The organism is Phyllobacterium calauticae (assembly GCF_019991125.1).
Taxonomy (GTDB): domain Bacteria; phylum Pseudomonadota; class Alphaproteobacteria; order Rhizobiales; family Rhizobiaceae; genus Phyllobacterium; species Phyllobacterium calauticae.
Genome location: NZ_JAGENB010000001.1, coordinates 1,013,271 through 1,070,518, shown reverse-complemented (window position 1 = coordinate 1,070,518; position 57,248 = coordinate 1,013,271). Strand labels below are relative to the sequence as shown.

Genomic DNA, 57,248 nt, shown 5'->3' with positions numbered 1-57,248 from the left:
ACCAAGGACAAGCTCCCCTACAAGATGAGTGCGGAACGGGCGCTGCAGGATGTCGGCAACAGCTCGCTGATCACGCTTGAGAATATCAGCGCGGAAATTCCGGTTGGCCAGGATCTGCGGGCGCAGGTCAACGCCAAGGGCGGCCTTTACGACAATGCCAACCGCCAGTTGAAGCTTGACAACAACATAACGCTGACAACCTCGGACGGCATGAAAGCACAGCTGAAATCCGCCGATATCAATATACAAGAAAACTCGATGTCGACCGATCAGCCTGTCAAGATCGAAAATAGCAGTGCCAGTATCGTCGCAGACAGTATGAAAATTACTCAGAGTGGCAAAGTAATGGTCTTTGAAAAGGGGGTCAGGCTTGTCATTCAGCCCGCAAAGCTGCATGAAGGTCGCAACGAAGCCAAATCACCGCAGTGATTGCCGGCCAGGTGGGGATATCCCGGATTTAGGAGATTGAGACAATGTCGCGCGGGACAAGACTGATCAGCATTTCGACTGTTGCATTGGGCATTTGGGCATCCTCCATGATTGGTCCTGTTGCAGCGCAGGATGCGAGCAAGGCCGGCGGCCTGAACAACGGCATGAAGCTTTCGAGTGATCAGCCCATTCAGATCGATTCCGATCGCCTCGACGTGCATAATGATGTGGGTACTGCCACCTTCACCGGCAATGTATCGGTCACCCAGGGGACGACGCTGATGAAGGCGGGTTCCATGATCGTTTACTACGTCAAGAAGCCGGAAAAGACCGACGCGGAAAAAGCCGCCGACAAGGCAGCCACCAAAACAGAGACCAAGGCAGCCGCGCCTGCGGGTGCAGGCGCCCAGGACATCGACCACATCGAGGTCAATGACAAGGTCTACGTGAAGTCCGAAGATCAGGTTGCCACGGGCGACCATGGCACGTTCGACATGAAGACGCAGGTTCTGGTTCTGACCGGCAGCAAGGTCGTTCTCTCGCAGGGCGATAATGTTGGCGTCGGTTGCAAGCTGACCGTGCAGATGAAGAGCGGTCAGGCCCAGCTGGAAAGCTGCAAGAATGGACAGACCGGCCGCGTTTCTATCGTCGTTGCGCCGAAGAGCGCTCCGAAGAACTAGGCCGGCGGTATAAGTGTCCCTGTTTTCCCGTCGATCCGCAAAGACCCCCACATCGCCAGATGCGCGCATTTCCCAGGAGATGCGCGCCGCCGATCCGTCGGCGACGGACCGGATGAAGGGGACGCTTGTCGCCCGCGGCATCACCAAGAGCTATAATGGCCGTCAGGTGGTCAATGGTGTTTCCTTCGGTGTGCGGGCCGGCGAAGCGGTCGGTATTCTCGGCCCGAATGGCGCCGGGAAGACCACCTGTTTCTATATGGTCACCGGCCTGGTGCCGGTCGACAAGGGCAATATCGAAATCGATGGCTTTGATGTGACGACGATGCCGATGTATCGCCGCTCGCGCCTCGGCATCGGCTATCTGCCGCAGGAAGCCTCGATTTTCCGCGGCCTGTCCGTGGAAAACAACATCAAGGCCGTGCTCGAAGTGGTCGAGAAGGACCGCACCGCACGGGCGCAGGAACTGGATTCCCTCCTGGAAGAGTTTCATATCGCCCATCTGCGCAAGGCGCCGGCGCTTTCCCTCTCCGGCGGTGAACGCCGCCGGCTGGAGATTGCCCGCGCCTTGGCCTCACGGCCCAATTTCATGCTGCTTGACGAGCCGTTTGCCGGCGTTGATCCCATTGCGGTCTCCGATATCCAGCAGCTCGTCCGCCATTTGACCAGCCGCGGCATCGGCGTTCTCATCACGGACCACAATGTGCGTGAAACGCTGAAGCTGATTGACCGCGCTTACATCATTCATGCGGGGCAGGTTCTGACCCACGGCCGTCCGGACGAGATTATTGCGAATCCGGATGTCCGGCGTCTTTATCTCGGTGATCAGTTCAAGCTCTGATTTTATCAATTTCTGGCAGATTTTTGCCAGAAATTACCCGCCCCTGCGTGAATCGAGATGAATCTTTCCGAAAAGAGTCGTTTTTTGCCTTGCTGGAATTGACAAGCAAGGATTGGGCCATTTCTGTACGTTGAGAAGAATTTCGTACAGGAGTACCCGCGTTCACCATGGCCCTGTCGCCAAAACTCGATCTGAGACAAACCCAGTCTCTGGTGATGACGCCGCTGCTCATGCAGTCGATTCGGCTGCTGCAATTGTCCCATGTCGAACTCGAGCAATTCATCGAGCAGGAGATCGAAAAGAATCCGCTGCTGGAGCGCGATGAAACGGCAAATGAACATTTTTCCTTCGAAAGCCGGGATACGTCCGATGATCGCGGGCCGGGAGAAGCCGGCGACTATTCGCGCGGTGTCAATCATGGTGACGCCGACGAAAGCCGCGATGGCGGCAGCGCAAGTGAGCAGAACGACCATTGGCTTGTCAGCGGCGAGTCGACCAGTTCAGGCTCCATGTCCGAGACGTTCGACAGTTCTCTTGAGAATATTTTTCCGGATGATCCTGGAACCCACGACTTCATCGCTGGCGATCTGGCCTCGCAATGGAAATCGTCATCGGGTGACGGATATGTGTCGACGGGCGGCGAGGGGTTCAATCTCGAACAGGTGACCGCATCGCCGTTGACGCTGCGCGATCACGTCGGCGAGCAGATCATTTTTGCCTTCGAGGATGCGGTGGACCGCCTGATTGCAGCGGAACTCGCCGATTACCTCGACGAAATGGGCTATCTGCGCGTCGATGTCGAGGAGATTGCCGGACGGCTGGGCACCGATGCGGCCCATATCGACAGACTGATCGCGGTTTTGCAGACATTCGAACCGGCGGGGCTGTTTGCCCGTGACCTGGCTGAATGCCTGGCTCTGCAACTGCGTGCAAAAAACCGGCTCGATCCGGCGATGACGATGCTTCTGCAAAATCTGGAACTCCTGGCGAAACGGGATTTTCAAAGCCTGAGAAAGCTGTGCCGGGTCGCCGATGCCGATCTGCTCGATATGCTGCAGGAGATACGCCTGCTCGATCCAAAGCCGGGAACGGCCTTCTCCTCGGGTGTGGCCGACAGCATCATCCCGGATGTGCATGTCGACATGGCGCCGGACGGGACGTGGAATATCGAGCTCAATCCGGATGCTCTGCCGCGGGTCCTCGTCAACAACACCTATTATGCGACCATTGCAAAGGTAACGGCTTCCCCGGCTGAAAAGGGGTTTCTCAGCGAATGCCTGCAAAATGCCAACTGGCTGACGCGCAGCCTGGATCAGCGCGCCCAGACCATTTTGAAGGTGGCGACGGAAATCGTGCGCCAGCAGGCGGAGTTCCTGCAATTCGGCGTTGCCCACCTGAAGCCGCTCAATTTGAGAAATGTGGCTGACGCCATCGGCATGCACGAGTCGACCGTCAGCCGCGTCACCGCCAACAAATACATGCTGACGAAGCGCGGCGTCTTCGAGTTGCGCTATTTTTTCAATGCGGGGATTTCGGCCACCGAAGGCGGCGAGCAGCATTCCTCCCAGTCCGTGCGGCATCAGATCAAGCTGCTGATCGACAGTGAAAAGCCGGACGATATTTTATCGGACGACACGATCGTGGATCTTTTGAAGGGCCAGGGCGTTGAGATTGCACGGCGTACGGTTGCCAAGTACCGCGAGGCGATGAACATCGCATCCTCGGTGCAAAGGCGCCGGGAGAAAAAAGCGGAGGCTTCTGTGCGCAAGGGTGACGGAAACTCTGGATTCATCCGCCGCACAGGTGTAGAATCGAGGCGAGCGGGTAAATGAACCGAGCCATAGAAGCTTGGTCAAGGGAGAGTGAAGCGCCGGTGATTTGCATCGATTGAAGCGAAAGCGCGCCTTTTGGAGATGAAGAATCAGAAAGTGAAATGTGATGGATCACTCGCATGGAATGTGCGGGATGTCTTTGCTCGTCTCTCAACAACAGTGTAGATTGGCTCGGGCAATGAAAAGTCACAATGAAGGTGAGGTATCATGAGTCTGCGTGTATCTGGGAAACATATGGACATTGGTGACGCTTTCCGCATTCGCATTGACGAACGGATCGGTGAGATGGTGACCAAATATTTCGATGGCGGATATACAGGCCACGTCACAGTGGAGAAACAGGGGTCGCGCTTCATCGCCGATTGCCTGATCCGTCTCGATACCGGCACGGTGCTGCAGGCAGCGGGCGAGGCACAGGATCCTCAGCTTGCTTTTGATGCAGCCGGAGAACGCGTGGACAAACGCCTTCGCCGTTACAAGCGGCGTCTGAAATCGCATCAGGCGCCCGGCTCGAACGGTGTTTTCGACGATATTTCCTACCGGGTCGTCGCCCCTGTACCGGATGAAGATGAGGATATTCCGGAAGATTACGCGCCGACAATCGTGGCTGAGACATCGATGGCGCTCAGAAGCATGAGTGTCGCATCCGCCGTGGTCGAGCTCGATCTGAAAGATAGTCCAGTGGTTGTCTTCCGTAACTCTGGCAGTACGCAGGTGAATATCGTATACCGCCGCGCTGACGGCAACATCGGCTGGATCGATCCATCGGCCGTGGCCGGTCAGAACGGCGCCGGGTCTTAGGCGAAATTTGAACTACCGTCCGCGCCCAAAGCGCGGACGGTAACAGGAAGGAAGAGAATAATGGATCTGGGTGACCTCATTCAGCCCGACGCTGTCCTGCCCGCATTGAAAGTCAATTCCAAAAAGCAGCTTTTGCAGATCATGTCGGAGAAGGCTGCCGCCTTGACCGGTTTGACGGAGCGGGAAGTGTTTGACACCGTCCTGCAGCGCGAGCGCCTTGGCTCGACCGGTGTTGGCAATGGCATTGCCATCCCGCATGGCAAGATCAACAGCGTCAAACGCATCACCGGGGTCTTCGCACAGCTCGAAACCCCCGTGGATTTCGAAGCGCTGGACGATCAGCCCGTCGATATTGTTTTTCTTCTGCTGGCGCCGGAGAATGCCGGCGCCGATCATTTGAAGGCCTTGTCGCGGATTGCCCGCATGCTGCGCGATCCCGAGCGGATTGCCAAATTGCGCACCGCCCATGATGCGACCCTTATCTATGAATTGCTGACGGCGCAGCCTGCCTCCAACGCCGCCTGATTCTTTTGCATCTTTTGACGAAAAGCCGCCTCCGGGCGGCTTTTTCATGTTCCCGGGGAGTCAAGCTGCCGAAATCCGCCGCCAGGGAATTTGCCACCCGAGCCGCACGCCCAGCGTACCGCAGGCAATCAGCAGCATGCCGGCGGCTTGTGCCATTCCCAGCGGGTGTCCGTAAATCGCCCAGTCCACGATGATGGCGACGATCGGATAGATGAAGGTCAGGACGCCGATGACCGGCGTCGACAGGCGCGGATAGGCTGAATAGATCAGGATATAGGCAATGCCCGTATGGAGGATGCCGATACTGGCCAGCCAGCCCCAGGATGCCAGCGGCACGGGCTCCGCCCAATTGGCAAAAGGCGCGAGCATGACGATGCCGACGATGGTCTGGCACAGCACCGTGATTTCCGGCCGTTGCTCGCCGAGGCCCTTGGCGAGAATGGTTGCGGCGGCATAAAGCATCGCGGCACCAAGCGACATGACGATCCCAAGGATCCATAGCGTGCTGACCGGTGCCGTCGCGCCGACAAGGCCGCTGGCCAGGACGACGCCGAGAAAGGCGCCGAGCATCCAGACGATCTGATCGACGGTGATGCGTTCCTTCAAAAGGGTTGCGCCGATGAGAACAACGAAGAACGGCTGGATGTGATAGATGATCGTGGTGGTTGCAATCGACGTCATGCGGAATCCGGCAAAAAACGATACCCAGCTGAGTACCATGCAGATGCCGCCGAGCGCTGCCCGGCCCAGCCGCGGCCAGGAGAGGGTCCGGTCGGGAAGATAGCCGCGCAGGAAACACCAGGCTGCGAGGAAGACCATGCCGAAAACACAGCGCCAGAAGACGATGGTGACCGGATCGAGCCGTGTTTCCGTTGCAAAGGCACCGACCGTCCCGATGATGGCCATGGCGATGGCCAGCCGTGCTGCAGGAAAACGATCGGATATCGGGTCAAGCATGTGGGTCATTCCCGTGGAAAAGGATGCCCAGTTAGCGCCGTTGGCTGCCACCAAACAAACGAATAGATTTGGAACAAACTATTCGCTATATTGATGGCATTATGGCTGCACCCCTCGACCTCGATCTCCTGCGGACCTTTGTGACTGTCATCGAAACCGGCAGCCTGTCGGCGGCTGCCCCGCGTGTCGGCCGCAGCCAGTCGGCCGTCAGCATGCAGATGCAGCGGCTGGAACAGGCAGTGGGCAAACAGCTGCTTATTCGCAACCCCCGGTCCGTCGAGCCGAATCTGGCCGGCGAGAGTTTTCTCAATTATGCGCGGCGGTTGCTGCGATTGTCGGATGAGGCCTGGGCCAATGTCACCCGCCCCGAGGAAACCGGCAGCGTGCGGCTTGGCGTGCCCGATGACTATGCGGCATTCCTGCTGCCGCCCGTTCTGTCGCGGTTTGCCGAGGAGCATCCGCTGGTCACCGTCGAACTGGTCTGCGAGCAATCCACCTCGCTGGTCAAGGCGATCGATGAGGACCGGGTCAATCTGGCGATTGTCACCCGCGGGGCCACCCAGCCGCTGGAGGTGATCCGCCGCGAGCGCTTGATCTGGGTGGCATCACCGACCCATGTCGCCTGGGAAAATGACCCGCTGCCCATCGCCCTGTTTGAACCCGGCTGCGCCGCGCGCATGAACGTGCTGGACGCGCTGGGGGATGCGGATCGCAGCTATCGCTGCACCTATTCCAGCGCCAGCCTGCTCGGACTGATCGCCGTGGTGCAGGCCGGGCTGGCGGTGGCTGCGCTTGCCGCGTGCAGCGTGCCGTCGACCCTGCGCGTTATCGGCGAGAATGAAGGCCTGCCGCCGCTGCGTGATCTGGAAATCGGCATCATGCGCAGCCCGGTGTCATCCAGTCCGGCCATTGACCGGCTGAATGATTTTCTGCGCCGCGAATTGGCGCAGATTGCGTAAGATCAGTCAGATCCACACGTCGTTCTGTGCTGTCCGCTCACCGCCCTCGTGGCCGGTATTGAGCACGCCCCGGGGTTCGATCAGGATCAGCCGGACTTCCCTTTCGGCATAGGGCTTGTGCTCGACCCCTTTGGGGACGACATACATTTCACCCTGCCTGATCGTCACGAACCCGTCGCGGAAATCGATGCGCAGTACCCCGTCCAGGACAATGAACGCCTCGTCGGTTTCCGGATGATCGTGCCAGATGAAATCACCCTCGATGCGGACGATCTTGAATTGGTAATCGTTGAGTTCCGCCACCACTTTGGGTGACCACTGTTCGGAAAACAGCTTGAACTTTTCGGAGAAATTGATGGCCGGATAGGATTTTGGCTGGACCGTTTGCATGCAGGACTCCTCTGGGCAAATGCCAGCGGAAGTTATGCTTCACGCGAAAGCAAACGTCTTGGACGTTTGTGCGTGCGTTATTCCGGCCGCTTGGATTTCCGCCCGTAGAGTTCCAGCCGGTGATGGATGATGTCATAGCCGAGCGCGCGGGCGATCTCTTCCTGCAGTTTCTCGATCTTGTCCGACTGGAATTCGATCACGTCACCCGTATCGACATCGATCAGGTGGTCGTGATGCTCGCCATGGGCCTGTTCGAAGCGTGACGGGCCGCCATTGAAGGCGTGGCGATGAATGGCGCCCATTTCTTCCAGCAGGTTCATGGTGCGGTACACGGTCGAAAGCGAAATGCTGTCATCGATCTCGATGGCGCGATGGAAAATCTTCATCGCATCCGGGTGGTCTTCGGTGGAGGTCAGAATATCGAGAATGATTCGGCGCGGGCGGGTGATCCGAACGCCTGCCTTGCGCAGCTCCTTCTCGTAATCCGGCTTCTGATTGATAGCATGTTTCATGCGCGGGATTATGCGCCAGAACGCGCTCAGTTGCAAAGATTCTCAACTGGCCTCGGGAAATACGGGCGTTGGTACACAGAATTTCGGCGTCGGACCTTCCGCATATTGCGGGAAACGGGAATGGATTTCTTTTTGCAAATCATTCGCATTTGCATTGACGCGCCTCCCGCAAGCCGTTATGGAGTAACAATGGTGACGAAAAAGCTCACCATTTTCCCGGTTTGCTGGAGGCGAGATGAGATTTTCCCGACTGTTGATTGCTGTTTTCGCTCTATTAACGATTCTTGGCCCGGCATCCGCTGCCGATGGCAAGAAGTTCAAGGTGGTCACCACCTTTACGATCATCGCCGACATGGCCCGCAATGTTGCGGGGGACGCGGCCGACGTGGATTCGATTACGAAACCCAACGCTGAAATTCATGATTACCAGCCGACACCCGGCGATATCCTGAAGGCTCAGGATGCCAACCTCGTCCTGTGGAACGGCTTGGGTCTGGAACGCTGGTTCGAAAAATTCTTCGGCAACGTCAAGAATGTTCCGAGCGTCGTTGTCAGCGAGGGTGTAGAGCCGATGGGCATTTCGGAGGGGCCCTATGAGGGCAAGCCGAACCCGCATGCCTGGATGTCGCCCAATGCCGCGCTGGTTTATGTGGAAAATATCCGCAAGGCGCTCGGCAGGTATGACCCGGCCAATGCCGCCGTCTATGACCGCAACGCCGCGGCCTATTCGGAGAAGATCCGGGCAACGGTTGCGCCCATCCGCGATAGTCTCGCTGCTGTTCCCGCCGAGCGCCGCTGGCTGGTGACGAGTGAAGGCGCCTTCAGCTATCTCGCACGCGATTTCGACATGAAGGAGCTTTATCTCTGGCCGATCAATGCCGATCAGCAGGGTACACCCCAGCAGGTGCGCAAGGTGATCGACAAGGTTCGTGCCGAGAAAATCCCGGTGGTTTTCAGTGAAAGCACGATTTCCGCTTCGCCCGCCAAGCAGGTCGCCCGCGAGACCGGGGCCAAATATGGCGGTGTTCTCTATGTCGATTCGCTCAGCGATCCCGATGGTCCGGTGCCCACCTATCTCGACCTTCTGCGCGTCACGGCACAAACCGTTGCCAAAGGCTTTACCCAGTGAGTGCGTCCTCCCAAGCGCTCGCCGGCCCCTCCGCTGCAAAGCGGGGGGCTGGTCTTTCCGTGCATGACGTGACCGTGACCTATCGCAATGGCCACACGGCTTTGCGCAATGCCAGCTTCGATATCCCGCGCGGGTCGATCACCGCGCTGGTCGGCGTCAATGGCAGTGGCAAGTCCACCCTGTTCAAGGCCATCATGGGCTTCGTGCCCCTCGCCAGGGGATCGGTCTCGATCCTGGGTGAACAGGCGGGACGGGCGCTCAAACGCAATGTGGTGGCCTATGTGCCGCAGAGCGAGGATGTCGACTGGAATTTTCCGGTTCTGGTCGAAGACGTCGTGATGATGGGACGGTATGGCCATATGAATTTTCTGCGCATGCCGAAAAAGCGTGACCAGCACATGGTGACTGCCGCGCTGGAGCGGGTCGGCATGACGGATTTCCGCAAGCGCCAGATCGGCGAGCTCTCGGGCGGTCAGAAGAAGCGTGTCTTTCTCGCCCGCGCGCTGGCGCAGGAAGGCGATATCATTCTTCTGGACGAGCCCTTTACAGGCGTCGACGTGCGGACAGAAGAGGCCATCATCGGCCTTTTGCGATCCTTGCGCGATGACGGCAAGGTCATGCTGGTCTCCACCCACAATCTCGGCAGCGTGCCCGAATTCTGTGACCGGGCCGTGCTGGTCAACCGTACCGTCCTGGCCTCCGGACCGACCGCAGAGGTGTTCACGCAGGCCAATCTGGAAATGACCTTCGGCGGTGTGCTGCGCCACTTCATCCTCGGCGGGGTTGATCTGCATGCCGATGCGGATCCGCGCAGCGTGACGGTGCTCAGCGACGATGAACGCCCCTTCGTGATCTATGGTGAACCCAAGGGGAAAGGTAAGCCGCAATCATGATGCAGCTGCTTCTCGAACCCTTTTCCTACAACTATATGATCAATGCCATGTGGGTCAGTGCGCTGGTCGGCGGTGTCTGCGCATTCCTTTCCGCCTATCTCATGCTGAAGGGATGGTCGCTGATCGGCGATGCGCTCTCCCATTCCATCGTGCCCGGTGTTGCCGGGGCCTACATGCTCGGCCTGCCATTTTCCATCGGCGCGTTCTTTTCCGGCGGTCTCGCCGCAGTCGCCATGCTGTTTCTCAACCAGCGGACAAAGCTTAAGGAGGACGCCATCATCGGCCTGATCTTCACCTCCTTCTTCGGGCTCGGCCTGTTCATGATGTCGCTGTCACCCGCCTCGGTGAATATCCAGACCATCGTGCTCGGCAATATCCTGGCGATCACGCCGGAGGATACGCTGCAACTGGTCATCATCTGCGGGGTGTCGCTGGCTGTCCTCTTGGTCAAATGGAAGGACCTGATGGTGACATTCTTTGACGAAAATCATGCCCGTTCCATCGGCCTCAATCCGCCATTGTTGAAAATCCTGTTCTTCACGCTGCTCAGTGCATCGACGGTGGCCGCCATGCAGACCGTGGGGGCGTTTCTGGTGGTGGCGATGGTCGTCACCCCCGGCGCAACCGCCTATCTCCTGCATGACCGTTTCCCGCGCCTCATCCAGACCAGTGTGCTGATCGGGGCCTTGACCAGTTTTATCGGCGCCTATCTCAGCTATTTCCTCGATGGTGCGACCGGCGGGATCATCGTCGTGCTGCAGACGCTGGTCTTTCTCACCGCTTTTGTTTTCGCACCCAAGCATGGAACGCTCGCCGCGCGCCGCCGTGCCCGGCTGGCATTGGAGGAGGGGCTATGAGCGACCTGATCCAGCTTTTGTTGCAGCCGTTCAGCTTCGGCTTCATGCAGCAGGCCTTTGTCATCACGCTTCTCGTGGCAATCCCCATGGGCCTGCTCTCGCCCTTTCTGGTTCTGAAGGGCTGGTCGCTGATGGGGGATGCGATCTCGCATGCGGTGCTGCCCGGCGTGGTGCTCGCCTATATCGCGGGTATCCCGCTGGCAATCGGGGCCTTTGCGGCAGGCATGATCTGCGCCCTTGCCACAGGCTTCCTCAAGCAGAACAGCCGGGTGAAGGAAGACACGGTTATGGGCGTGGTCTTCTCCGGCATGTTCGGCCTTGGCATCGTCCTCTACACCAAGATCCAGTCCGACGTGCATCTCGACCATATCCTCTTCGGCGACATGCTCGGTGTGGCATGGCGCGATATCGCCGAAACCGGGGTGATAGCAGCCGTGACCCTGCTGGCCCTCGGCATCTGGCGGCGGGATTTGCTGCTGCATGCCTTTGATCCGCAGCACGCGCAGGCCATCGGTCTGCCGGTCAAATTCCTGCACTATGGCCTGCTCTGCATCCTGTCGTTGACCATCGTCGGCGCGCTCAAGGCTGTTGGCATCATCCTTGCCGTCGCCATGCTGATTGCGCCGGGCTCCATCGCCTTCCTCTTGACCAAAAGGTTCGAACGCATGCTGCTCGTATCGGCACTTGTTGCCGTTTCAACATCGTTGGCCGGTATCTATCTGAGTTTCTTCCTCGACAGCGCCCCGGCGCCGACCATCGTACTTTTGCTGACGGCAAGCTTCATTCTGGCCTTTGTCTTCTCCAGAAAAGGAACCGCCGCCAGCGCGGAAGCACAGGCGGCGGAATAGGTTCGTCAACTCAGTCAGCGGCCACCAAGCCGCTGGCTATTTTCCCGGCACGACTTCCACGAGTACCGTGTGTTCGCCCGATGTCTCCAGCGGAATGCCCGCATCGGCTTTGGCCAGCTTCTTGCCGTCCACAGTGATCTTCCTGCCGCCCTTGGCCGCCGGTTTCACCTCGACATTATAGCGCGCCTTGCCGTTGCGCAGCACGAAGCTGAAGCCGTCGGTCCATGCCGTCGGCAGGGCGGGATCGACGAACAGCCGGTCATTCCTACGGCTGATGCCGAGAATGCCTTCCGTTGCCACGCGGTAGAGCCAGCCGGCAGAACCCGTGTACCAGGTCCAGCCGCCGCGCCCGCGCATCGGATCAACCGAATAGACGTCCGCAGCGACGACATAGGGCTCGACCCGGTAGGACTCGGCCTTGTCGGCATCCAGCGAATGGTTCACCGGATTGAGCTTGCTGAACCAGCGATAGGCTTCGTCGGCATTTCCAAGCTTGGCCATGGCCAAGACTGCCCAGGTTGCGGCATGGGTATACTGCCCGCCATTTTCACGCACACCCGGCGGATAGCCCTTGATGTAACCGGGCTCATGCCGCGTTTTGTTGAACGGCGGTGTGAACAGTTTGATGATATCGACCTCGTCATCGACCAGATGCGTCGCAACGGATTGCATGGCCTGCTTGGCGCGATCGGGATCACCATAGCCGGAGAGAACGCTCCAGGACTGGGCGATGGAGTCGATCCGGCACTCGTCGCTGGTCTTGGAACCCAGCGGCGAACCATCGTCGAAATAGCCGCGGCGATACCATTCGCCGTCCCAGCCATCCTTTTCCAGCGCCGCCTTGAGGCTTTCGATATGGGCTTCCCACCGCTTGATGCGGTCGGCATCCTTGCGTTGGCGGGCAATCGGCAGGATATCGCGCAGGGTGCTGATCAGGAACCAGCCCAGCCAGATGCTCTCGCCCTTGCCCTCTTCGCCGACCCGGTTCATGCCGTCGTTCCAGTCGCCGGTGAGCATGAGCGGCAGCCCATGCGCGCCGGTGCGGGCGATTGCCAGATCGAGCGCGCGTGCCGCGTGTTCGTAGACCGTGACTTTATCAGCCGCGATTGTGGGCTGATAGAAAGCATCATGCTCGCCGTTTTCGAGAGCCTTGCCTTCGATGAAGGCGATCTGCTCGTCGAGGATGCTCATATCGCCGGTCACCGACGTGTAGTGGGCAATGGCATAACCGAGCCACACCACATCATCGGAAATCATCGTCCGCACACCGGCACCCGATGTCGGCAGCCACCAGTGTTGGACATCGCCCTCCTTGAACTGGCGGGCGGCGACATTGAGGATCTGGTGCCGGGCCAGTGACGGGTCGAGCACCAGCATGGACAACGTGTCCTGCAGCTGGTCGCGGAAACCGAAGGCGCCGCTGGCCTGATAGAAGGCCGTGCGCGCCCAGATACGGCAGGCAAGGCTCTGATAGGGCAGCCAGCGGTTGACCATCACGTCGAATGCATCATCAGGCGTATCCACCTGCAGGCCATCGAGGAAGCCGGTCCAGATTGCCTTGGATGCCGCAAGCGTCTTTTCAAACGGGCGCTTCAACTGTTCTGCGAGAACATGCCGTGCCTCGTTGGCACCGGCGGTATCGCCGATGTAGAACAGGATTTCCCTGGTTTCGCCCGCCGCGATCTCCACATCGACGGCAAGCGCCGCGCAGGGATCGCCCCCCGCCTCGACGACGTTGGACAGGGTTTTTGCCTGCAGGACGGCAGCCGGCTGGTCCACCGATCCCAGGGGCCCGAAGAACTCGGTCCGGTCCGATGTCACCGATTGCGGCTTCACGTTTGCGGCGAAGAATGCCACGTGATCCTTGCGGTCGGTGCCGTAGGGATTGCGGGCAAAGAGCGCGCCGCTTTCCGTATCATGCGACGGCACTATGAACGGAGCCGTCTTGGCGCGGGAATTGCCGAGCATCCATTCGACGAAGCCATAGACACGCAACTGCTTGGCTGTCCCGCCATGGTTGGTGATCTTGAGGCTGGACACGCGCACCGGCATGTCCGTATCGATGGTATGGGTCAGTTCAAGGCCGACATTGCCGTGACGCGACAGGAATGTCGAATAGCCCTGGCCGTGCCGTGTCTCATACTGAACCGATGGATCGCGCAACACCGAGGCGGTCGGCGAGAACGCGGTTCCCTTGTCCAGATCAACGACATAGAGCGCTTCGCCGGAGCGGTTCATCACGGGATCGTTCGACCACTGGGTCAGCTGATAGTCGCGGCTGTTGCTCGACCAGGTGAAACCTGCACCCTCCGCCGACACGTGGAAGCCGAAGCCCGCATTGGAGATCACATTGATCCATGGCTGCGGCGTGGTGGTCCGGTCGGCAAGACGGACGACGTATTCACCGGTCTTCATGTCAAAGCCGCCAAAGCCGTTCCAGAAGGCCAGGTCATTGCCGTCTGTTTTCAGACGGCGCTTGCCCACCAGCTGCGTCGGTGCCGGCGCGATGCTGCGCATCTCGTCAAGGCCGGTATCACCGGTCGCCAGAGCCTTGCCGGCCGGTATGGCGGCAACCGGCTGCAGGTCGGCGGACAGTTCCTCCGTGCGCTTCAGTTGTTCAACCAGCGTGCCGTTCTGCGCGTGCATGACAATGCGGGCAGAGGCGAGCAGCGTGTTGTAGCTCGCGTCGCTCATCTGGTCCTTGCGCACGGTGAAGATGTGGACGCGCGGGCCATACTGGCCGCCGCGGTTGCGGCTGTTCTCGCAGATCGCTTCGAGCCCGCGCTGGAAGTCCTGGGCGTAGGAGAAGGAACGTTCGTTGATGACGACAACGTCAACCACAAGCCCCTTTGCCCGCCAGTATTCCTGCGCCTTCAGGACGTTCTTCAGCGTGTCCATGTCGGCTTCGTCATCGATGCGCAGGGCAAGGATGGGAAAGTCGCCGGAGATCGACATCGGCCAGAGGTCGGACTGGCTGCCAAGGCCGGAAGCGATGCTTTCGGCGGGCATGCGCAGGGCCTTGTCCGGATAGATCAGGCTGGTGGCGACGCGCTGGAAATCGGCCGCCTCGTCCGGATTGATCTCGATATGGTGCAGCCGCACCTGCGAGCTTGTCCAGGACAGCGAGAATTCGCGAGCGAAGCAGTCCGGATGCCGGAAGCGGGAAACAACCTCCTCCAGCTCGTGCCGGTCCGGGCCGACAAGGGTCCAGAAAACCAGCGTGACGCGCTTGTGCGCGGGAACGCGGACGCGGCAGCGCAGTGACGCGATGGGGTCCAGCACAAAGCCCTGGCTGCCGTTGAGGGTTACACCTTCGTCGAAGGCAACCGGGTTGCGCAGGTTGCGGCCCCGGCCGATGAAGGCCCGGCGGTCGGTTTCCGCCTGGATTTCACGCATGGCGCCTGATCCGTCCGTGACCACGTGCGCCACGTGAATATCGGGTTCGTTGCTGCCGCGCTTGCGGCGGGTGGCGTAGATCGTGTCGCCGCGCGGAACGATCTCGGTTTCCACGAACATCTTGGCGAATGCCGGATGTGCCGTGTCCGTATCGTCTGCGGTCAGAACCAGTTCGGCATAGGAGGTCACTTCAATGATCCGGTCTTTCGTGCCGGTATTGGTGATGATGATGCGGCGGCCTTCGCCGTCGGAATCCGAAGCGACGATGGTTTCCACCGTCGACTGGATCGTGCCGTTTTCCTTGACGAACTCGGCCTTGTAGTCGGCGAAGATGGTTGTGCTCTTTTCGCCGGCCGCCCTTACGGGATCGCCGGTTGCCGACCACCATTCACCGCTGTCGAGATCGCGCAGGAACAGGAATGTTCCATAGCCGCTTTCCAGCGGATCCGGCTGGAAGCGGGTGATCGCCAGGCCATTCCAGCGGCTGTAGCCGCCGCCATTGGCGGTGACCATGACCGAGTAGTGGCCGTTCGACATGATCTGCGTGGCGCGTGGAGCGGAAAGTGGGTTCTTGATGAAGCGGATGGAGGCCGTTTCTTCGCCGCTTTCCACGGCCTTGCGCATCGGATTGTCGGCCTTGGCCTGCAGGACAGGGATTTCGCGCGGTGCCTTTTCCTGCAGCAGCAGTTCGGCGGCTTCGATGACGGGATCCGAGTGGAAACGGTCGCGCATGCGGCCTTCGAACACGACATTGTTGACGGCAACGATCGACATGCCGTGATGGTGCGCCATGTAGTTGCGCACGATGGCATATTCCTCGTCTTCGCGCACGCGGGAGCGGGTGAAGTCGACGGCATCATAGAAACCGTACTGACCGAGCGCACCCATCGCGCGCAGGCGTTTCAGATTGGCCACGGCTTCCGCCGGGCGATACTGGCTCGCCATGATGCTGGCATAGGGCGCGACCACATAGTTCTTGGACAGGCCGCGTTTCAGTCCCAGCGTCGGGACGCCGAAATTGGTGTACTGGTAGTTCATCTCCGGATCGCGCGCATTGTACGCGGCTTCGGAAATGCCCCACGGCAGGCCCTTGGAATCACCGTATTCGATCTGGCGCTGGACGATCAGCTTGTTGGTCTGATCCAGCATCGAGCCCAGCGGTTCGATCATGACCAGCGGCGGCATGAGATATTCGAACATGGAGCCCGACCAGGAGATCAGCGCACCACGCCAGCCAACCGGCACCAGGAGACGGCCGAGGCGGAACCAGTGATCGACCGGGATATCGCCCTTGGCGATGGCAAACAGGCTGGCAAGACGCGCTTCCGAAGCGAGAAGATCGTAGCAACTCGCGTCCAGCTCGTTGGTATCGACGCGGAAGCCGATCGACAGCAGGCGCCGTTCCTTGCGTTCGAGGAAGGTGAAGTCGGTGTCGAAGGCCAGTTGGCGGGCGCGGGTGGCCAGCGAAACCAGCCGCTCGCGCAGGCTGTCGGTTCCCTCGTGGGTGCCGATGGCGTCATCCGTATGGGCCTGGCAGGTCTTGACCAGAATCAGCGCCCAGCCGTTTGCAGTGGTGCTGAGCGGGCTTTCGAGTTCGCCGTGCAGTTCTTCCGTCAGACGCTGGATGTCACCGGCGAACAGCGAAAGGTTGATGGTGCGCAGCGATGCCGTTTCCGGCTCTTCCTTGATGGTCGTGATGGCTCGGCGGAAATTGGCCACCCGCTCGTCAAGCCGGCGGCGCAGGGGCCGCAGGACGCGGCGTTCATCGGGAATGTCGTTGATCGCCTCTTCAAGAATATCGCTGACATCGAGAATGCCGTCGAGATCGCTTTGCAGATAGACGGATGGGGCCTCCGCCCATTTTTCCAGCGCGGAAGACAGCGCCACCAGATGGCCGGCAAGATTGCCGCTGTCCACCGACGAGACGTAGAGCGGCAGGAGCGGCCGCAGCGTGGTTGTTTCGTACCAGTTGTAGAGATGGCCGCGATACTTCTCCATCTTTTCCAGCGTGGAGAGCGTGTCGTCGATACGGGTCAGCGTCTCGTTGAAGCCGATCCAGCCGAAATCCCGGGCCGCCACGGTCGACAACAGGTACATGCCGATATTGGTCGGCGATGTGCGCGTGGCGATAACCGGATGCGGGTCCTCCTGGAAATTATCAGGCGGAATGAAATTCTGTTCCTTGGTGACGAACGTATCGTAGTAGTGCCAGGTGCGGCGGGCGAAGCGGCGCAATTCGCTCTTGTCGGAAGAACGGACATTGAGATCATCGAGCGGCTTGGCCGAACGGCTGACCAGCCAGGCAATGATCGGCGAGAAGAACCAGATCACGGCAAACGGCACGGCCAGATACCAGGCACGGCTGTGGGTAGCCAGCGGCAGCGTGATGGCGACGGCAGCCACGATGATCGCGGGCCACATCAGACGGGTATAATACTGCAGCGTGTCAGGGGCGCTGGCTTTCGCCTGTGCCGCCGCACGCCATTCCAGCAGGTTCTTGCGCGATATGAAGACGCGGTAGAGCGTGCGTGCGATGGCATCGGCCATCAGGCAGGCCATGTTGGCAATGAAGGTGATGCGCAGGGCGATATCGGCGGCGCCCGAGAAAATATCGGTGAGGATCGCCTGGAAATGGCCCTTCAGCGACAGGTTCATGTTTGTCGGAACAAGATTGGTGAACAGGATCATCGTCGGGACGATGAACATGCTGAAGATCATGAAGAACTGCCACAGGGCAGCGACGCCGGGCGGCAGCAATGTCCAGCCGGCGATGGAGGCGATGATCCAGAAGACCGGCGTCAGCGAGCGGCGCAGATTGTCGGTCATCTTCCAGCGCGTGACGGCGGTCACACCCGGCTTTGTGCTGAACAGGTAGGGCAGGAGCTGCCAGTCGCCGCGCGTCCAGCGATGGTGGCGCGAGATGTCGACATTATAGCCTGTCGGATAGTCTTCAACCACCTCGACGTCACTGACGAGCGCCGCGCGGGCATAGCCGCCTTCCAGAAGATCATGGCTGAGAACGGTGTTCTCGTCGATCTTGCCGTCGAGCGCCAATTCGAAGAAATCGACATCATAGAGGCCCTTGCCGGTGAATGTCCCTTCACCCAGCACGTCCTGATAAACGTCCGAGACGGCAAAGACGTAGGGGTCGATACCGCGGTTGACCGAGAAGACGCGCTGCAGGAACGAGGCATCGTCACCGGTGGTCAGCGAGGGGGTGACACGCGGCTGCAGGATCGCATAGCCGCTGGTCACGCGGCCGGATTTTTCCTTGTAGATCGGGCGGTTGAGCGGATGGCTCAGCTTGCCCGCCAGGCGGTTGACCGAATCCGGCGTGAGGCGCGTATCGGAGTCGAGCGTCATCACGAATTTGATGTCGCCGGGCACTTCCTCATTGCTGGGGAAATAGGTTGTGTCCTTGTCGCCGCGCAGCAGGAGGTTCAGCTCATGCAGCTTGCCGCGCTTGCGCTCCCAGCCCATCCAGCGGCCTTCCTGCGCGTTGTACAGGCGCTTGCGGTGCAGGAGGAAGAAGCGCGGGTTGCCGCCCTGCGTATAGTGCAGATTGAGCGCAGTGACCTTTTCCCGGGCGTAGTCGAGAATGTCGAGATCGTTCTCGTTCTGCTCGACCTTGCTGTCCGCCCAATCGGTGAGCAGCGCGAAATAGATTTCGCCGCGCGGATTGGTCAGATAATGCACTTCGAGGTTGCGGATATGCTCGTCGACGGAATCGCGCGAGGTGATCAACGTCGGCACTGCGACGAGGGTCTTCGCCTCGGGGGGCAGGCCATTCTTGTATTCAAAACCGATCAGCCGTGTCGGCGGCATGAACATCGGAATGATCCAGTTGACGAAACCGTTGGCGGTTTCCATCGTCGGGAACACCGCCAGGACCGTCAGCAGCAGAACCGTATCGCTCGGCAGGCCGTAACGGCGCAGCCAGTAATGGATCAGGAACAGAATGCCGATGGAAATGACCGAAGCCGGAATCCACAGGCCGGCAAGGCCGAGTGTCTTGTAGAACCGGACCCAGCGCTGCAGCACGGTTGGGGTCGAGCCGCAGGTTTCTTCCAGCTCCGAGCGGCCGTCGCCGGCGAGATAATAGCCGACGTCGCGCTTGCGCTGCACGGTGACGCTCTTCTCGTCCCCCTTGGTTTCGGCGCTGTGGTGGGCGAGGTCGAGGGCGGCCTGGGTGATGTCCTGCTCGCTCTTGCCCGAGCGGCGCGCGATCTTTTCAATCGCCACGCGATAGGCATTGCGGGAATGGAAATCGAGCGCATCAAAATTGGAATGTTCGCGCAGCACCGCATCGACGCCGCTGACCGTCTCGAACCAGGTGATCCAGTCGACGTCGTCGATAGCCTTCAGGCTGCGGATGAGGTTGCCCATGGTCACGCCGCCGGTGGACTGGCGCGTATGTTCCTGGATGATGGCGTCTTCGGCGTCGCTGCCGTTCTTTTCCAGCTCTTCCTCAAGCCAGGCGACAGCCGCACCGGAATGCATGGCGCCGCCGCGCAGGCGGTAAAGCAGATGGGTGGCGAAGGTGCTGTCACGCGCGGCAGTGGTATACTGGGCCAGAAGCTGCGGCAGGGTATCCTTGTCGGCGTTCAGGGTGATTTCGTCGGCAACGCTGTTGGCATAGGCGCGCATGCGCCGCGCCCGTTCGACGCGCAAGGACAGCCGGCGGGCGTTTTCGATGAGAATGAAGCGCACGGCGGAGGGCAGGGCCCAGAGTTCGCCGATATGCAGGGGCGCAACCGTCTGGAATCCTTCGACCACCGCTGTCAGGCTGTTGAGCGAGAACTGGCTGTCCGTATGGGCCGCATAGAGCCAGGCCAGCGCCATGACGCGCGGGATTTCCGGCTTGCCGGCCAGCGGCGGCAGCTGGCGGAAAAACTTCTTCGGAAGATCGCGCTCCACCTGCTGGATGTTCTGGTCGACGAGGTAGTAATTGTCGAGGAGCCACTGGGCCGCCGGAGTAATCGTCTCGCCCTTGCGTGCAGCCGCGTCGGAGGAACGATAGGAATGGAGGATCAATCGGGCATTTTCAACCGTGCGCTGTTCGAACACCATCGGTTCGTAGTCGGGCAGGCGGATATCTTCTCCGCGCGCCACGCGCGCGCCCAGGTCCCGCAGGTCGTCAATGGATTTGTAATGGGCTCTGATTGGATTGGGTTGGACCGAAAAAATCTGACCAACGGCATTCTTCTGTGGTGTGAAAGATTTAAAAAAAGACAGTAGGGCCATTTGCCTTCGTTTCGGTTGTGAAGAAAAAATCTTCAGGGCTGCAACACAGACGATAATAACGGGTCGACCGACCCATGGAGAAGTTTACGATCTAATCGGGTACGATCAACTAAGCTACCACCACTTTCATCCTTGCCGATCAGTTTTGATGAAAATGAGTCAGATTGCCATTTGTTTATCTTAAGCAATTCGTAGCGGGCTGCACAGAGGCACAGTGCGCAAACTCCTTTGCAGCTGTTTGCGAACGGGCATGGGCTTTGTGAACAGACTGTTTCTGTTCTGGTGAACAAGCATATGACGGCCGGGCAGCAAAAAGCCGGAGCTCATGGAACTCCGGCTTCGGGGGCAAAGGCCGAAAGGGTCAGGCCTGCGGAAAGACCCGCCAATGCTTCGGCCGAAAGGCGATGCGGCTCTTTTCCCGGGCCGGATGATCGGCCGGAATTTCAATCTCGACGCGTTCCGCCGCGCCGCCAATTTCGAGCTCCACGCGCCTTGTCGCACCGACACGGCGGCTGGCAATGACGGTTCCGGCAATGCAGCCGCCGCAGCCGTCGATCAGCTCGACATCGTGCGGACGGAAATAAAGCGTGGCGTTGCCGTCGGGTGCATCGCTTTTCAGGCCGAGTGTGCGGTCCGCAAGCCATACCTCGCCATTGTCGATGCGCACGGTCAGCGAACTTGATTCGCCGATGAAGCCATAGACAAACGGCGAATTGGGCGTGTCATAAACCTGATCCGGCGTTCCGATCTGCTCGATCTTGCCCTGGCTCATCACCACCACGCGGTCGGCGAGCTCCAGGGCTTCGTCCTGGTCATGGGTCACGAAAACCGTCGTGTGCATGGTCTTGTCGTGAATTTCCCGCAGCCAGCGGCGCAGCTCCTTGCGCACTTTCGCATCCAGTGCGCCGAACGGTTCGTCGAGCAGCAACACGCGCGGTTCGATGGCCATGGCGCGGGCAAGGGCAACGCGCTGGCGCTGGCCGCCGGAAAGCTGGGCCGGATAGCGCTTTTCCAGGCCGCCGAGCTGGACGAAATCGAGCAGCTCGGACGAACGGCGGCGGATTTCCTCATTGCTCGGCCGGCTGGCGGAGGGGCGAACCTTGAGCCCGAAGCCGACATTATCGATCACGGTCATATGGCGGAACAGGGCGTAGTGCTGGAACACGAAACCGACATTGCGCTCCTGCACGGATTTGAGCGATGCATCCTCGTCGCCGAAAAACACCTTGCCTTCGGTCGGGGTTTCCAGCCCGGCGATCAGGCGCAGAAGCGTCGTCTTGCCGGAACCGGAGGGGCCGAGCAGTGCAATCAGTTCACCCGAATTGATATCGAGCGATACGTCGTGCAACGCCGGGAAGCGATCGAATTCCTTGCGCACACCACTTACGCGAACGTCCATGTTTATTCCTCTCAGTGTCCGCCATTGGCTGCCAGTTCCGCACCGTATCTCAACTCCAGCAGGGTCTTGAGAACGAGCGTCACCAGCGCCAGAAGCGCCAGAAGCGAAGCCACCGCAAAAGCAGCGACCGTATTGAATTCATTATAGAGAATTTCGACCTGCAGCGGCATCGTGTTGGTCAGGCCGCGAATATGGCCTGAAACGACGGATACCGCGCCAAACTCCCCCATGGCCCGGGCGTTGCACAAAAGCACGCCGTAGAGCAAGCCCCATTTGATGTTGGGGAGGGTGACATGCCAGAAGGTCTGCCAGCCGTTCGCCCCGAGGGAAAGCGCCGCTTCCTCGTCGGTCGTGCCTTGCTCCTGCATCAACGGGATGAGTTCGCGTGCAACGAAGGGAAATGTCACGAACACCGTCGCGAGCACGATGCCGGGAACGGCGAACAGGATCTCGATTCCCTGTGATTTGAGCCAAGGGCCGAGTGCGCTGTGCGTGCTGAACAAGAGCACGTAGACGAGACCCGATATTACAGGGGAAACCGAGAACGGCAGGTCGATCAGCGTCGTCAGGAATGCCTTTCCCTTGAACTCGAACTTGGCAATGGTCCAGGCCGCCACCACCCCGAAGACGAGATTGAGCGGAACGGCAATGGCCGCCACCAGAAGGGTCAGGCGGATCGCGGCGAGCGCATCATGGTCGGCGAAAGCTGCGAAGTAGGCGGCGGGGCCCTTGCGGAAGGCCTCGAAGAAAACCGCGATCAGGGGCAGAAGCAGGAACAGGCCGAGAAAGACCAGCGCCACGCCGACGAGGATGAAACGCGCCGTGCGGCTCTCGGTGGTTGCCGGATGCCAGACATTGGATGCGGCTTCCGGCGGTTGCGGCAACTCATGTCGCATAGCCATACCTCCTGCGGCTCCAGGCCTGGATCAGATTGATGACGAAGAGCATCGTGAACGAAATCAGAAGCATGATGGCGGCGATGGCCGTTGCGCCGGTATAGTCGAACTCTTCGAGGCGAATGACGATCAGCAGCGGTGCGATTTCCGAGATATAGGGAAGGTTCCCGGCAATGAAGATCACCGAACCATACTCGCCGACCGCGCGGGCGAAGGCGAGGGCAAAGCCAGTGAGGATTGCCGGGGTCAGGCCGGGCAGCAGCACGCGCGAGATGGTCTGGAAGCGGGTCGCGCCGAGGGTGGCCGCCGCTTCCTCCACTTCCTTGCGGATTTCTTCCATGACCGGCTGCACCGTGCGCACGACAAAGGGCAATCCGATGAAGATCAGCGCGATGGTGATACCGACAGGCGTGAAGGCAACCTTGATGCCCAGCGGATCGAGCCAGCGGCCGATCCAGCCATTCTTCGAATAGAGGGCTGTCAGGGCAATACCGGCAACGGCGGTGGGCAGGGCGAAGGGCAGATCGACGATGGCATCGATGATCCGGCGGCCGGGAAAGCGGTAGCGCACCAGAACCCACGCAACGATAACGCCGAACACGACATTGATCAGAGCGGCGATCAGCGATGTGCCGAAGCTGATTTTCAAGGCGTTCAGCGTGCGCGCGTCCGTCGCGACGTGCCACATGCCGCCCCAGCCCAGCGAGGCGGAGCGCCAGACCAGTCCAGTCAGCGGAATAAGGACGATGAGGGTCAGGTAGGCAAGAGTGAAGCCGAGCGTCATCCCGAACCCTGGAATAACACTCGGCCTCTTAAACCGCCAACCTGCCTTGGCAAGGTTGGAGATCATGCTGTTACTTTTTCGGCTTGTAAATCTGGTCAAACGTTCCGCCATCTCCGAAGTGATAGGGCTGTGCTTTTGCCCACCCGCCGAAGATTGGATCATCGATTGTCACCAGTTTCAACTCCGGCAGTTTTTTCAGGAGATCCGCTGATACCAGCTTGGGCTCGGAAGGGCGATAAAAGTGCTTCGCTGCAATGGTCTGGCCTTCTGCCGAGTAGAGATACTGGAGATAGGCTTCAGCCACCTTGCGGGTGCCCTTGGCATCGACATTGCCGTCGACAACGGCAACGGGCGGCTCGGCAAGGATGGATTGCGGCGGCACGACAATGTCGAATTTGTCGGCGCCGAATTCATCGGAGGCAAGATAGGCTTCGTTTTCCCAGGCGAGCAGCACGTCGCCAAGCTCACGCTGGGCAAAGGTCGTGGTCGACCCGCGTGCGCCCGAGTCGAGGACCGGGACATGCTGGAACAGATTGCCGATATAGTCCTTGATCTTGGCTTCGTCGCCACCGTATTGGCCATTGGCCCAGGCCCAGGCCGCAAGATAATTCCAGCGTGCCCCACCCGATGTCTTGGGGTTAGGCGTGATGACTTCGACCCCATCCTTGATGAGATCGCCCCAGTCCTTGATGCCCTTCGGATTGCCCTTGCGCACCAGGAAGACGATGGTTGACGTATACGGTGCGGAATTGTGCGGATATTTCGTGCGCCAGTCAGGATTGATCTTTTTCGTTGCCTTGGCGATGGCGGAGATGTCGCTTTCAAGCGCCAGCGTCACCACATCGGCATCGAGCCCGTCAATCACCGAACGGGCCTGCGCGCCGGACCCGCCATGCGATGTCTGGATGGTCAGCGTTTCCCCGGTATCCGCTTTCCATTTCGCCGCAAAAGCCGCGTTATAGTCCTTGTAGAGCTCGCGGGTCGGGTCATACGAGACGTTCAGCAGCGTCGTATCCGCATGGGCGGCAGACAGCGATTGAAAGGAAACTGTTGCGGCGAATAAAGCAGCCGCAAGCGATAGGGATATACGGGAATGTTTCATGCCTGCCTCCGTGTAGTGTGACCTAAAGCGTAGCAGAGCGCCCCGCAGAGCGGGCGTTGGAAAGAATTCCTTTTATATCGATAAATTAGAAAATTCTACCTGAATACCATAGTCTACAGAAATGGTAGTCTATTCCGGATCGGTGGTGGAATTTGACCGCAGCAGGATTCTTTCCCGGCGGCGAGGAAGTGGTACCGGCCTGCGGCCGGTACCGGGCTGGAGGCCCTTATTTGCGGATCAGCAGGTCAACCGGCGTGATCTCTGCAACTTCGGTGTATGTGCTGGTCACTATCCTGGCTTCGATCGAGGCGCGCACCTTGAGTGGCGTGACAAAGATCGCCAGTGTCAGCAATGCGGTGGCGGCGATTGAAAGGCGTCGTTCCATGCGTGCGTTGATGATCATTGGTTTTCCCCTTCGTCCTAGTGGTATTTTGCCCGCAGCGGGCGGGAAATGATGTCGTCAATGGCAAATTTAGGGATCGGCAAAAGCACCTGATCCAGCTCGGCGAGCGTTTCGGCAAAACCGATGGCTGCATTCTCAACCTCTTCCTGGCGGGAGGGGCATGCCATGGCATTGAGGCAGGTTCGTGCCGCAAGCATGTCGCAATTTTGAAGTCCGGCGATCAGCCCCAAAGTCAGACATTCTTCCTTGCATACATGGTGCGAGCCGAATGGAAATGTCTTCAGCGGGCACAGGGCGCAGTGGCGCAAGGTGCGGATGAAGAACGAGAGTTCCGACAGGGCGCGGTTGCCTGCACGGCTGCCGAGAATTTCGCTGTACAGGCCAAACGCCATTTCCCAGGCGATCACCGAACCGGTTTCAAAACCGGCAGTCCACCGGCGATAGCCTTCCAGCACGAGCTTCTCCGGAGCCCGGTCGAAATAGCAGCCTGTCCCTTGCCCTGCTTCAGATGCGCGTGGATACATGCCCACTCCCATCCTGTTCATTGTTGCGGCATGGGCGGGCAACGGGCTGCGTCAGCCGGTTCAGGCCGGGTGCGGGACGTGGAAGCTGCGCATGCAGCATGAAAACCACGCGCAGGCGTGGCAGAAAAAGACCTATCATAGGGTCCTCCAATCGAACGGGTTCAAGGCCCAGACATCAAAGGTATGCACTCGTGTGCTTGTGCATAAAGGCAATGACTTATTCCAAAGTCAAATGATAATTTTTGAAAAGCATGAAAAATATCAATAGCTTAGAATGATTCTAGGAAATTATGAGTTTTTTAGTAGACAATTGTTCTGGCAAGCTGACAAATCATCGCACCCCGAGGGCGCGCGACGGTCTATTCCTTGCGTCATCAAGCCGAATGTCTTCTAGAGCTGTGTGACCATGCGGTGCGAGGCGGGGTGGATCATCCGCACGAATGTGATCGGCTTCTGCGGCACGAAGGTGACGCGTTCCACAATGAACACGGCGTCCTTTTCGCTGACACCGAGAATATCAGCCTCCTGCGCGCTCGCCACACCGGCGTGAAAGACGATCTCGGCCTGCGAGAACGGTGAGTGGGTCACCAGCCATTCGTTCGGGCTGATGGTCTCGAATGTCTCGCCGCGAATGGAAGGCACAGCATCGAGATTGATCCAGCGATCCTCATATTGATACGGCTTGCCGTCGGAGAGGTGCAGGCAGCGCACGTGCAGCATGTCCTTGGCCTTGGCGAGGCCCATGCGGCGGGCAACATCTCCCGGTGCTTTTTCCACCTGGTTGGAAAGCAGCCTGAACTGGTAGGCGCCGCCCTTTGTCTCGATTTCCTGCCTGACGATGGGAATGACAAAGCGCGCTTCCCGCATCGGGTGCAGGGCTACCCGGGTTCCGGCCTTGCGCTTGCGCACGAGGACGCCGCCCCGCGCCAGTTCCTGCAAGGCGCGGTTGACCGTGGCGCGGGCGCAGCCGAATTCAATGGACAGCACTTCCTCTCCGGGAATCAGTGCACCGGGTGCCCAGACCCGCTCGGCGATGCGCCGGGCCATTTCCGCTTTGATGGCATGGAAGGATTTTCGCGCTGTTGCCGTCACACCCGCTCCAGAACCGACGCAAGCCGCGTCTTGTAGGTTGCAAAGATTTGTTCCCGCGCGTGGTGGCGTCCCTCATGCACCACATGACGGCCCGCCGACCACACATCGGTCACCGCGTGTCTGTCGCCTGCAAAAATCCAGCCGTCAAGCAACCGGTCACCCCGGAGGCCGAGGATCGCGGGATTATCGGCATCGAGTGCAACCATGTCGGCCCATTGTCCAACGGCAAGACTGCCGCCATTACGGCCCAAGGCCTGCATTCCGCCCGCAAGCGCGGTGTCATAGAGCGTACGGCCGTTGGATTTGCCGTCGACGGAAAGCGTGACCCGAGAGACATCGCGCAAACGCTGGCTGTATTCGAGCTGCCGCAGTTCTTCCGATGGTGAAATGCGGATGTTGGAATCCGATCCCGTACCGAACCGTCCGCCCGCACCCAGGTAGCGCACGCCATCAAAAATGCCATCGCCGAGGCTTGCCTCGGTCAGCGGGCAGAGGCCGACCACCGCGCCGCTGGCAGCAACGCGCAAAGTTTCTTCCGGTGTCATGTGCGTCGAATGAATGAGGCACCAGCGCTCATTGACGGGCAGATGGTCAAGCAGCCAGCTCATGGAGCGCTGGCCATAGGCTGCCTGGACTTCTGCCAGCTCCGGCAGCTGTTCGGCGATGTGGATGTGGAAGGGCATGGCGGCAAACCGGCGCTCCAGCTCCAGAAGGTCGCGTTCGCTGACGGCGCGGATCGAATGCGGTGCGACGCCGAAACCCGCATCGGGACCTGTTTGCCGCGCGGCCTTTTGCGCGGCCTGCGCCAGTTTGGAAAAGCGCTCGACATCATTGCCGAAACGCAATTGCCCGCCCGCCAGCGCGCGTCCGTCGACGCCGCCCTGCGCATAGGCAACCGGCAGCAATGTCAGGCCGATACCGCTCGCACTGGCGGCAGCGGCGATGCGCTCCGACAATTCGCCGAGGCTGGCATAGGGAGTGCCGCCCGGCTGGTGATGGACATAGTGAAATTCGGCCACGCTGGAATAGCCGGATTCGAGCATTTCGACGAATGCGAAGGCGGCGATCGCTTCGATGTCATCAGGGTCGAGAATGTCGAGGAAGCGGTACATGATCTCGCGCCACGTCCAGAAACTGTCGCGGCCCGCCGGGCTGCGCGCTTCGGAAAGGCCGGCCATGGCCCGCTGGAATGTGTGGCTGTGCAGATTGGCCTGCGCCGGGAGAAGAACAGCGGTGCGATGACTGTCACTGGGCGCAGTGCTGTTTGCGTCCACCGACACGATCTGCCCGCTCGCGCCGATCTGCACGAGGACGTCGCGTTCCCAGCCTTTTTCCGTGAGGGCCGTGCTCGCAAAAACAGATTTTTTGGCTTCGCTCATTTCTTCTCTCATCCCCGGATTGACATAATATGTATATACATAATAACGTCATGAGCAAGCACTAATGGGGATGGTATCAAGGCCGATGAGAAAAATTCTGTCCGGATTGAGGATCGCGACGCTGGAGAATACCGGTGCGCCCTATGGCCTGATCGACGCGGGTGCGATCGGCATTGAAGGGGATCGTATTTCCTGGGTTGGCACTGCTGTTCCGGATGACTGGAAAGCTGTCGAGGTGCAGGATTTCGGCGGGCGGCTGGCGACGCCGGCACTGATCGACTGCCACACCCATCTGGTTTTCGGCGGCAACCGCGCCCGTGAGTTTGAAATGCGCCTCGAGGGCGCCAGCTATGAGGAAATCGCCCGGGCTGGCGGCGGCATTGTTTCCTCGGTGAAATCGACCAATGGTCTATCGGAAGATGAACTTGTCGCGCAAAGCCTGCCGCGGCTTGACACCCTGCTGGCGGAGGGCATTTCCACCGTTGAAATCAAATCCGGCTACGGCCTCAACATCGAGACGGAGCTGAAAATGCTGCGGGTGGCGCGCCGCCTCGGCACGCTGCGTCCCGTGCGCATCCGCACCAGCTATCTCGCTGCCCATGCGGTGCCGCCGGAATATCGCGGCCGCGCGGATGATTATATCAGCGAAGTTGTGCTGCCGGGTCTCGACGCTGCCCATGCGGAAGGTCTGGTCGATGCGGTCGACGGCTTTTGCGAAGGTATTGCCTTCTCGCCGGCCCAGATCATGCGTGTGTTTGACCGGGCGAAAGCTCTTGGCATTCCGGTCAAGCTGCATGCGGAACAGCTGTCCAATCTCGGTGGTGCCAAGCTTGCCGCATCCTATGGCGCACTGTCTGCCGATCATCTTGAATATCTCGACGAAGACGGCGCCAGGGCCATGGCCGCCGCAGGCACGGTTGCGGTGCTTCTGCCCGGTGCCTTCTATGCATTGCGGGAAGAACAGGCGCCGCCGGTCAAAGCCCTGCGCGACGCCGGTGCCCGCATCGCCATAGCCACGGACTGCAACCCCGGTACGTCGCCGCTGACATCGCTGCTCCTGACCATGAACATGGCCTGCACCCTGTTCCGCCTGACCGCCGAGGAAGCGCTGGCGGGTGCAACGCGCGAGGCAGCGCATGCGCTGGGGTTGCAAAACGATCTTGGCACCATCGCTCCCGGCAAACGCGCCGAAATCGCCATCTGGAACGCCGCCCAGCCCGCAGAACTCTGCTACCGCATCGGTTTCAATCCCCTCCACCAGCTCATCTTGAAGGCTTGACCATGACTGTCGTCCTCCACCCCGGTTCCGTTCCTCTGGCTGAACTGGAAAAAATCTATTGGCAGGGCACGCCTGTCCGGCTCGATGCATCGTTTCATAAGGGGATTGCAGCCGCAGCTGCGCGCATCGCCGAAATCGCAGCCGGCAGCGAGCCGGTCTATGGCATCAACACCGGCTTCGGCAAGCTTGCTTCGATCCGCATCGACGCCGCCGATGTGGGGACGCTCCAGCGCAATCTGATCCTGTCGCATTGCTGCGGCGTCGGCAATGCGCTGCCGGAAAACATTGTCCGCCTGATCATGGCGCTGAAGCTGATTTCGCTCGGCCGCGGTGCTTCGGGCGTGCGCCCGGAACTGATCGGCCTTATCGAAGCGATGCTGGCAAAAGGCGTCATTCCTGTTATTCCCGAGAAAGGTTCCGTGGGCGCTTCCGGCGATCTGGCGCCGCTGGCGCATATGGCTGCGGCAATGATCGGCGAGGGCGATGTGGTGTTCGGCGGTACGCAGATGCCAGCCGGGGAAGGTCTTGCCAAGGCAGGCCTGAAGCCGGTGGTACTTGCCGCCAAGGAAGGGCTCGCGCTCATCAACGGCACGCAGGTTTCAACGGCGCTGGCGCTCGCGGGCCTGTTCCGGGCGCATCGCTCTGCACAGTCGGCCTTGATCACGGGGGCCCTGTCCACCGATGCGGCGATGGGTTCCTCAGCGCCGTTCCACCCCGATATTCACACCCTGCGCGGCCATCGCGGCCAGATCGATACGGGCGCCGCGCTTCGCCGCCTGCTCGAAAATTCGCCGATCCGCGAAAGTCATATTGAAGGCGACGAACGCGTCCAGGACCCCTACTGCATCCGCTGCCAGCCCCAGGTCGACGGCGCCTGCCTCGATCTCCTGCGCATGGCGGCGCGGACGCTGGAAATCGAAGCCAATGCGGTTACCGACAATCCGCTGGTTCTCAGTGATGGCTCGGTGGTATCGGGCGGCAACTTCCACGCGGAACCTGTTGCTTTCGCCGCCGATCAGATTGCGCTTGCCATCTGCGAAATCGGCTCGATCGCCCAGCGCCGCATCGCACTGCTGGTCGATCCGGCATTGAGCTACGGCCTGCCTGCTTTCCTTGCCCGCAAACCGGGTTTGAATTCCGGCCTGATGATCGCCGAGGTCACCTCAGCGGCGCTCATGTCGGAAAACAAGCAGATGTCGCATCCGGCCTCGGTTGATTCCACGCCGACCTCGGCCAATCAGGAAGACCACGTGTCCATGGCCTGCCACGGCGCGCGCCGCCTGTTGCAGATGACGGACAATCTGTTCTCCATCATCGGCATCGAGGCACTCACCGCCGCGCAGGGTATTGATTTGCGCAGCCCGCTGCAGACCAGCCCGGAACTCACCCGCGCCCATGCCGCGATCCGTTCCGTCGTGCCGACGCTGGACGAAGACCGCTACATGGCGCCGGACCTGAAGGCCGTGTCCGATCTCATTGGTTCCGGGACGCTCAATGCCGCCATCTCCCCCGACATCCTCCCAGCACTGGATACCGGCCTATGAGTGTTGTTGACGTCAAGCAGGGGGCGTCCCCGGTCATTCTTGGCCTGCCGCACACCGGCACCGAGATTCCGGCCGATATCTGGGCACGGCTGAACGAGAACGGGCAGCTGCTGGCCGATACGGACTGGCATATCCATACGCTTTATGACGGGCTTCTGCCGGAAGCGACGACCGTTCGTGCCACCTTCCACCGTTATGTGATCGATGCCAACCGCGATCCGGAAGGCGTCAGCCTCTATCCCGGACAGAACACCACTGGCCTCATCCCGGAAACGGATTTCGACGGCAGGGCGATCTGGCGTGACGGCGAAAAACCAGCTGCCGCCGATACGCAAAAACGGCTTGAGCATTTCCACAAGCCCTATCACGCCGCCCTGGCGGCGGAAATCAAGCGCGTGCAGGGCATTCACGGCCTCGCCATTCTCTATGATTGCCACTCCATCCGCTCGCACATCCCGTTTCTGTTTCAGGGCAAGCTGCCGGATTTCAACATCGGCACCAATCAGGGCGCGAGCTGTGCCCCGGAGGTGGCGGCAGCCACCGGCCGGTTTGCCTTTGCCGCACCGGGTTACGACGGCGTGATGAACGGGCGCTTCAAGGGCGGCTGGACCACGCGCCACTACGGCAAACCGGAAAAGGGTGTGCATGCCATCCAGATGGAGCTGGCGCAGTCCACCCATCTGCAGACCGAAGCGCCGCCCTTTGCCTATGACGAGACGAAGGCCGAGCGCCTGCGCAAGCATCTCAAGGACATTCTCGAAAATCTCGAACAAACCGCCTTCAAGCTCGGGAGCTTAAAATGAACAATCCACGTCACAATATCCGTGAAATCCGCAGCCCCCGCGGTCCGGAACTCAATACCAAATCCTGGATGACAGAAGCGCCCCTGCGCATGCTGATGAACAATCTTGATCCGGATGTGGCCGAAAACCCCAATGAACTGGTGGTCTATGGCGGTATCGGCCGCGCCACGCGCACATGGGACGACTTCGACAAGATCGTCGCGACCCTGAAGACCTTGAACGAGGACGAGACCCTGCTGGTGCAGTCCGGCAAGCCGGTCGGCGTGTTCCGCACCCATGCGGATGCGCCGCGCGTCCTCATCGCCAATTCCAACCTCGTTCCCCATTGGGCGACATGGGATCATTTCAACGAACTGGATAAGAAGGGCCTGGCCATGTACGGCCAGATGACCGCCGGTTCGTGGATCTACATCGGCACGCAGGGCATCGTGCAGGGCACCTACGAGACCTTCGTCGAGGCGGGCCGCCAGCATTACGGCGGCAATCTCAAGGGCAAGTGGATTCTCACCGGCGGCCTTGGCGGCATGGGCGGCGCACAGCCACTGGCCGCTGTCATGGCCGGTGCCTGCTGCCTCGCCATCGAGTGCAATCCGGATTCGATCGATTTCCGCCTGCGTACCCGTTATGTCGATGCCAAGGCCGAAACGCTGGATGAGGCGCTTGCAATGATCGACCGCTGGACCAAGGCCGGTGAAGCCAAGTCCGTCGGTCTCCTCGGCAATGCAGCGGAAATCCTGCCGGAACTGGTGCGCCGCGGCGTACGCCCCGACATCGTTACCGACCAGACCTCGGCGCATGATCCGATCAATGGCTACCTGCCCAAGGGCTGGTCGATCGCCGAATGGAAGGCCAAGCGTGAAAGCGACCCCAAGGCTGTCGAAAAGGCTGCCCGCGCGTCGATGCGCGAGCATGTGGAGGCGATGATCGCTTTCTGGAACGCCGGCGTCCCGACGCTCGATTATGGCAACAATATCCGTCAGGTCGCCAAGGACGAAGGACTGGAAAATGCCTTCGCTTTCCCCGGCTTCGTCCCCGCCTATATCCGTCCGCTGTTCTGCCGCGGTATCGGTCCGTTCCGCTGGGCGGCGCTGTCGGGCGACCCGGAGGATATCTACAAGACGGACGCCAAGGTGAAGGAACTCACCCCCGGCAACACGCATCTGCACAACTGGCTCGACATGGCGCGCGAGCGTATCGCGTTCCAGGGCCTTCCCGCCCGCATCTGCTGGGTCGGCCTGGGTGATCGGCATCGCCTTGGCCTTGCCTTCAACGAAATGGTGCGCACGGGTGAACTCAAGGCACCTGTGGTCATCGGCCGCGATCACCTCGATTCCGGTTCCGTCGCCTCGCCGAACCGCGAGACCGAAGCGATGAAGGACGGTTCGGATGCGGTTTCCGACTGGCCGCTGCTCAATGCCCTGCTCAACACGGCATCGGGCGCCACATGGGTGTCGCTGCATCATGGCGGTGGTGTCGGCATGGGCTTCTCGCAGCATGCGGGCATGGTGATCTGCGCCGACGGTACGGATGATGCCAAGCGCCGCATCGAACGGGTTCTGTGGAACGATCCGGCCACCGGCGTCATGCGCCATGCGGATGCGGGCTATGAGATCGCCATCGATTGCGCCCGGGAGAAGGGCCTCAACCTGCCGGGTATTCTCGGCTGATGCGCATCCTGCGTTCGGCCGGGCACCGGCAGATGCCTTGGAAAAACGGCAAGGGTGTCACCACCGAGATTGCCGTTTTTCCCGAAGGCGCATCGGTCGACAGCTTTGACTGGCGTATCAGCATGGCAAACGTTCCGGCTTCCGGCCCGTTCTCGGCCTTTCCGGGTATCGACCGGGTGCTGGCCGTGCTGGAAGGTGAGATGGTGCTGAGTGTGGATGGCCAGCCACCTGAAACGCTCGGTCTGTTGTCTCCGGCGATTGCCTTTCCCGGCGATGTCCCGACAGGCGCGGTGGTGCTGCGCGAGGTCACGGATCTCAATGTCATGGTCCGTCGCGGGACGTTTTCGGCGCGGGTTCGCAGGGTGGTTGATGCGTCAATCAAGGCGGATGCTGCGCAAACATTCGTAGTTCTGCGCAGTGATGCGAAGCTGACTTCAGGCGAAACACTCGGCTCGGATGATGTATTGCATCTCGCCGGCGCCGAAACGGTGACGTTCAAAGATGTGCCCTCGAGCGCATGGCTGGTGGAGATTAATCGTCTACCTGCGTAGGCGATCCAGCATTTGTCGCTTTGCCGCATAGATTTCCCGCGCAAGCTGCGTTATCTGGTTAGCCGGAACCGCAAAACGGGGATGTGATGCGCAGATACGGATACGATTGGCAACTGGCGGTGCGCATGCTGTGCGCGCTGGCGCTTGTCTTCGTCGCCTTTGCCCATCAGCCGGTCATTGCGGCATCCAATAATCAGATTGATCTTGCCGCCTATACGCTGCCCGACGGCACTGTTCCCGTGCTCTGCCTTCCCGGTAGTGGTGACCAGAATCCGCACAAGAGCGCATGGCACGGCACGGGCTGCGAAGCCTGCCGTATTTCCGCATCGTTCATTCTCCCTGTTCCGCCTCACACCGGCGGTCAGCGTGTAGAACCGGCGGTATCGCTCGCCATCAAGCGCGAAGCGGTGCTGATTGCCCGCAGCCTCTATCCTCCGGCAGCACCGCCCCAGGCTCCCCCTCTCGTCTGACACAAACTTTTCGAACGCTGGTCCGCCACCGGTCGGAAAGGTTGCGCCGTTTTGGGCGCGCCCATTGGTCTTTCACAGGCCAACCATTGTTGCTGTCAGACGATTGGAACACGCATGAGCGTCTCAAGCATGGCTTCGCAGAAGCCCAAGGACATCAGTCAATCCCTCTACCGCGCCATCTGGCGCTGGCATTTTTTCGCCGGCCTTCTGGTCATCCCCTTCATGCTCAATCTCGCCATCACCGGCGGGCTCTATCTCTTCAAGGATGAAATCGACAACACGGTGTTTGCCTACCGCAATGTCGTCACGCCGCGCAGCGAGGTGCTTGCGCCGTCGCTGCTGATCAAGAACGCCGAGGCTGCGGTCCCCGGCGCAACCATCCTGCGCTATCGCGACCCCTCCACGCCGACCCAGTCCGCCCGGGTTATCCTCGGTACGGATGCCGGGAAGGTCCTTGTTTTCGTCGATCCCTATACCGGCTCGGTGCTCGGCAAGGTTGCCGAGAAGCAGGAATTCAATTGGGTCGTGCGCAAGATTCACAGCCTCGTCTATTTCGGGCTGGCGCTTGACCGGGTGGTCGAGGCCGTTGGCGGCCTCGCGCTGATCCTTGTCGTCACCGGCTTTTATCTGTGGTGGCCGCGCAAGCAGAAGGGCGGCGTCATCACGGTTCGCGGCACGCCCGACAAGCGCATCTTCTGGCGCGACCTGCATGCGGTGACCGGTGCTGTTGCCGGGGCTCTGATCTTCTTCCTTGCCATCACGGGCATGCCCTGGTCGGCCTATTGGGGTGACAAGCTCAATGCCACCCTGGCGGATAAGGGCCTCGGATACCCCACGCAGCTGTGGAACGACGTTCCGGTGTCGAAAATCCCGACAAAGGATGTGCTGACCGAGGCGGGCTGGACCATCGAAAACGCCCCGGTTCCGGCATCGACAGCCGATGGGGTGATGAAAAGCATCGGCCTTGACCGGATTGTGGCGTCCGCCAGGGCAGAAGGCATCACACCGGGCTTCGAGGTATCGCTGCCGTCCGGGCCTGAAGGCGTCTATACCGCGGCGATTTTCCCGGACGATATCGCCATGCAGCGGACGATCCATTTCGATCAGTACAGCGGCAAACCATTGGTCGATCTGAAGTTTGCCGATTATGGCGCGGGTGCCAAGGCCATCGAGTTCGGCATCGGTGTCCATATGGGACAGTATTGGGGCCTCCTGAACCAGATCGTCATGTTGGTTACGTGCTTTGCCATCATTCTCGCCGCTGTCTCGGCCGTGGTCATGTGGTGGAAGCGTCGTCCCTCGGGGCGTCTGGGGGTGCCACCCATGCCATCGCAAAAAAGCGTCTTTGCCGCGTTGACCCTGGTCATCCTCGGCTTCGGCGTGCTCTTCCCGCTCACAGGTTTTGCCATTCTCGCCATGCTGGTTCTCGATCAGTTGATCCAGCGTGTTCCTTCCCCGCTCAAACGCGTATTCTCATAAACAACGGAACTGGAGAACGTCCATGAAATCCACTCTCAAATTTGCTGCCCTCTTGCTGGCAACAACCTTCGCCGTACCTGCATTGGCCCATGATCACTCCGCCATGAGCAAGGGCGATGCTGCCAAAATGCAGAAGCATGAAGCCACGGACGCGGTCAAAGTCGGCAATCTCGTGTTCACCGATGCCTTCACCCGCGCCACATTGCCGGGCGCCAAGGTTGGCGGCGGCTATATCTCGATCACCAACGAGGCCAAGGAAGCGGACCGCCTGCTGGGCGGCTCCAGCCCGGTTGCCGCGCGCGTCGAAGTCCATGAAATGAAGATGGACGGCGAAGTGATGAAGATGCGCAAGCTTGCGGACGGTGTGCAAATTCCCGCGGGCGGAACCGTCGACCTCGAGCCGGGCGGCATGCACCTGATGCTGCTGGAGATCAAGCAGCCCTTGAAGAAGGGCGAAGACGTCCCGGTAACCCTCGAATTCGAGAAGGCCGGCAAGGTTGAGCTCAAACTGCACGTGGAAGCTGCCGGCGCAACCTCCATGGAGCATGGCCAGTGATGAACGTTCGCCGCGTCCGCATTGCACTGTGGTCGGTCATCGCCGTTCTGATGATCTTCCTCGCCTTCACCTATTACAGCGCCCGCAAGGGCAACGAGATAGAGCCGGTGAAGCTTGGTGTGCCGTTTTCACTGATCGACCAGAATGGCGCGCCAATCACCGAAGCGGCATTCCAGGGACATCCGACGGTGCTGTTCTTCGGTTTCACCCATTGTCCCGAGGTTTGCCCGACAACGCTGTTCGAGATGGCGGGCTGGCTCAAGGCATTGGGCGATGAAGGCAAGGATTTGCGTGTTTTCTTCATCTCTGTGGATCCCGAACGGGATACGCCCGAGGTGATGAAGGGCTACACGGCCGCCTTCACCGACCGGATCACCGGCATCACCGGCGATCCCAAGGAAGTGGAGAAGGTTATCAAGGGTTGGAAGATCTATGCCCGCAAGGTGCCGACGGAAAATGGCGATTACACCATGGACCACACGGCATCGGTGATGCTGCTCGACCGGGATGCCCGCCTGAAGAGCACCATCGACTACAAGGAAACCACCGATGTGGCCCTGAAGAAGCTGCGGCTTCTCATCGGCTCCTGAAGTTTTTCCTCCAAACTAGAATGAGACCGGCATCTGGTCTCATTCTTTTCGGCCCTTGCCTTTCCTGAGCACCACCAGGTCAAGCGCGTTGAGGCGCGAAGACTCGGCAACAGCTTCAATGGCAGTGATCCTGTCCCCTGCAATCGTCAGGTTCAGGACCACGTGCAACCTGCCTTGAACCTTGACCACGAGACCAAGCACGCCATCGACAAGCGCCGGCACTGCACCCTGTGCGCGTCCTTTGAACGTATTAGCCACGGCTTCCGCACCGCGAATTTCCGACATTGCGCCCAATTGCACCGCCGCTTTGTCCGCACGGAAGACTACATCCGGATCGAGCACGGCCAGAAGCGCGTTGAAATCGCCACCGCGGGAAGCCGCCAGAAAGGCATTCACGATCTCGCGCTGGCGGGCAAGACTGCGGGCCGGAATGGTATCCGTTCCCTGCACCCGGCGACGCGCCCGGCTGGCCAACTGCCTTGCCGCTTCCGGCGTGCGATCGACAATCGGCGCAATCTCGTCGAACGATATGCCGAACATGTCGTGCAACACGAAAGCCAGCCGCTCCGCCGGGGCCAGCCGTTCGAGCACCACGAGCAGAGCCGCCCCCACCGAATCTGCCATTACAATGTCATGTTCGGGATCGCCGCCTGACTCGCGGCCTGCCACGGGCTCTGGTGTTTGCGGAGTCAGTTGGTCCTCGCGCCGTGATGTGCGCGAGCGCAGCATATCGAGGCATACGCGTGAGACGACAGTTGTCAGCCAGCCAGCCAAGTTGCCGACGTCGTCCGTATGCGCCCGGCTGAAGCGCAGCCAGGCCTCCTGTACGGCGTCATCGGCTTCGGTCATCGAGCCGAGCATCCGGTAGGCTACCCGCCGCAGATGGGTGCGATTGGCCTCGAATTGCTCGGTCAGAAATTTTTTCTCGTTCATCTGTCACGTTTCCTCGTCCTGTTCCGTCAAAGCAATGACGAACGAAATCCGGCCGATGTGACAAGAAATCGGGTCCGGGAAACCGTCAAGAGCAAAAGCCCGGATATCTGGTTTCGGGCGTCAGTCAAACAAGAGGAAAAAATGATGCAAGCACGTATGAGCAACCCGGCAATGATCAACCCTGAAGCAATGAAAGCCCTGCAGGCACTGGCTGCGTCCACCGGTGACAGCGAGTTCCCGAAAGGCCTGCTTGAACTCGTGCATCTGCGCGCCAGCCAGATCAACGGCTGCAGTGTCTGCGTCGACATGCATCCGCGCCTTGCCCGCAAGGCAGGTGAAACCGATGAACGGCTCTTCGCCGTGTCCGTGTGGCGCGATACGCCGTACTTCTCAGAGGCGGAGCGCGCCGCCCTGGCCCTGACCGAAGCGGTGACCCGTGTTGCGGATCGGGCCGATCCGGTGCCGGATGACGTCTGGAATGAAGCCGCCAGACATTTCGATGAAAAGCGGCTCGGCAATCTGGTGCTGGCCATCGCCAACGTCAATGTCTGGAACCGTCTCAACATCGCGACCCGGCAGGTGCCAGGCGTATGGAAAGTCTGATCTGCTTGCGCGGATTGCTCTGCAGACCGCCTCGTTCAACGCGGCGGTTCGCGCGCGAAGGTACGCTTTGCCCCATTGGCGTTTCTGCTCAACTGCACTATGTGAAGCGGTAAGAAACAAAAGGGACAGCAAGCATGGCAGGCGTGAGCAAAGATCAGGTTCTCGATCAGCTGAAGACGGTGACCGGGCCTGATTTCAACAGCAACATTGTCGATCTGGGACTTGTCTCGGATATTTTCATTGCCGACAACAAGGTGTTTTTCTCCATCACTGTTCCGGCGGCGCGCGCGCAGGAACTGGAGCCGCTGCGTGCCGCTGCCGAACGCGTTGTCAAGAACATGCCGGGTGTCGCCGGGGCCATTGTCGCCCTGACCGCCGAAAAGCGCGGCGGTCCGACCAGCGATGACGCGGTGCCGCGTCCCGCACCGGCAGCACCGCAACGTCCCGCGCAGCGTCCGGCACCAGCCGGTGCAGTCCCGCCGCCGCGCGTTCCGGCCCAGCCGCAGTCCGGGCACGGCCATGCGGCCGCGCCGGTCAAATCGGGCGTTCCCGGCGTTGGCGCGATCATTGCCGTCGCCTCGGGCAAGGGCGGCGTCGGCAAGTCGACAACGGCAGTCAATCTGGCGCTTGGGCTGCAGGCCAACGGCCATCGTGTCGGCATTCTCGATGCGGATATCTATGGCCCGTCCATGCCGCGCCTGCTGCATCTCTCCGGCCGCCCGGAAGTCGTCTCCGGCCGTGTGCTCAAGCCCATGGAAGGCTATGGCCTGAAAGTCATGTCGATCGGCTTTCTCGTCGATGAAGAGACCCCGATGATCTGGCGTGGCCCGATGGTGATGTCCGCCCTGACGCAGATGCTGCGCGAAGTGCAGTGGGGCGATCTCGACGTGCTCGTGGTCGATATGCCACCCGGCACCGGCGATGCGCAATTGACCATGGCGCAGCAGGTGCCGCTTGCAGGCGCTGTCATCGTCTCGACACCGCAGGATCTGGCACTGATCGATGCGCGCAAGGGGCTCAACATGTTCAAGAAGGTCGATGTGCCCCTGCTCGGCATCGTCGAGAACATGAGCTATTTCATCGCGCCCGACACCGGCAATCGCTACGACATTTTCGGCCATGGCGGCGCCAAGGCTGAAGCTACGCGTCTCGGCGTTCCCTTCCTCGGCGAGGTGCCGCTGGTGATGGAAATCCGCGAAATGTCCGATGCTGGAACGCCCGTCGTCATCAGCAATCCGGAGGGACCGCAGGCGAAGGTCTATCGCGAGATTGCGGCCAAGGTCTGGGATCAGCTGCAGGCGGCGAAAGCCAATCCCGGCCGGACGGCGCCGGCGATTGTTTTCGAGTAACCGTTTGCCATAGGCCTTGGCCGGGAGGCCCGCAAACGACATTCCCGGCCTTGATCCTGTGTGCTCATCCTCACATGTTGTACATCCGCTCAACGCGATGGAGAACAGGGCAGGTGTTATTAAATCATTCTCTTGGACTTAAGATGAATTGACACTCATTGGCTTAAGGAAATAATCCGGCTCCGTATTCAATCGTTTCAAATCGCTTTGGGAGGAGCACGGTTTGAAAGCGCGGTTGTTGCAATCGCGCACGTGTCAGACGCGACATCCATTTTTCAATTCTTAATTTCAAGCACAAATTTAAAAGCAAAATTCATTTGGGAGGAACCAATGATTTTCAGACGCGTCCTCATCGCCGGACTTGTCGGCAGCGCTATGCTGGCGGGTTGCAATAATGCGGATGACAAGGCTCCGGCAACGCCTGATGCGCAAGGCACCTTTGCGGAAGACATCAGCCCGCTGAACGGCGGCGTGGACCAGGCAACGATCAAGGGCCTTAAAGACACTTTGGACACCCTGCAGGCGAACACCGTCATTCTGCAAGGGGACGCCGTGACCTCGAAAGAGACACTGGTTGCACTCAAGTCCACCATCGAACTTTTGCAAAGCCGGGCCGGCCAGACAGAAGCCTCTGTTGCCGCGTTGACGGAGCTCGGCCCCCGCATCGACAAGCTGGATGCCGGCCTCAAGTCGCTGACGGACAATTTCAAAACTCTGGATGGGCGAACGGCGGCCACACAGGCTGATATGGATACGCTTAAACCATTGCGGGAACAGTTTACGGCACTGAAAGACGATTATGGCAAGGCGATCAAGCTGAAGCTGGAAGCGGCGGCTCTCGCCCCGCTGCTTGCCGACATCGATCTGCTGAAGACCGGCAAGGCTGATGCAGGGAAGCTTGCGGATTTGCAAGTAGAGCTCGACGGCTTGAAGGATGCGGTCGACAAAGCAAAGCTTGGAGCATCTTCAGCCGAAGACTTCAGCAAACGCATCGCCGTGCTGGAAGGGGCACTCGGCGTTCGCGTCGATGCCGCCTTGACACACTATGTCAACCCGCTGATCGGGTCGGGTCAGTCGCCTGCATCGGATGTGCCGGGAGAAACCGAGAGTATGCTGGGCGGCTTTGTCAATCCGGGTGCCAATGTACCTTTCGGCATGGTTTCCTGGGGGCCGGAGACGGATGTGATCAGCGGTGTGTGGTCCCCGCGTGGCTATCACCATGATTCGGACGTGATCCATGGTTTTCCCATGATCAATCTGAGTGGCGTCGGGTGTGGTACATACGCTCCATTCAAGGTTCAGCCCGTGTCCAATGCGTCGGATGGGAATGCCACATTCAGTCATGACAAGGAAACCGTCCATCCGGGCTATTATCAGGTCATGTTTGACAACGGGATCAAAACCGAATTGACAGCAACAACGCGCACCGGATTGGGGCAGTTCACTTTCCCCAAGGATAAGGGGGCTTTGCTGAAGTTTACCAGTCTAAACGACGTGAAGGTAGACGTTGATGCGCGCACGATTTCCGCCAAGACATCAGGCGGCGGGTTTTGCGGCAGCCCGAGCTACAACATCTATTTTTTCGCGCAGTTCGACCAAGCCTTCACCGCCGATAAATCCAGCTCTATTTTGACCTTTACGGCCAAGACGGGGGAGGCAACCACTATCGTTATGAAGGCCGGTGTTTCGTATGTCAGTGTTGCCAATGCCAAGGGCAATCTGGGGGCGGAAAGCGCTGGGCTTTCCTTCGATGAAGCGCGCAAACACGCTGATTCTGACTGGAACAAACGTCTGAATTCCATTCAGGTCACAGGCGGCACCGACGATCAGAAAAAGATATTCTACACCGCGCTCTATCGTTCCTTTTTTGCCCCTTCGGTCTTCAGTGATGTGAATGGTGAATATGTAAGTTTTGACGGCAAGGTAACTGTGGAGAAGGTTGAAAGGGACAGGGTCCATTATACGACGTTCTCCAGCTGGGACTCCTATCGCTCCCTTGCGCCCATGCAGGCTTTGCTCACTCCCAATGAGGCGGCAGACATGGCGCAATCCCTCATTAATGATGCAAAACAATGTGGCGGCGTGTTCCCTATGTGGGTCGAGGGGACATCCAACAGCAACATCATGCCGGGCGACGGTGCTTCCATCATCGTCGCGCAAACCCATGCTTTCGGTGCACAGAACCTTGATACCGCTGCCGCACGCAAGATCATGCTGGACATGGCGAAGGGGGTTAAAACGACGTGCCGGGGTGTAACCACTCTGCCTCATGTGGCTGAATACGATAAACGTGGTTACCTCGGACCCGACGAGGGGCAGCATAAATATGAGAACACGCCGACCTCCAATACACTCGAATATGCCAGCACAGATTTTGCCATCTCCCGCTTTATTGCGAGCCTTGATAAACAAACCAGCCAACTCGTTGCAGGTGGTGGATCGGACGACGCGACCAAACTGCTAGCACGCTCGAACAATTGGACAAACCTGTTCAATCCGGAATGGCGCAAGGTAAACGGCCAACCCTATCCGCAATTGCAACCGCGCAATGCGGATGGCACATGGTCAAAATATACACCAGTTGATAGCAAGACTAATTACCGGGAGGGCAATGCGGAACAATATACGTATATGATGCCTCACAATATCCGAGGGCTCCTGCGTATGCTGGTGAAGGACAAGACCACCAATCCGGATTTGGAAACCGATGCGATTGAGCGTCTCGACACTTTCACAAAATATGTCAATGCTGCCACGAACTCACCCTATCTGTGGGTCGGCAATGAGCCGGGTTTTGCTACGCCCTTCTTTTATAATTGGACGAGCCAACCTTACAAATCGCAGACACTTGTTCGCCGGATTCTTGGCAGAAACTATACGAACGCCCCGTCGGGGCTACCTGGAAATGACGATGAAGGCGCCACCTCCGGCTGGTATGTCTGGGGCGCACTCGGCCTTTATCCGGAAATTCTGGCTGTACCCGGCTTGACCTTGACCAGTCCCATTTTCGAAAAGGCTGTGGTCTGGCGGGGTGACAGGAAGCTGGTCACGATCACAGCGGACAAGCCAGCCTCGACCTATATCCAAAGTGTAAAGCTCGACGGCAAGTCCTATGACAGTACATGGCTGCCGATTGACCCATTTGCCAAACAGCCTGTAACCCTCGACTTTGCTCTTGGTGACAAACCGAGTTGCTGGGCATCAAAGCCGACAACAAACATACCGCCATCCTTCGGCCCGGATGGCAAGGACGTGCCAGTGTTGACGCCAGCGGCGGCATGCAGCCCGCCGCAATAAAGCTTCAGACAACAAAAGGGCCGCAAACGCGGCCCCTTTGTTGTCACCGACTTGGAAAATCAGGTAATCACGCTCGGCTTGTCGCGGCCGGTGCGGGTCTTGATTTCAGTCAGGTCGTCGGCGGCGCGGATGAGATCGGCAAGCGCGCTTTGCGTTTCAAGATCGTGGCGCGCGGCATCGGCCTCGTAGCGTTCGATGTAGAGCCGCAGCGTTGCGCCCGACGTGCCTGTCCCGGAAAGGCGCAGGACAATGCGCGATCCGCCCTCGAAGAGAATGCGGATGCCCTGATGCTCGCTCACCGATTTGTCGACGGGGTCATGATAGGCGAAATCATCGGCCGTGGTGATTGTCAGGCCCTGCACGGTCTTGCCCGCCAGTGTTGGCAGCTTGGCACGCAAGGCGTCGATCAGGCTGTTGGCCGCGCCTGAATCCACTTCCTCGTAATCGTGACGGGTGTAGTAGTTGCGTCCATAGGCGGCCCAATGTTCCCGCGCGATCTGCTGGACGCTCTCCTTGCGCACGGCCAGGATGTTCAGCCAGAGCAGCACAGCCCAGAGGCCATCCTTTTCGCGCACATGGTTGGAGCCGGTGCCGGAGCTTTCCTCGCCGCAGATCGTTGCCATGCCGGCATCGAGCAGGTTGCCGAAGAATTTCCAGCCCGTCGGTGTTTCATACATGCCGATCTTCAGCTTTTCGGCGACGCGGTCGGCCGCGCCGCTGGTCGGCATGGAGCGGGCAATGCCCTTCAACCCGGCCTTGTAGCCCGGTGCGAGATGGGCATTGGCGGCCAGCATCGCCAGCGAGTCGGACGGCGTGACGTAGATGCCCTTGCCGATGATCAGGTTGCGGTCGCCGTCGCCATCGGATGCGGCGCCGAAATCCGGACCGTCCGGCGACATCAGCAGGTCATAGAGATCCTTGGCATAGACGAGATTGGGATCGGGGTGATGCCCGCCGAAATCCTCCAGCGGCACGAAGTTTACGCAGGTTCCATCCGGTGCCCCGAGGCGGTGTTCAAGGATTTCCTTGCCGTAGGGGCCGGTCACCGCATGCATGGAATCGAACCGCAAGGTGAAGCCGGACTTGATCAATGCGCGGATCGCATCGAAGTCGAACAGCGTTTCCATCAGTTCGGCATAGTCCGAGACGGAATCGATGATCTCGACATCCATGCCGGCAAGCTGCTGCTTGCCAACGGTGTCGATGTCGATATCGGCGGCATCCGCGATCAGATAGCGGTCGATGACCTTGGAGCGGGCGAACACCGCTTCGGTGATTTTTTCCGGGGCAGGGCCACCATTGCTGATATTGTACTTGATACCGAAATCTTCGGTCGGCCCGCCGGGGTTGTGGCTGGCGGACAGGATGAGCCCGCCGAACGCCTTGTACTTGCGGATGACATTGGACGCCGCCGGTGTTGAAAGAATGCCGCCCTGGCCGACGAGAACGCGGCCAAACCCGTTGGCAGCGGCCATTTTCACGGCAATCTGCACGACGTCGCGATTGTAATAGCGGCCGTCGCCGCCGATTACCAAGGTCTTGCCCTTGAAACCGTCGAGGGAATCGAAGACCGACTGGATGAAATTCTCGACGTAGTTCGGCTGCTGGAATTCGGGAACCTTCTTGCGCAGGCCGGACGTTCCCGGCTTCTGGTCATCGAACGGCGTGGTGGCAATGGTTTTGAACATGTGGACCTTCCCGGTTATGCGCATCGGCAGCAATCTATGAGCGCCTTGTCGATCAGGTCAACACGGCAAAAATCAGTTCGGCAAATAAATCGGATTGCGGCGGCCGGGATAGGTTTGTCTACGTCGCCGGTTTGTAGTAACATATCTACAATTCAAAGAGGTGCGTGATGGGCATTACAACTGTTTCGAGCAGAGAATTCAATCAGCATGCCAGCGACGTCAAGAAGGCGGCAAACAACGGCCCCGTGTTCATCACGGATCGGGGCAGGCCCGCCCATGTCCTCCTGAGCATGGAAGAATATCTGAAGCTCACCGGGGGACAGGAGAGTCTTGCCGACGTCCTGGCGCAACAGGAACCCTCGGATTTTGATTTCGAAATACCCAGTCTGAATGTCCGGTTTCGTCCGGCTGATCTGTCCTGATGTTTGTTCTGGATACCAATTTCATTTCCGAAATGCGCCGACCGGACAGAGCCGATGCGAACGTCATGGCTTGGGCATCGACCATACCTTTTTCGCATTTTTTCCTATCGGCCATTACGATACTGGAGATTGAACAGGGGCTGCTGCTCGTGGACCGGCGGGATGCGCAACAAGGGGCGATCCTGCGCCTATGGCGGGACAATTGGGTGTTGCCTCGGTTCGAGGGAAGAGTTCTCGCAGTGGATACGGCTGTCGCACAACGCTGCGCGCACCTGCACGTCCCGAACCCTCAAGCGGAGCGCGATGCGCTTATCGCTGCAACGGCCCTGGTCCATGGCATGGTTGTGGTAACCCGCAATATTGCGGATTTTGCATCAACAGGGGTCAAGACCATCAACCCCTGGAGCGTGTGAAAAGGCCGCCGAAGGGGCAGCCTTTTCAAGCAATTCATAAGCCGGAGAATTAGAGAACGACGACCTTCGCACCCACCTCGGCGCGGTTGAAGAGGTCGATGATGTCCTGATTCATCAGGCGGATGCAGCCCGACGACATCGCCTTGCCGATGGACCACCATTCCGGCGTTCCGTGCAGGCGATAGCCGGTATCGCCGCCCTTGTTGAAGAGGTAAAGCGCACGGGCGCCCAGCGGATTCTGCAGGCCCGGGTCCATGCCCTCGCGGAATTCGGCCAGTTCAGGCTTGCGCTTGATCATTTCCTTCGGCGGCGTCCAGGTTGGCCATTCGCGCTTCATGGCTATGCGCGCCGAACCCTGCCATTCAAAGCCCTGCTTGCCGACGCCGATGCCGTAGCGCATGGCGCGTCCGTCGCCGAGGACGAAGTAGAGGAACTTTGCCTTGGTATCGACAACGATCGTCCCTGCGGCTTCACCGCCATCGTAGCGAACTTCCTGACGCAGGAACTGCGGCGGAATCTTGGCGCGGGGAATGGCTGGAAGCACATAACCGGCGTCAGTCACGGAGGAATAGGAGGCAGTGGAATAGTTGAAGCCGATCGTGGAACAGCCCGTCAGAGCAGTTGCACCCATCAGTCCAACTGCAAGGACGATTGTCTTGAGTTGCATAGTCACCCCATCAAGTATTGGCCGAATCTAAGGCGATTCAGTTGTCTTCCCTCATTACTGCCATTATTGTTAATGCTTGATTAACCGTAAAGCGTAGTTTTCTGTTAACCATACTTATCCTCAACCAAGTGGTGCATTTTTGCCGTATGCGGTTGTAGCGATCTCAGCGATACTTGCATCATGCCCCTTGTGATTCCCGGTCAGACCAGCCCGCTCATCGATGGTCGTCAGTCAGAGAACGCCATGCTGGTGCGCCGCGGCGTGCAGCGGCTGTTTCTTGAGCTGGGTCTGGCGGTGATGCCGGAGTTGCCGCTGGCTTCGGGCCGGCGGGCCGACCTCGTTGCCATGTCGCGCACCGGTGAAATCTGGATCGTCGAGATCAAATCATCGATCGAGGACTGGAAGGTCGACAAGAAATGGCCGGATTACCGGGCCCATTGCGACCGGCTGTTCTTTGCCACCCATCCCGGCGTTCCCGCGGATATTTTCCCGCAGGACTGCGGATTTATCCTGTCGGATGGCTATGGCGCGGAAATCCTGCGCGAAGCGCCCGAGCACAAATTGTCCGGGGCGACGCGCAAGGCGATGACCCTGCGCTTTGCGCGGGTGAGCGCGGCGCGGATGACACTGGCCGAATTGTCCGGAATTCACTTGCCCGAAACGGATATGGAATAGTTCAGCGCGGCGCGCGCTTTGCGAGGATGCGTTGCAGGGTGCGCCGGTGCATGTTGAGGCGGCGGGCCGTTTCGGAAACATTGCGGTCGCACATCTCGTAAACGCGCTGGATATGTTCCCAGCGGACGCGATCCGCCGACATCGGGTTTTCCGGCGGGGCAACCTTGGCACCGGACCGGCGGGTCAGCGCGGCAAACACCTCATCGGCATCGGCGGGCTTAGACAGGTAGTCGATGGCACCGAGCTTGACGGCGTTGACCGCTGTCGCAATGTTGCCGTAGCCGGTCAGGACAATGGCGCGGGTGTCTTCGCGGCGAGCCCGGATTGCCTCGATGATATCGAGGCCGTTGCCGTCGCCCAGCCGCATGTCGACCACGGCATAGGCCGGTGCGTGCGTCTTGACGCTGGCAAGTCCCGCCTCGACCGATTCAGCCGTTGCAACGGTGAAACCACGGGATTCCATGGCACGCGCCAGGCGCTGCAAAAAGGGCTTGTCGTCGTCGACCAGCAACAGTGTCCGATCGCCGCCTATGGCCGCAATATCGTCCTGATCCGTGTGTTCCATCAGGGTTTCCTGCTCATTTCTTATAAATATACTCCGTTAATGGTTTGCAATGAACAAAAAGTCAAAGGTTATCCGTTTTGTTCATCAAGTTGATTGCGCGGCCATGTCACGACAACTTCTGCGCCTTGCCCCGGATCATTGCGATTGCGGAAGGTGATGGCCGCACCGGAACGCTCCAGCAATGTTTTGGCGATGAACAGCCCCAGCCCCAGCCCGCCGCCATGTTCATTGGTCTCGCGGTCGCGGCCGGTGGTATAGGGCTCGCCGATTCGGTCGAGAATATCAGCCGGAAAACCTTTGCCGTCATCGGCAACGACGATCTGCACCGTCTTGTCGGTCCAGCCCCAACTGACCTGAATGGTTTCGCGGGCAAAATCCACCGCGTTCTCCACCAGATTGCCGAGGCCGTAAATGATTCCCGGATTGCGGCGGATGACCGGTTCGTTGCCTTCGCCGCGCAGCTTCGTCACCTCGATGCTGATGCCGAAATTGCGGTTGGGCTCGATGACTTCCTCGATCAGCGAGGAAATCTTCAGCCGCGACATATGTTCCTCGCTTTCCGAGGACAGGCTGGTCAGGCGCTTGAGGATTTCCCGGCAGCGATCGGTTTGCGAGCGCAGGAGTTCGATATCCTCGGCAAAGCGATCGTCCTGCGCCAATGCCCGCTGCATTTCCTTGGCAACGAGCGCGATGGTCGCAAGCGGTGTGCCGAGTTCGTGCGCCGCCGCCGCAGCGAGACCATCGAGTGCGGAAAGATGCTGCTCGCGCTGCAGGATCAGTTCGGTCGCGGTGAGCGCATCCGCCAGAAGCCGCGCTTCTTCGGCAACGCGGTAGGCATAGACGGCGGTGAAGACCAGCGCCGAAACAACGGAACACCACACCCCTGCAATCAGCACGAACGGCAGCTGCAATGCCTGGTCGGGGTACCAGGGCAGGGGCAGATGGAAATAGGCGAGAGCGGTCGCGCAGACCGTCACGAGGACACCGAGCGTCACGGTCGATGAGGCGGGCAGCGATGTTGCGGAGATGATGACAGGGACGATCATCAGCACGGCAAAGGGATTCTGCAGCCCGCCGGTCATGTAGAGCAGACCCGCCACCTGCAGGATATCGAAGGCGAGAACCGTGATGGCCGCCCGCGGTTCAAGCCGGTGATTGATCGGGTAGCGGAACGACAGGAGGAGGTTCAGCCATGCCGAGCAGGCAATCAGCGCAAAGCAGATGCTGACCGGGAAGGGAAACTTCAGGTAGAGCGCCACGAAGAGAACTGCGATGCTCTGGCCCGCAACGGCCAGCCAGCGCAGGCGGATCAGCGTCGTCAGCCGCAGCCGCCGCGACAGGTATGAGGAACGTATGCTGAATTCTTGAACCATGGGCGAGCTTTAGAACAAACCCGATGCAAAGGGAATTCTCGTTTTGCATCGTTTGCGGCTCGCCTATGTTCCGCGCGGTTTGGCCCGGGCCGTGGGCAGTGCCTGCGCCGGGTCTTCCGGCCAGACATGCCGGGGATAACGCCCGCGCATGTCGCTGCGCACATCGGCCCACGATCCTTTCCAGAAACCGGGCAGGTCACGGGTGATCTGGATTGGCCGGTGCGCCGGTGAGAGAAGTTCGAGCAGCAGCGGGATTGTGCCGCCGGCAATGGCAGGATGAACCCCGAGCCCGAACAGTTCCTGTACACGTACCGCGAGAACCGGGTCGTCCGCATCGTAGCGGATCGGAATGTTCGAGCCGGTCGGCACCGCGAAATGCGTCGGAGCCAGCGCGTCGATCCGGCGCTGCAGATCATGAGGCACCAGCGCGCGCAGTCCCTCGCTCAGCACATGCGCCGGAATCTGGTTGAGATTGGCGGTTCCCGGCAGGAACGGTAGCAGCCAGTCATCCAGCATGGCAATCAGATCCGCATCCGCCATGGATGGCCATGGAGCGCCGAGGCCCTTGTGCAGCCATGCGAGACGGCGGCGCAGGATCGTCGCTTCCTTCGACCAGGGCAGGATATCGAGACCATGGCTGCGCACCGCCTCGACGACGCCCTGATTGGCCTGGTCGCCGCTGGGGGCGGGCAGGGTCTTTTCCGACAGGGCGATGGCCCCGATACGGGTGGCATCGCGCGCCTGCAGGGCATTGCGGTTTGCGTCGTAGCTGACCTGCCGGCCGCTGACGATGCGATCGCCCAGCGCTTCGCGGATGTCGGCTTCGGTTGTTTCCGCCGCTGCCAGTATCCGGGCCTTGCCGGCTCGACCCGCCAGATCGGCGACGACAAGCCACGGCGCGCGCGCCAGCGAGGTCGCCGCATCCATTTCGCCGCCGCGGCCGTTGGCCAGCGTGAACTGGCCGTTGCCGCGCGCCTTGGCAATCCGGTCGGGATAGGCATCGATCAGCAGGCGCCCGGCACTTTCCGGCTCCATCCCCTGCACAACATCACGTCCGGCCAGCCGCTTTGCCAGCCCGCGCGCCCGCGTTGCCCGCTCGCCGCGTTCGCGCTGAAAACGGCTAAGCCGCACGTCGAGGTCTATGTCATTGCCGCCCAACCCGCGTTCGGTGAGGAGCACGGCGAGGTCCGCCGCGCGCCCGCCCTGTCCGCGTTCCCGCGCCGTCAGCACCATATGGGCAAGCCGGGCCGGCAGGGCGAGTGCGCGCATGGCATGGCCCATCGGGGTGATGCGGTCGCTGTCCAGCGCACCGAGATTTTCCAGCAAGGTCTTGGCTTCCCTGATGGCCGGGGCGGGCGGTGCATCGAGAAAGGCCAGACTGCGCGGATCGGCAACGCCCCAGGCGGCACAATCAAGCACGAGGCCGGTCAAATCAGCCTCGAGAATTTCCGGCGGCGCAAAGGCCTCCAGCGCCGCCGTCTGTTCCGCGCGCCACAGGCGCAGGGCAATGCCCGGTTCCGTGCGTCCGGCACGACCCGCCCGCTGGTCCACTGCCGCCCGCGCCGCCCGCACGGTCTCCAGCCGGGTCAGGCCGGTGGCCGGTTCGAATTTCGGCAGCCGCGCCAGGCCGCTGTCGATGATGACGCGCACGCCGTCGATGGTGATGGATGTCTCGGCAATGGATGTCGCCAGCACCACCTTGCGCCTGCCCTGGGGTGCGGGCCGGATCGCTGCATCCTGGTCGCGGCCTTCGAGCGCACCATAGAGCGGCACGATCATCGTGTCCGCACCCACGCGCCCCTCCAGCGCTTCGGCGGTGCGCTCGATTTCACGCTGTCCGGGAAGAAACGCCAGAATGCTGCCGGTCTCGGTGGCCAGCGTGTCGCGGATTGCCCGCGCCATGGCATCTTCGATCCTCTCGTCCGGCTTGCGCTCGCGATAGCGCGTTTCGATGGGAAAAGAGCGGCCCTTGCTTTCCAGCACCGGCGCATCGCCCAGAAGCTGCGCCACGCGCGCGCCGTCGAGCGTTGCCGACATGACGAGAAGCTTCAGGTCCGGCCGCAGCGCCGCCTGCACGTCGAGTGCCAGCGCCAGGCCGAAATCGGCATCGAGGCTGCGCTCGTGGAATTCGTCGAACAGCACGGCGGCGACACCGGCAAGATCGGGATCGTCGAGGATCATGCGGGCAAACACACCCTCGGTCACCACCAGGACGCGTGTCCTGGCCGAAACCTTGTTTTCCAGCCGCATGCGGTAGCCGACGGTGGCGCCAACCTCCTCACCCAGCAGGCTGGCCATGCGGCTGGCGGCGGCGCGCGCGGCAAGGCGGCGCGGTTCCAAGAGGATGATGGTCCGGTCCCCGCGCCATGGCGCGCCGAGCAGATGCAGTGGAATGAGCGTCGTCTTGCCCGCGCCGGGCGGCGCCACGACAACCGCCGCCGTGCCGCCCGCCAGCGCTTCATCCAGCGCGGGAAAAATCTCGGTGACAGGCAGGAGAGGCAGGTCAGGCACGGCAAAATCCAGTGGTGAAATCTCCTGCCGTTTTGACAAGGTTTGCCGCGCGAAGTCCATTGTTTTCTCTGCGATGGCCGATGGATGCGATCGGTCACCCCCCTTCAGCGTTTCCCAAGTTGTTGAGACTTTCGCTCAATTGACACTGCCTCGCTCCGTTTTGCACCTTGGCCGCTTTCATAAGCACTTTTCAAACTGGGGAATTTTTCACACATGAAATTACGAATTCTCTCGCTTTCGATTCTGGCCGTCTTGGCCGCATGCAACAATTCATCCGACTCTCCGACAACGACCGATCTATCAGGAGGAACGTTCGATTCACCCGTAGAGCGTGTACCAAGCGCTGTGGCCGCACCAACCATTTTGGCCGATGTCGACCGCCCGCTGGAAGACAACACGGTCTATGGCGTCAAGGCTAACGATTCCATTGAACTAAGCCAGGTGAGCGAAGTCACCTCACTCATGCATCATACGATGAAAATCAAGGGCGAAGCTGTGAAATTCACCGCCCGCGCCGGGCATCTGGTGGCTTATAAACCAGCTGTCGATGGAGGTGCCAAGGACCCGCAGGCGGCTATATTCTACACCACCTATACTAGGGATGATCTGCCAAGGGAAAACCGTCCCGTCACCTTCTTTTGGAACGGCGGGCCGGGATCGTCGTCGAAATATCTGCATCTCGGCTCCTGGGCGCCGAAACGCATGGTCATCAACCCGCCAGTCATCCCGCCGGACTATTTCGAGAAAGACCAGCCCACATTCCCGGTCATCGACGATGCGGAGACGCTGCTGGACCAGAGTGACCTTGTTTTCATCGATCCGGTTGGCACCGGCTTTTCCTCCGCTATAGCGCCGCACCGCAATGACGAGTTCTGGGGCATTGACAGCGATCCGAAGCTGCTGCGTGATTTCATCACCCGCTATATCAACACCTATAACCGCCAGAGTTCGCCCAAATATCTCTATGGCGAATCCTATGGCGGCATCCGCACGCCAATCACCGCCCGGCTTCTGCTCGAAGCGGGAACCGCCAACTACCTGCCCGATCCCTCAGGCAAGCCGCCCGTAGTGCTCTCAGGCATTGTCCTGCAATCGCCTCTTCTGGACTACAACAGCGGCTGCGATCCGTATAAAGGTGTATCCTGCGAAGGGCTTTTGCCGACCTATGCGGCAACCGCTGATTATTTCGGTCTGACGTCCGCGCGGGGCAAGCGCCCGTTGGAAGATTTTTTAGCCGAAGTCCGCAAATTCGGGGGAACCTCTTACCGTACCGTGCAACAGACGATCATCAGCAAAATAGCCAACCCGTCGGGCAAGACTCCGCAGCAGGACTACCTTGAGGAATTGGCGAAGCCTGATCCAAATGACTTCAGGCATCTGTCTGAAGAAGCGAAAGAAGAGAAATTGAAGTTCCTTGACGCTCTAGCCCCGACGCCTGCAAAGGCGTTTATTGCCGCAGCGTTGGAGATCAGTTTGGGGGCCCAAGGACAACCGTTGTTTGCGCTTACCAAATCGTGTGCTCAGTCGCAGGCAAAAGGAGCTGCTATAAGTTCATCGCCGACAGCCGCTGCCGTGCCAATACCGCCGATCGAGATTGATGTCGATATATCGAGTTTCAAGCGCGAGCTGCTTTCCGGTAAGGAGTTTGTTCTCCTTAAACAATCATTAATAAAGCCTTCAACAGAAAAATCGGTAAAAAGCGGAGATTTCTTCGATACTTACATTAATACCATAACGAACATTCAACCGTTATTTGGCGATCCATATCTTCAATTGAGATGTATCCAAATAAAGGCCTGGTCTAACTATGTATCATCTCCCGACGGATCCAAGTATTTGAAGGATTTGCACAAGTACACTGGCTTGAATCAACCTGGAGACATCGTGGATAGCCCATGGGTGAAACACCCCAATATGGGTGAATTCACATTTCTCAATCAGCTAATTCCTGGGTACAGTTTCAATGTTTACGACGCGCGCACGGCCGTGCCAGGCATGAACTATGATCCAAGTTTCGCTGACTCAGCTGGTGGCGACGCTGCCATTGCCGACCTGTTGCCTCATTTTGTCGGATATACCAACAAGACAACAAATTACATAGGGTTGAACCATCATATTCTTCAATCCTGGGATTGGACTCCCGATCCGGAGGTGAAATTCAGCACCAGCCGCTTGCGAACGAGTATCCCGGATTTGATCGAAAGTCTGACCCTGCAAAACGACCTGAAGGTACTTGTCCTGCATGGCTATACAGACATAATCACGCCCTTCCATCAGACGGAACTCGATCTGGAAAATGCCGGATTGATGGATCGCGTTCCGGTGAAAACCTTTGAAGGTGGTCACATGACCTACAGCAATGAAGCGTCGCGGGGACCGATCAAGGCTTTATTGGACCAATTCTATTCGGGCAAGATCGGTGGGCCAGTCGAAGGATTTACGCCGAGCCATCCGGTAGCTCCACTGGCCAGCGCTACACCTCCGGCAAGCACGCCTACCGCCACAGCTCCTACGGTAACCACCCCCGCTGCCATCCCAGCTATGGTGGCTAAACTGCTTGCTGAGATGAAGGAAGTTCTTGAAATCGCAGAAAAAGTATCTCCTGAGAAATTGAGCCCAAGCGACGTTGGTACACTGAAGAGATTGAAAAATATGTATGATTTAGTTTCAATTGCACCAGCTTTGCTGAAGAACAAGTCTCCTGATGAGTTGGAGGAAAGCTGTAAGGAATTGGTTGAGGCCAAAACTTATTTGAAGGGCTTGTTGCTTCCCGTTGAAGGACCTCCCGTGGCAACCACTCCTCCAGTCGTCGTGCTTGCAGCCCCTCCTCTGGCAAACCCCGTTATCCCTCCGGCAGCAACTACCCCAACTGCATTGTTAGCGGAGATAAAAGTGCTTATTGACAAGCTAACCCCGCATAAATCGAACCCAGAAGTGGAGTCTTATCTAGAGAAACTAGAAAAGATTTATACTACCGTTACGAAATTGCCAGCCACCCCCGATAACGACCAGATATTTACGGCAACGAAAATAGCGGTCGATAACATAAAAGTGATACTTGCTAAATTTCTTGGCGGGCCTCTACCCGCTACCACTTCGAGCCAATCAGCTCGGTAAAACCAGATGTTAGTGCTCAGAAAAATGGAAAATTGTATCATGACACACAATCGGTTTTTGATTTTTTTAACGGTTGGCTGCGGGTTTGCTACCATCAATATATTGCCAGCGGCGGCGATGAATTTTGGCATGACCGCGCCTGCCATTCATGCCACGCTTGACCGGGCCAAGCTGGATAAAGGTAATCTGCATAAGGTGAATGATTATCTGGCGGCCCCGCCGCCCTATCCGGAAGGATATGTCCCGCCCAAGCTGGATCAGGAGGGTCTGCAGGCGCAAGTCGACGGGCATCTCAAGGAAATGTTCGACAAGGCCGCCGATCCATCCTCGCATCTCGTCACCATGGCGGCAGCCAAAAATACCGGATGGGGTTTCGTCTCGGACCATTTCGCTGAGATCGACGCGAACCAGGATGGTTTCATCACTTATGGGGAGTATAAGCGCTTTCTCGATGCGCGTTCGCCGGTGAAGCGCCAGCCGAAGGGCGATGTGCAGGTTGTCGAATAGGGCCCTCGTGACAGGGCATTTGTCTGAGGAAGGCCCGGATGCAGCAATCGGCGGCATTTGCGCAAGCAAATGTCGCCGATTTGATTGACGATCCCCGGTGTGATCCTGATAGTGCACAACTGCAAATCAGTAGACCGCATGTTGAAAGACGCATCAGGGAGAATTCGCATGAAATCGCGCGCCGCCGTTGCCTGGGAAGCCAGGAAGCCACTGACCATCGAGACCATCGAGATCGGCGGGCCGAAGCCGGGCGAGGTTCTGGTGGAAGTCATGGCCACCGGCGTGTGCCATACGGATGCCTATACGCTCTCCGGCCTTGATTCCGAAGGCAAATTTCCCGCCATTCTCGGCCATGAAGGCGCGGGCATCGTGCGCGAGCTCGGCGCAGGCGTCACCTCGCTGAAGGTTGGCGACCATGTCATTCCGCTCTACACGCCCGAATGCCGCCAGTGCAAGACCTGCCTGTCGCAGCGCTCAAACCTGTGCACCTCCATCCGCTCGACTCAGGGGCAGGGCGTCATGCCCGACGGCACCAGCCGCTTTTCCTGCGATGGCGGCGAAGTGTTCCATTACATGGGCTGCTCCACCTTCTCCAATTTCACCATCCTGCCGGAAATTGCGCTGGCCAAGGTGCGTGAGGACGCGCCCTTCGACAAGATCTGCTATATCGGCTGCGGCGTGACGACCGGCATCGGCGCGGTGATCTACACCGGCAAGGTCTGGCCCGGCGCCAATGTGGTGGTCTTCGGTCTCGGCGGCATCGGCCTCAATGTCATCCAGGGCGCGCGCATGGTTGGCGCCGACAAGATCATCGGTGTCGATCTCAACCCGGCCAAGGTCGAGATGGCGAAAAGATTCGGCATGACCCATTTCGTCAACCCCAATGAGGTCGGCAATGACAAGGTGGTGCAGGCCATCCAGGACCTGACCGATGGCGGCGCGGATTTCTCCTTCGATGCAACCGGCAATACCAATGTGATGCGCCAGGCGCTCGAATGCTGCCATCGCGGCTGGGGCACCAGCATCGTCATCGGCGTGGCGGAAGCCGGCAAGGAAATCGCAACGCGGCCGTTCCAGCTGGTCACCGGGCGCAACTGGCGCGGCACGGCCTTCGGCGGCGCGCGCGGCCGCACCGACGTGCCGAAAATCGTCGACTGGTACATGGAAGGCAAGATCGAGATCGACCCGCTCATCACCCACACCATGCCGCTTGAGGAAATCAACACCGCCTTCGACCTGATGCATGAGGGCAAGTCGATCCGCTCGGTCGTCGTCTTCTGATGACCGGTGACGGCTACACGGTGGATGTGCGCGGGATGGATGAGTTCAGCCCGCGCGATCTCTATGCCATGCTGCGCCTGCGGGTCGATGTCTTCGTCGTCGAGCAGACATGCCCCTATCCGGAACTTGATGGCAAGGATCTCGACGCGTTGCACCTGCGGCTTCTCCTCGGGGATGAACTGGCGGCGAGCGCCCGCCTGCGCCCGCCGCATGGCGGCATGGATGCGGCGCGCATCGGCCGGGTCGTCGTCTCGCCCGCGCATCGCGGCAAGCGGCTCGGCGAAAAGCTGATGGCCGAGGCCATTGCCGCCTGCGAAACCCGCTTTCCCGGCCGCCCCATCGCACTGTCGGCGCAAAGCCACCTGCAGCGGTTTTATAAATCCTTCGGCTTTCTGCCGGTGTCGGGCGAATATCTGGAAGATGATATTCCGCATGTCGACATGCAGCGGCCGGTGACGGCGCAAACGGCGGGGTAGAAGGCGATGCTGCACCGGCACAATCCCTTTTACATCGCAGCTGTTGCCGGTCTCGCCGCGCTGGCGCTCGCCCTGGTGTTCTACCCGCACCTTGCCTATGTGCTCGGCGCAAACACCTTCTTCATCGTCTATCTCATCCTGACAGCGTTCAAGATCCGCCGGCTGACGGCGGATTTTCTCAGGAAGAATGCTGCCCGTTCCGACGAGCCCATGGCGGTCATTTTTGCCGTTACCCTCGGCACGGTTATCGTGGCGGTGGGGTCGCTTTTCGTGCTGATCAACAGCGGCAAGCATCCGCAGCTGATCAATCTTGTTCCCGCGCTGGCCGCCGTGCCGCTGGGTTGGGCGACCATCCATGCCATGGCCGCCATCCATTATGCGCATCTCTACTGGCAGCCGGATGAAACGGCAGAGGGCACCAAGGACAAGCCGCGCAAACATGTCGGCGGGCTGGATTTCCCTGGCGAAAAGGAGCCGGGCGGCATCGAGTTTCTGTATTTTTCCTTTGTCATCGGCATGACCGCGCAAACCTCCGATACGGCGGTCACCAGCACCGAAATGCG

49 protein-coding genes and 1 pseudogene (2 of these 50 cut by a window edge) are annotated in these 57,248 nt (G+C 59.7%); 31 read left to right on the top strand and 19 right to left on the bottom strand.

Features of this window, described 5'->3' with window-relative positions; all coding sequences use genetic code 11:
* The 6 genes and pseudogenes from lptC to ptsN all read left to right on the top strand — a co-directional run.
* Positions 1–429, top strand: partial view of an LPS export ABC transporter periplasmic protein LptC gene (lptC, locus tag J1W56_RS05390; protein WP_223612255.1) — the 3' portion only. The gene continues 309 nt to the left of window position 1, outside the view; the window shows 429 of its 738 coding nt (coding positions 310–738); its start codon lies off the left edge, out of view; its stop codon occupies positions 427–429.
* A gap of 44 nt (positions 430–473) precedes the next feature.
* Complete coding sequence (locus J1W56_RS05385) at positions 474–1,109, top strand: LptA/OstA family protein (RefSeq protein WP_223612254.1); 636 nt, start codon at positions 474–476, stop codon at positions 1,107–1,109.
* A 109-nt stretch (positions 1,110–1,218) separates the two neighbouring features.
* Positions 1,219–1,947, top strand: a pseudogene (lptB, locus tag J1W56_RS05380) (LPS export ABC transporter ATP-binding protein); the annotation flags it as partial.
* Between the two features lie 167 nt (positions 1,948–2,114).
* Positions 2,115–3,779, top strand: a complete 1,665-nt coding sequence (gene rpoN, locus J1W56_RS05375; RefSeq protein ID WP_223612253.1) for an RNA polymerase factor sigma-54 — start codon at positions 2,115–2,117, stop codon at positions 3,777–3,779.
* A 207-nt stretch (positions 3,780–3,986) separates the two neighbouring features.
* Positions 3,987–4,580, top strand: coding sequence for a ribosome hibernation-promoting factor, HPF/YfiA family (gene hpf / locus J1W56_RS05370; protein ID WP_091878871.1), 594 nt, complete (start codon positions 3,987–3,989; stop codon positions 4,578–4,580).
* A gap of 60 nt (positions 4,581–4,640) precedes the next feature.
* A complete protein-coding gene (ptsN, locus tag J1W56_RS05365) occupies positions 4,641–5,105 on the top strand; it encodes a PTS IIA-like nitrogen regulatory protein PtsN (RefSeq protein ID WP_105738035.1) in 465 nt (154 codons plus the stop codon).
* A 60-nt stretch (positions 5,106–5,165) separates the two neighbouring features.
* On the opposite strand, the gene J1W56_RS05360 is transcribed toward ptsN, so the two are convergent.
* Entirely contained in the window at positions 5,166–6,062 is an 897-nt protein-coding gene (locus J1W56_RS05360) for a DMT family transporter (RefSeq protein ID WP_223612252.1), read from the bottom strand.
* Between the two features lie 101 nt (positions 6,063–6,163).
* Between J1W56_RS05360 and J1W56_RS05355 the strand changes: the two genes are divergently transcribed.
* Positions 6,164–7,021 (top strand): LysR substrate-binding domain-containing protein, encoded by an 858-nt coding sequence (locus J1W56_RS05355; RefSeq protein WP_223612251.1) that lies wholly within the window; start codon positions 6,164–6,166, stop codon positions 7,019–7,021.
* 6 nt (positions 7,022–7,027) lie between these two features.
* On the opposite strand, the gene J1W56_RS05350 is transcribed toward J1W56_RS05355, so the two are convergent.
* A complete protein-coding gene (locus J1W56_RS05350) occupies positions 7,028–7,411 on the bottom strand; it encodes a cupin domain-containing protein (RefSeq protein ID WP_223612250.1) in 384 nt (127 codons plus the stop codon).
* A gap of 77 nt (positions 7,412–7,488) precedes the next feature.
* Positions 7,489–7,923, bottom strand: coding sequence for a Fur family transcriptional regulator (locus tag J1W56_RS05345; protein ID WP_223612249.1), 435 nt, complete (start codon positions 7,921–7,923; stop codon positions 7,489–7,491).
* Positions 7,924–8,158: 235 nt separating this feature from the next.
* Here J1W56_RS05345 and J1W56_RS05340 point away from each other — a divergent pair, with 235 nt between their 5' ends.
* From J1W56_RS05340 to J1W56_RS05325, 4 genes are read left to right on the top strand one after another with little or no spacing between them, the layout of a single operon-like run.
* A complete protein-coding gene (locus J1W56_RS05340) occupies positions 8,159–9,052 on the top strand; it encodes a metal ABC transporter substrate-binding protein (protein WP_223612248.1) in 894 nt (297 codons plus the stop codon).
* A complete protein-coding gene (locus tag J1W56_RS05335; protein ID WP_105738026.1) occupies positions 9,049–9,945 on the top strand; it encodes a manganese/iron ABC transporter ATP-binding protein in 897 nt (298 codons plus the stop codon). Before J1W56_RS05340 ends, J1W56_RS05335 begins: the two co-directional genes overlap by 4 nt.
* Positions 9,942–10,802 carry a metal ABC transporter permease gene (locus J1W56_RS05330; protein ID WP_288192570.1) on the top strand — a complete coding sequence of 287 codons (861 nt, stop codon included), beginning with the start codon at positions 9,942–9,944 and terminating at the stop codon, positions 10,800–10,802. Before J1W56_RS05335 ends, J1W56_RS05330 begins: the two co-directional genes overlap by 4 nt.
* Entirely contained in the window at positions 10,799–11,650 is an 852-nt protein-coding gene (locus J1W56_RS05325; protein WP_223612247.1) for a metal ABC transporter permease, read from the top strand. Before J1W56_RS05330 ends, J1W56_RS05325 begins: the two co-directional genes overlap by 4 nt.
* A 36-nt stretch (positions 11,651–11,686) precedes the next feature.
* Here J1W56_RS05325 and J1W56_RS05320 read toward each other — a convergent pair whose 3' ends face one another.
* The 10 genes from J1W56_RS05320 to J1W56_RS05275 form a co-directional block, all read right to left on the bottom strand.
* Positions 11,687–20,290, bottom strand: a complete 8,604-nt coding sequence (locus J1W56_RS05320) for a GH36-type glycosyl hydrolase domain-containing protein (protein WP_223612246.1) — start codon at positions 20,288–20,290, stop codon at positions 11,687–11,689.
* A 361-nt stretch (positions 20,291–20,651) separates the two neighbouring features.
* The gene (locus J1W56_RS05315; protein ID WP_223612245.1) at positions 20,652–21,689 is read right to left on the bottom strand and encodes a sulfate/molybdate ABC transporter ATP-binding protein; all 1,038 of its coding nucleotides are present in this window, start codon (positions 21,687–21,689) and stop codon (positions 20,652–20,654) included.
* A gap of 11 nt (positions 21,690–21,700) precedes the next feature.
* Entirely contained in the window at positions 21,701–22,585 is an 885-nt protein-coding gene (gene cysW, locus J1W56_RS05310; protein ID WP_223612244.1) for a sulfate ABC transporter permease subunit CysW, read from the bottom strand.
* Positions 22,575–23,435 (bottom strand): sulfate ABC transporter permease subunit CysT, encoded by an 861-nt coding sequence (gene cysT, locus J1W56_RS05305; protein WP_223612243.1) that lies wholly within the window; start codon positions 23,433–23,435, stop codon positions 22,575–22,577. Before cysT ends, cysW begins: the two co-directional genes overlap by 11 nt.
* Before the next feature lie 4 nt (positions 23,436–23,439).
* Complete coding sequence (locus J1W56_RS05300) at positions 23,440–24,471, bottom strand: sulfate ABC transporter substrate-binding protein (RefSeq protein ID WP_223612242.1); 1,032 nt, start codon at positions 24,469–24,471, stop codon at positions 23,440–23,442.
* A gap of 226 nt (positions 24,472–24,697) precedes the next feature.
* On the bottom strand, positions 24,698–24,874 hold the full coding sequence (locus tag J1W56_RS05295; protein ID WP_223612241.1) for a hypothetical protein: 177 nt from the start codon (positions 24,872–24,874) through the stop codon (positions 24,698–24,700).
* Between the two features lie 17 nt (positions 24,875–24,891).
* Positions 24,892–25,398 carry a hypothetical protein gene (locus J1W56_RS05290; RefSeq protein ID WP_223612240.1) on the bottom strand — a complete coding sequence of 169 codons (507 nt, stop codon included), beginning with the start codon at positions 25,396–25,398 and terminating at the stop codon, positions 24,892–24,894.
* Positions 25,379–25,537 carry a hypothetical protein gene (locus tag J1W56_RS05285; RefSeq protein WP_223612239.1) on the bottom strand — a complete coding sequence of 53 codons (159 nt, stop codon included), beginning with the start codon at positions 25,535–25,537 and terminating at the stop codon, positions 25,379–25,381. The genes J1W56_RS05290 and J1W56_RS05285 overlap by 20 nt, the downstream gene beginning before the upstream one ends.
* 251 nt (positions 25,538–25,788) lie before the next feature.
* Positions 25,789–26,490 carry a GntR family transcriptional regulator gene (locus J1W56_RS05280; protein WP_223612238.1) on the bottom strand — a complete coding sequence of 234 codons (702 nt, stop codon included), beginning with the start codon at positions 26,488–26,490 and terminating at the stop codon, positions 25,789–25,791.
* Complete coding sequence (locus tag J1W56_RS05275) at positions 26,487–27,869, bottom strand: formimidoylglutamate deiminase (protein ID WP_223612237.1); 1,383 nt, start codon at positions 27,867–27,869, stop codon at positions 26,487–26,489. Before J1W56_RS05275 ends, J1W56_RS05280 begins: the two co-directional genes overlap by 4 nt.
* A gap of 85 nt (positions 27,870–27,954) precedes the next feature.
* On the opposite strand from J1W56_RS05275, the gene hutI reads away from it, so the two are divergent.
* From hutI to J1W56_RS05230, 9 genes are all read left to right on the top strand, one after another.
* A complete protein-coding gene (gene hutI / locus J1W56_RS05270) occupies positions 27,955–29,148 on the top strand; it encodes an imidazolonepropionase (protein ID WP_223612236.1) in 1,194 nt (397 codons plus the stop codon).
* Positions 29,149–29,150: 2 nt separating this feature from the next.
* Positions 29,151–30,692 (top strand): histidine ammonia-lyase, encoded by a 1,542-nt coding sequence (hutH, locus tag J1W56_RS05265; RefSeq protein WP_223612235.1) that lies wholly within the window; start codon positions 29,151–29,153, stop codon positions 30,690–30,692.
* Complete coding sequence (gene hutG / locus J1W56_RS05260) at positions 30,689–31,495, top strand: N-formylglutamate deformylase (RefSeq protein ID WP_223612234.1); 807 nt, start codon at positions 30,689–30,691, stop codon at positions 31,493–31,495. Before hutH ends, hutG begins: the two co-directional genes overlap by 4 nt.
* On the top strand, positions 31,492–33,162 hold the full coding sequence (hutU, locus tag J1W56_RS05255) for a urocanate hydratase (protein WP_223612233.1): 1,671 nt from the start codon (positions 31,492–31,494) through the stop codon (positions 33,160–33,162). Before hutG ends, hutU begins: the two co-directional genes overlap by 4 nt.
* On the top strand, positions 33,162–33,713 hold the full coding sequence (locus J1W56_RS05250) for a HutD/Ves family protein (RefSeq protein ID WP_223612232.1): 552 nt from the start codon (positions 33,162–33,164) through the stop codon (positions 33,711–33,713). Before hutU ends, J1W56_RS05250 begins: the two co-directional genes overlap by 1 nt.
* An 86-nt stretch (positions 33,714–33,799) precedes the next feature.
* On the top strand, positions 33,800–34,183 hold the full coding sequence (locus J1W56_RS05245) for a hypothetical protein (protein ID WP_223612231.1): 384 nt from the start codon (positions 33,800–33,802) through the stop codon (positions 34,181–34,183).
* 114 nt (positions 34,184–34,297) lie between these two features.
* Complete coding sequence (locus J1W56_RS05240; protein WP_223612230.1) at positions 34,298–35,662, top strand: PepSY-associated TM helix domain-containing protein; 1,365 nt, start codon at positions 34,298–34,300, stop codon at positions 35,660–35,662.
* A 22-nt stretch (positions 35,663–35,684) separates the two neighbouring features.
* Positions 35,685–36,218 (top strand): copper chaperone PCu(A)C, encoded by a 534-nt coding sequence (locus J1W56_RS05235; protein WP_223612229.1) that lies wholly within the window; start codon positions 35,685–35,687, stop codon positions 36,216–36,218.
* Positions 36,218–36,808, top strand: a complete 591-nt coding sequence (locus J1W56_RS05230; protein WP_223612228.1) for an SCO family protein — start codon at positions 36,218–36,220, stop codon at positions 36,806–36,808. Before J1W56_RS05235 ends, J1W56_RS05230 begins: the two co-directional genes overlap by 1 nt.
* A 39-nt stretch (positions 36,809–36,847) precedes the next feature.
* Here the strand turns inward: J1W56_RS05230 and J1W56_RS05225 are convergent, their stop codons facing one another.
* Complete coding sequence (locus J1W56_RS05225) at positions 36,848–37,741, bottom strand: sigma-70 family RNA polymerase sigma factor (protein ID WP_223612227.1); 894 nt, start codon at positions 37,739–37,741, stop codon at positions 36,848–36,850.
* Positions 37,742–37,885: 144 nt separating this feature from the next.
* Here J1W56_RS05225 and J1W56_RS05220 point away from each other — a divergent pair, with 144 nt between their 5' ends.
* The 3 genes from J1W56_RS05220 to J1W56_RS05210 all read left to right on the top strand — a co-directional run bounded on the left by J1W56_RS05220 (position 37,886) and on the right by J1W56_RS05210 (position 42,990).
* Positions 37,886–38,344: a carboxymuconolactone decarboxylase family protein gene (locus J1W56_RS05220; protein WP_223612419.1), complete on the top strand. Its 459-nt coding sequence runs from the start codon at positions 37,886–37,888 to the stop codon at positions 38,342–38,344.
* A gap of 134 nt (positions 38,345–38,478) precedes the next feature.
* Complete coding sequence (locus tag J1W56_RS05215) at positions 38,479–39,693, top strand: Mrp/NBP35 family ATP-binding protein (RefSeq protein ID WP_223612226.1); 1,215 nt, start codon at positions 38,479–38,481, stop codon at positions 39,691–39,693.
* Between the two features lie 330 nt (positions 39,694–40,023).
* Positions 40,024–42,990, top strand: a complete 2,967-nt coding sequence (locus J1W56_RS05210; RefSeq protein ID WP_223612225.1) for a GH92 family glycosyl hydrolase — start codon at positions 40,024–40,026, stop codon at positions 42,988–42,990.
* Positions 42,991–43,049: 59 nt separating this feature from the next.
* Here J1W56_RS05210 and J1W56_RS05205 read toward each other — a convergent pair whose 3' ends face one another.
* Positions 43,050–44,678 carry an alpha-D-glucose phosphate-specific phosphoglucomutase gene (locus J1W56_RS05205; RefSeq protein ID WP_223612224.1) on the bottom strand — a complete coding sequence of 543 codons (1,629 nt, stop codon included), beginning with the start codon at positions 44,676–44,678 and terminating at the stop codon, positions 43,050–43,052.
* 167 nt (positions 44,679–44,845) lie between these two features.
* Between J1W56_RS05205 and J1W56_RS05200 the strand changes: the two genes are divergently transcribed.
* Positions 44,846–45,100: a type II toxin-antitoxin system Phd/YefM family antitoxin gene (locus J1W56_RS05200; RefSeq protein WP_223612223.1), complete on the top strand. Its 255-nt coding sequence runs from the start codon at positions 44,846–44,848 to the stop codon at positions 45,098–45,100.
* The gene (locus J1W56_RS05195) at positions 45,100–45,513 is read left to right on the top strand and encodes a type II toxin-antitoxin system VapC family toxin (RefSeq protein ID WP_223612222.1); all 414 of its coding nucleotides are present in this window, start codon (positions 45,100–45,102) and stop codon (positions 45,511–45,513) included. Before J1W56_RS05200 ends, J1W56_RS05195 begins: the two co-directional genes overlap by 1 nt.
* Before the next feature lie 49 nt (positions 45,514–45,562).
* On the opposite strand, the gene J1W56_RS05190 is transcribed toward J1W56_RS05195, so the two are convergent.
* Complete coding sequence (locus J1W56_RS05190; RefSeq protein WP_223612221.1) at positions 45,563–46,180, bottom strand: L,D-transpeptidase; 618 nt, start codon at positions 46,178–46,180, stop codon at positions 45,563–45,565.
* A gap of 180 nt (positions 46,181–46,360) precedes the next feature.
* On the opposite strand from J1W56_RS05190, the gene J1W56_RS05185 reads away from it, so the two are divergent.
* Complete coding sequence (locus tag J1W56_RS05185; RefSeq protein ID WP_223612220.1) at positions 46,361–46,855, top strand: MmcB family DNA repair protein; 495 nt, start codon at positions 46,361–46,363, stop codon at positions 46,853–46,855.
* 1 nt (position 46,856) lies between these two features.
* Here J1W56_RS05185 and J1W56_RS05180 read toward each other — a convergent pair whose 3' ends face one another.
* The 3 genes from J1W56_RS05180 to hrpB form a co-directional block, all read right to left on the bottom strand.
* The gene (locus J1W56_RS05180) at positions 46,857–47,420 is read right to left on the bottom strand and encodes an ActR/PrrA/RegA family redox response regulator transcription factor (RefSeq protein WP_105737977.1); all 564 of its coding nucleotides are present in this window, start codon (positions 47,418–47,420) and stop codon (positions 46,857–46,859) included.
* A 68-nt stretch (positions 47,421–47,488) separates the two neighbouring features.
* Positions 47,489–48,793 carry an ActS/PrrB/RegB family redox-sensitive histidine kinase gene (locus J1W56_RS05175; protein WP_223612219.1) on the bottom strand — a complete coding sequence of 435 codons (1,305 nt, stop codon included), beginning with the start codon at positions 48,791–48,793 and terminating at the stop codon, positions 47,489–47,491.
* A 63-nt stretch (positions 48,794–48,856) separates the two neighbouring features.
* Positions 48,857–51,304, bottom strand: coding sequence for an ATP-dependent helicase HrpB (gene hrpB, locus J1W56_RS05170; protein WP_223612218.1), 2,448 nt, complete (start codon positions 51,302–51,304; stop codon positions 48,857–48,859).
* 213 nt (positions 51,305–51,517) lie between these two features.
* Between hrpB and J1W56_RS05165 the strand changes: the two genes are divergently transcribed.
* The 5 genes from J1W56_RS05165 to J1W56_RS05145 form a co-directional block, all read left to right on the top strand.
* Positions 51,518–54,421: a S10 family serine carboxypeptidase-like protein gene (locus tag J1W56_RS05165; protein ID WP_223612217.1), complete on the top strand. Its 2,904-nt coding sequence runs from the start codon at positions 51,518–51,520 to the stop codon at positions 54,419–54,421.
* 129 nt (positions 54,422–54,550) lie between these two features.
* Positions 54,551–54,928 (top strand): EF-hand domain-containing protein, encoded by a 378-nt coding sequence (locus J1W56_RS05160; protein ID WP_223612216.1) that lies wholly within the window; start codon positions 54,551–54,553, stop codon positions 54,926–54,928.
* Between the two features lie 168 nt (positions 54,929–55,096).
* Complete coding sequence (locus J1W56_RS05155; RefSeq protein WP_223612215.1) at positions 55,097–56,209, top strand: S-(hydroxymethyl)glutathione dehydrogenase/class III alcohol dehydrogenase; 1,113 nt, start codon at positions 55,097–55,099, stop codon at positions 56,207–56,209.
* Complete coding sequence (locus J1W56_RS05150) at positions 56,209–56,685, top strand: GNAT family N-acetyltransferase (RefSeq protein ID WP_223612214.1); 477 nt, start codon at positions 56,209–56,211, stop codon at positions 56,683–56,685. Before J1W56_RS05155 ends, J1W56_RS05150 begins: the two co-directional genes overlap by 1 nt.
* A 6-nt stretch (positions 56,686–56,691) precedes the next feature.
* Positions 56,692–57,248 carry the 5' portion of a DUF1345 domain-containing protein gene (locus J1W56_RS05145; protein WP_223612213.1) on the top strand. 94 nt of this gene lie beyond the right edge of the window, so only the first 557 of its 651 coding nucleotides appear in the window; the start codon lies at positions 56,692–56,694; its stop codon lies off the right edge, out of view.

What these genes read in the sequence shown, in the direction of transcription:
- J1W56_RS05160 (WP_223612216.1), top strand. Translation starts at nt 54,551, where the DNA reads ATGACCGCGCCTGCCATTCATGCCACGCTTGACCGGGCCAAGCTGGAT.
- hutU (WP_223612233.1), top strand. Translation starts at nt 31,492, where the DNA reads ATGAACAATCCACGTCACAATATCCGTGAAATCCGCAGCCCCCGCGGT.
- J1W56_RS05350 (WP_223612250.1), bottom strand. Translation starts at nt 7,411, where the DNA reads ATGCAAACGGTCCAGCCAAAATCCTATCCGGCCATCAATTTCTCCGAA.
- J1W56_RS05240 (WP_223612230.1), top strand. Translation starts at nt 34,298, where the DNA reads ATGAGCGTCTCAAGCATGGCTTCGCAGAAGCCCAAGGACATCAGTCAA.
- J1W56_RS05385 (WP_223612254.1), top strand. Translation starts at nt 474, where the DNA reads ATGTCGCGCGGGACAAGACTGATCAGCATTTCGACTGTTGCATTGGGC.
- J1W56_RS05165 (WP_223612217.1), top strand. Translation starts at nt 51,518, where the DNA reads ATGAAATTACGAATTCTCTCGCTTTCGATTCTGGCCGTCTTGGCCGCA.
- J1W56_RS05275 (WP_223612237.1), bottom strand. Translation starts at nt 27,869, where the DNA reads ATGAGCGAAGCCAAAAAATCTGTTTTTGCGAGCACGGCCCTCACGGAA.
- J1W56_RS05330 (WP_288192570.1), top strand. Translation starts at nt 9,942, where the DNA reads ATGATGCAGCTGCTTCTCGAACCCTTTTCCTACAACTATATGATCAAT.
- J1W56_RS05155 (WP_223612215.1), top strand. Translation starts at nt 55,097, where the DNA reads ATGAAATCGCGCGCCGCCGTTGCCTGGGAAGCCAGGAAGCCACTGACC.
- J1W56_RS05185 (WP_223612220.1), top strand. Translation starts at nt 46,361, where the DNA reads ATGCCCCTTGTGATTCCCGGTCAGACCAGCCCGCTCATCGATGGTCGT.
- J1W56_RS05215 (WP_223612226.1), top strand. Translation starts at nt 38,479, where the DNA reads ATGGCAGGCGTGAGCAAAGATCAGGTTCTCGATCAGCTGAAGACGGTG.
- J1W56_RS05150 (WP_223612214.1), top strand. Translation starts at nt 56,209, where the DNA reads ATGACCGGTGACGGCTACACGGTGGATGTGCGCGGGATGGATGAGTTC.
- J1W56_RS05195 (WP_223612222.1), top strand. Translation starts at nt 45,100, where the DNA reads ATGTTTGTTCTGGATACCAATTTCATTTCCGAAATGCGCCGACCGGAC.
- J1W56_RS05245 (WP_223612231.1), top strand. Translation starts at nt 33,800, where the DNA reads ATGCGCAGATACGGATACGATTGGCAACTGGCGGTGCGCATGCTGTGC.
- J1W56_RS05320 (WP_223612246.1), bottom strand. Translation starts at nt 20,290, where the DNA reads ATGGCCCTACTGTCTTTTTTTAAATCTTTCACACCACAGAAGAATGCC.
- J1W56_RS05295 (WP_223612241.1), bottom strand. Translation starts at nt 24,874, where the DNA reads ATGATCATCAACGCACGCATGGAACGACGCCTTTCAATCGCCGCCACC.
- J1W56_RS05345 (WP_223612249.1), bottom strand. Translation starts at nt 7,923, where the DNA reads ATGAAACATGCTATCAATCAGAAGCCGGATTACGAGAAGGAGCTGCGC.
- J1W56_RS05200 (WP_223612223.1), top strand. Translation starts at nt 44,846, where the DNA reads ATGGGCATTACAACTGTTTCGAGCAGAGAATTCAATCAGCATGCCAGC.
- hutG (WP_223612234.1), top strand. Translation starts at nt 30,689, where the DNA reads ATGAGTGTTGTTGACGTCAAGCAGGGGGCGTCCCCGGTCATTCTTGGC.
- J1W56_RS05290 (WP_223612240.1), bottom strand. Translation starts at nt 25,398, where the DNA reads ATGTATCCACGCGCATCTGAAGCAGGGCAAGGGACAGGCTGCTATTTC.
- J1W56_RS05360 (WP_223612252.1), bottom strand. Translation starts at nt 6,062, where the DNA reads ATGCTTGACCCGATATCCGATCGTTTTCCTGCAGCACGGCTGGCCATC.
- rpoN (WP_223612253.1), top strand. Translation starts at nt 2,115, where the DNA reads ATGGCCCTGTCGCCAAAACTCGATCTGAGACAAACCCAGTCTCTGGTG.
- J1W56_RS05315 (WP_223612245.1), bottom strand. Translation starts at nt 21,689, where the DNA reads ATGGACGTTCGCGTAAGTGGTGTGCGCAAGGAATTCGATCGCTTCCCG.
- J1W56_RS05235 (WP_223612229.1), top strand. Translation starts at nt 35,685, where the DNA reads ATGAAATCCACTCTCAAATTTGCTGCCCTCTTGCTGGCAACAACCTTC.
- J1W56_RS05355 (WP_223612251.1), top strand. Translation starts at nt 6,164, where the DNA reads ATGGCTGCACCCCTCGACCTCGATCTCCTGCGGACCTTTGTGACTGTC.
- hutI (WP_223612236.1), top strand. Translation starts at nt 27,955, where the DNA reads ATGAGAAAAATTCTGTCCGGATTGAGGATCGCGACGCTGGAGAATACC.
- J1W56_RS05250 (WP_223612232.1), top strand. Translation starts at nt 33,162, where the DNA reads ATGCGCATCCTGCGTTCGGCCGGGCACCGGCAGATGCCTTGGAAAAAC.
- J1W56_RS05230 (WP_223612228.1), top strand. Translation starts at nt 36,218, where the DNA reads ATGAACGTTCGCCGCGTCCGCATTGCACTGTGGTCGGTCATCGCCGTT.
- J1W56_RS05225 (WP_223612227.1), bottom strand. Translation starts at nt 37,741, where the DNA reads ATGAACGAGAAAAAATTTCTGACCGAGCAATTCGAGGCCAATCGCACC.
- J1W56_RS05220 (WP_223612419.1), top strand. Translation starts at nt 37,886, where the DNA reads ATGCAAGCACGTATGAGCAACCCGGCAATGATCAACCCTGAAGCAATG.
- J1W56_RS05210 (WP_223612225.1), top strand. Translation starts at nt 40,024, where the DNA reads ATGATTTTCAGACGCGTCCTCATCGCCGGACTTGTCGGCAGCGCTATG.
- hutH (WP_223612235.1), top strand. Translation starts at nt 29,151, where the DNA reads ATGACTGTCGTCCTCCACCCCGGTTCCGTTCCTCTGGCTGAACTGGAA.
- J1W56_RS05180 (WP_105737977.1), bottom strand. Translation starts at nt 47,420, where the DNA reads ATGGAACACACGGATCAGGACGATATTGCGGCCATAGGCGGCGATCGG.
- J1W56_RS05300 (WP_223612242.1), bottom strand. Translation starts at nt 24,471, where the DNA reads ATGAAACATTCCCGTATATCCCTATCGCTTGCGGCTGCTTTATTCGCC.
- hpf (WP_091878871.1), top strand. Translation starts at nt 3,987, where the DNA reads ATGAGTCTGCGTGTATCTGGGAAACATATGGACATTGGTGACGCTTTC.
- J1W56_RS05205 (WP_223612224.1), bottom strand. Translation starts at nt 44,678, where the DNA reads ATGTTCAAAACCATTGCCACCACGCCGTTCGATGACCAGAAGCCGGGA.
- J1W56_RS05175 (WP_223612219.1), bottom strand. Translation starts at nt 48,793, where the DNA reads ATGGTTCAAGAATTCAGCATACGTTCCTCATACCTGTCGCGGCGGCTG.
- J1W56_RS05285 (WP_223612239.1), bottom strand. Translation starts at nt 25,537, where the DNA reads ATGATAGGTCTTTTTCTGCCACGCCTGCGCGTGGTTTTCATGCTGCAT.
- J1W56_RS05190 (WP_223612221.1), bottom strand. Translation starts at nt 46,180, where the DNA reads ATGCAACTCAAGACAATCGTCCTTGCAGTTGGACTGATGGGTGCAACT.
- cysW (WP_223612244.1), bottom strand. Translation starts at nt 22,585, where the DNA reads ATGCGACATGAGTTGCCGCAACCGCCGGAAGCCGCATCCAATGTCTGG.
- cysT (WP_223612243.1), bottom strand. Translation starts at nt 23,435, where the DNA reads ATGATCTCCAACCTTGCCAAGGCAGGTTGGCGGTTTAAGAGGCCGAGT.
- J1W56_RS05325 (WP_223612247.1), top strand. Translation starts at nt 10,799, where the DNA reads ATGAGCGACCTGATCCAGCTTTTGTTGCAGCCGTTCAGCTTCGGCTTC.
- J1W56_RS05340 (WP_223612248.1), top strand. Translation starts at nt 8,159, where the DNA reads ATGAGATTTTCCCGACTGTTGATTGCTGTTTTCGCTCTATTAACGATT.
- ptsN (WP_105738035.1), top strand. Translation starts at nt 4,641, where the DNA reads ATGGATCTGGGTGACCTCATTCAGCCCGACGCTGTCCTGCCCGCATTG.